The sequence below is a fragment of the Buchnera aphidicola (Cinara pseudotaxifoliae) genome, assembly GCF_900128595.1.
GTDB classification, from domain to species: domain Bacteria; phylum Pseudomonadota; class Gammaproteobacteria; order Enterobacterales; family Enterobacteriaceae; genus Buchnera_F; species Buchnera_F aphidicola_J.
In genome coordinates, this window is the sequence record NZ_LT635893.1 from 173,015 (window position 1) to 230,685 (window position 57,671).

General features: G+C 23.7%; 46 protein-coding genes, 3 tRNA genes and 1 rRNA gene (2 of these 50 running past the window's edge). 28 read left to right on the plus strand and 22 right to left on the minus strand.

The features are described from left to right. The 5 genes from rsmH to map form a co-directional block, all read right to left on the minus strand. Positions 1 to 594, minus strand: the 5' portion of a protein-coding gene (gene rsmH, locus BUCIPSTX3056_RS00720; RefSeq protein ID WP_231938287.1) for a 16S rRNA (cytosine(1402)-N(4))-methyltransferase RsmH. Its footprint begins 339 nt before the window's first position; 594 of the gene's 933 nt are visible here — the first part of the coding sequence; its start codon is at positions 592 to 594; the stop codon falls past the left edge of the window. Between the two features lie 145 nt (positions 595 to 739). After that, positions 740 to 1,219: an acetolactate synthase small subunit gene (gene ilvN / locus BUCIPSTX3056_RS00725; RefSeq protein WP_075474598.1), complete on the minus strand. Its 480-nt coding sequence runs from the start codon at positions 1,217 to 1,219 to the stop codon at positions 740 to 742. A gap of 14 nt (positions 1,220 to 1,233) precedes the next feature. After that, a complete protein-coding gene (ilvB, locus tag BUCIPSTX3056_RS00730) occupies positions 1,234 to 2,952 on the minus strand; it encodes a biosynthetic-type acetolactate synthase large subunit (protein WP_075474599.1) in 1,719 nt (572 codons plus the stop codon). Between the two features lie 183 nt (positions 2,953 to 3,135). Continuing rightward, entirely contained in the window at positions 3,136 to 3,966 is an 831-nt protein-coding gene (gene dapD, locus BUCIPSTX3056_RS00735; RefSeq protein ID WP_075474600.1) for a 2,3,4,5-tetrahydropyridine-2,6-dicarboxylate N-succinyltransferase, read from the minus strand. 142 nt (positions 3,967 to 4,108) lie between these two features. Further along, positions 4,109 to 4,900, minus strand: coding sequence for a type I methionyl aminopeptidase (gene map, locus BUCIPSTX3056_RS00740; protein WP_075474602.1), 792 nt, complete (start codon positions 4,898 to 4,900; stop codon positions 4,109 to 4,111). Between the two features lie 345 nt (positions 4,901 to 5,245). Here map and rpsB point away from each other — a divergent pair, with 345 nt between their 5' ends. The 8 genes from rpsB (at position 5,246) to dnaE (ending at position 15,297) form a co-directional block, all read left to right on the plus strand. Beyond that, positions 5,246 to 5,971 (plus strand): 30S ribosomal protein S2, encoded by a 726-nt coding sequence (rpsB, locus tag BUCIPSTX3056_RS00745; RefSeq protein ID WP_075474604.1) that lies wholly within the window; start codon positions 5,246 to 5,248, stop codon positions 5,969 to 5,971. 47 nt (positions 5,972 to 6,018) lie between these two features. Beyond that, positions 6,019 to 6,831 (plus strand): translation elongation factor Ts, encoded by an 813-nt coding sequence (tsf, locus tag BUCIPSTX3056_RS00750; RefSeq protein ID WP_075474605.1) that lies wholly within the window; start codon positions 6,019 to 6,021, stop codon positions 6,829 to 6,831. A 109-nt stretch (positions 6,832 to 6,940) separates the two neighbouring features. Continuing rightward, positions 6,941 to 7,663 (plus strand): UMP kinase, encoded by a 723-nt coding sequence (pyrH, locus tag BUCIPSTX3056_RS00755; RefSeq protein ID WP_075474606.1) that lies wholly within the window; start codon positions 6,941 to 6,943, stop codon positions 7,661 to 7,663. 38 nt (positions 7,664 to 7,701) lie between these two features. After that, positions 7,702 to 8,259, plus strand: coding sequence for a ribosome recycling factor (frr, locus tag BUCIPSTX3056_RS00760; RefSeq protein WP_075474607.1), 558 nt, complete (start codon positions 7,702 to 7,704; stop codon positions 8,257 to 8,259). Between the two features lie 295 nt (positions 8,260 to 8,554). Then, positions 8,555 to 10,951 carry an outer membrane protein assembly factor BamA gene (gene bamA, locus BUCIPSTX3056_RS00765; protein ID WP_172807209.1) on the plus strand — a complete coding sequence of 799 codons (2,397 nt, stop codon included), beginning with the start codon at positions 8,555 to 8,557 and terminating at the stop codon, positions 10,949 to 10,951. 75 nt (positions 10,952 to 11,026) lie between these two features. After that, the gene (locus tag BUCIPSTX3056_RS00770; protein WP_082253722.1) at positions 11,027 to 11,206 is read left to right on the plus strand and encodes a hypothetical protein; all 180 of its coding nucleotides are present in this window, start codon (positions 11,027 to 11,029) and stop codon (positions 11,204 to 11,206) included. Then, positions 11,175 to 11,486, plus strand: a complete 312-nt coding sequence (locus BUCIPSTX3056_RS00775; RefSeq protein ID WP_082253723.1) for a 3-hydroxyacyl-ACP dehydratase FabZ family protein — start codon at positions 11,175 to 11,177, stop codon at positions 11,484 to 11,486. Before BUCIPSTX3056_RS00770 ends, BUCIPSTX3056_RS00775 begins: the two co-directional genes overlap by 32 nt. A 289-nt stretch (positions 11,487 to 11,775) precedes the next feature. Next, positions 11,776 to 15,297 carry a DNA polymerase III subunit alpha gene (gene dnaE / locus BUCIPSTX3056_RS00780; protein WP_075474611.1) on the plus strand — a complete coding sequence of 1,174 codons (3,522 nt, stop codon included), beginning with the start codon at positions 11,776 to 11,778 and terminating at the stop codon, positions 15,295 to 15,297. A 113-nt stretch (positions 15,298 to 15,410) separates the two neighbouring features. On the opposite strand, the gene proS is transcribed toward dnaE, so the two are convergent. Then, entirely contained in the window at positions 15,411 to 17,021 is a 1,611-nt protein-coding gene (proS, locus tag BUCIPSTX3056_RS00785; RefSeq protein WP_075474613.1) for a proline--tRNA ligase, read from the minus strand. Between the two features lie 480 nt (positions 17,022 to 17,501). Here proS and BUCIPSTX3056_RS00790 point away from each other — a divergent pair, with 480 nt between their 5' ends. Both BUCIPSTX3056_RS00790 and BUCIPSTX3056_RS00795 read left to right on the plus strand, forming a co-directional pair. Continuing rightward, entirely contained in the window at positions 17,502 to 18,611 is a 1,110-nt protein-coding gene (locus BUCIPSTX3056_RS00790; protein ID WP_075474615.1) for an EscU/YscU/HrcU family type III secretion system export apparatus switch protein, read from the plus strand. Between the two features lie 39 nt (positions 18,612 to 18,650). Then, complete coding sequence (locus tag BUCIPSTX3056_RS00795; RefSeq protein WP_075475017.1) at positions 18,651 to 20,735, plus strand: flagellar biosynthesis protein FlhA; 2,085 nt, start codon at positions 18,651 to 18,653, stop codon at positions 20,733 to 20,735. 26 nt (positions 20,736 to 20,761) lie between these two features. Here BUCIPSTX3056_RS00795 and argS read toward each other — a convergent pair whose 3' ends face one another. After that, positions 20,762 to 22,477, minus strand: coding sequence for an arginine--tRNA ligase (gene argS / locus BUCIPSTX3056_RS00800; RefSeq protein ID WP_075474617.1), 1,716 nt, complete (start codon positions 22,475 to 22,477; stop codon positions 20,762 to 20,764). A 445-nt stretch (positions 22,478 to 22,922) separates the two neighbouring features. On the opposite strand from argS, the gene BUCIPSTX3056_RS00805 reads away from it, so the two are divergent. The 8 genes from BUCIPSTX3056_RS00805 to tadA all read left to right on the plus strand — a co-directional run bounded on the left by BUCIPSTX3056_RS00805 (position 22,923) and on the right by tadA (position 27,531). Next, positions 22,923 to 24,478: ribosomal RNA gene (locus BUCIPSTX3056_RS00805) — 16S ribosomal RNA — on the plus strand. A gap of 61 nt (positions 24,479 to 24,539) precedes the next feature. Continuing rightward, positions 24,540 to 24,616 (plus strand) — tRNA-Ile (locus tag BUCIPSTX3056_RS00810). A 12-nt stretch (positions 24,617 to 24,628) separates the two neighbouring features. Next, positions 24,629 to 24,701, plus strand: a tRNA-Ala gene (locus tag BUCIPSTX3056_RS00815). Between the two features lie 195 nt (positions 24,702 to 24,896). Continuing rightward, the gene (gene dnaQ, locus BUCIPSTX3056_RS00820) at positions 24,897 to 25,604 is read left to right on the plus strand and encodes a DNA polymerase III subunit epsilon (RefSeq protein WP_075474619.1); all 708 of its coding nucleotides are present in this window, start codon (positions 24,897 to 24,899) and stop codon (positions 25,602 to 25,604) included. A gap of 78 nt (positions 25,605 to 25,682) precedes the next feature. Next, positions 25,683 to 25,756: transfer RNA gene (locus BUCIPSTX3056_RS00825), tRNA-Asp, on the plus strand. A 150-nt stretch (positions 25,757 to 25,906) separates the two neighbouring features. After that, a complete protein-coding gene (locus tag BUCIPSTX3056_RS00830) occupies positions 25,907 to 26,461 on the plus strand; it encodes a nucleotide exchange factor GrpE (protein ID WP_075474621.1) in 555 nt (184 codons plus the stop codon). Positions 26,462 to 26,551: 90 nt separating this feature from the next. Then, a complete protein-coding gene (smpB, locus tag BUCIPSTX3056_RS00835; RefSeq protein ID WP_082253724.1) occupies positions 26,552 to 27,040 on the plus strand; it encodes an SsrA-binding protein SmpB in 489 nt (162 codons plus the stop codon). A 29-nt stretch (positions 27,041 to 27,069) separates the two neighbouring features. Continuing rightward, on the plus strand, positions 27,070 to 27,531 hold the full coding sequence (gene tadA / locus BUCIPSTX3056_RS00840) for a tRNA adenosine(34) deaminase TadA (protein ID WP_075474626.1): 462 nt from the start codon (positions 27,070 to 27,072) through the stop codon (positions 27,529 to 27,531). Between the two features lie 9 nt (positions 27,532 to 27,540). Here the strand turns inward: tadA and acpS are convergent, their stop codons facing one another. From acpS to lepA, 5 genes are all read right to left on the minus strand, one after another. Then, positions 27,541 to 27,921 carry a holo-ACP synthase gene (acpS, locus tag BUCIPSTX3056_RS00845; RefSeq protein WP_075474628.1) on the minus strand — a complete coding sequence of 127 codons (381 nt, stop codon included), beginning with the start codon at positions 27,919 to 27,921 and terminating at the stop codon, positions 27,541 to 27,543. Positions 27,922 to 27,957: 36 nt separating this feature from the next. Continuing rightward, the gene (gene era / locus BUCIPSTX3056_RS00850; protein WP_075474630.1) at positions 27,958 to 28,803 is read right to left on the minus strand and encodes a GTPase Era; all 846 of its coding nucleotides are present in this window, start codon (positions 28,801 to 28,803) and stop codon (positions 27,958 to 27,960) included. Positions 28,804 to 28,810: 7 nt separating this feature from the next. Then, positions 28,811 to 29,491 carry a ribonuclease III gene (gene rnc, locus BUCIPSTX3056_RS00855; protein ID WP_075474632.1) on the minus strand — a complete coding sequence of 227 codons (681 nt, stop codon included), beginning with the start codon at positions 29,489 to 29,491 and terminating at the stop codon, positions 28,811 to 28,813. Between the two features lie 78 nt (positions 29,492 to 29,569). After that, on the minus strand, positions 29,570 to 30,463 hold the full coding sequence (lepB, locus tag BUCIPSTX3056_RS00860) for a signal peptidase I (protein WP_075474634.1): 894 nt from the start codon (positions 30,461 to 30,463) through the stop codon (positions 29,570 to 29,572). 22 nt (positions 30,464 to 30,485) lie between these two features. After that, positions 30,486 to 32,276, minus strand: a complete 1,791-nt coding sequence (gene lepA, locus BUCIPSTX3056_RS00865) for a translation elongation factor 4 (RefSeq protein ID WP_075474636.1) — start codon at positions 32,274 to 32,276, stop codon at positions 30,486 to 30,488. A 316-nt stretch (positions 32,277 to 32,592) separates the two neighbouring features. Here lepA and mnmA point away from each other — a divergent pair, with 316 nt between their 5' ends. The 6 genes from mnmA (at position 32,593) to lipA (ending at position 39,343) form a co-directional block, all read left to right on the plus strand. Next, on the plus strand, positions 32,593 to 33,696 hold the full coding sequence (gene mnmA, locus BUCIPSTX3056_RS00870) for a tRNA 2-thiouridine(34) synthase MnmA (protein ID WP_075474638.1): 1,104 nt from the start codon (positions 32,593 to 32,595) through the stop codon (positions 33,694 to 33,696). A 282-nt stretch (positions 33,697 to 33,978) separates the two neighbouring features. Next, the gene (locus tag BUCIPSTX3056_RS00875; protein WP_075474640.1) at positions 33,979 to 34,743 is read left to right on the plus strand and encodes an enoyl-ACP reductase FabI; all 765 of its coding nucleotides are present in this window, start codon (positions 33,979 to 33,981) and stop codon (positions 34,741 to 34,743) included. Between the two features lie 113 nt (positions 34,744 to 34,856). Further along, complete coding sequence (locus BUCIPSTX3056_RS00880) at positions 34,857 to 36,809, plus strand: exoribonuclease II (RefSeq protein WP_075474642.1); 1,953 nt, start codon at positions 34,857 to 34,859, stop codon at positions 36,807 to 36,809. 150 nt (positions 36,810 to 36,959) lie between these two features. After that, positions 36,960 to 37,610 carry a MarC family protein gene (locus BUCIPSTX3056_RS00885; protein WP_075474644.1) on the plus strand — a complete coding sequence of 217 codons (651 nt, stop codon included), beginning with the start codon at positions 36,960 to 36,962 and terminating at the stop codon, positions 37,608 to 37,610. 78 nt (positions 37,611 to 37,688) lie between these two features. Then, the gene (gene lipB / locus BUCIPSTX3056_RS00890; RefSeq protein WP_075474646.1) at positions 37,689 to 38,312 is read left to right on the plus strand and encodes a lipoyl(octanoyl) transferase LipB; all 624 of its coding nucleotides are present in this window, start codon (positions 37,689 to 37,691) and stop codon (positions 38,310 to 38,312) included. Between the two features lie 89 nt (positions 38,313 to 38,401). Beyond that, complete coding sequence (lipA, locus tag BUCIPSTX3056_RS00895) at positions 38,402 to 39,343, plus strand: lipoyl synthase (protein ID WP_075474648.1); 942 nt, start codon at positions 38,402 to 38,404, stop codon at positions 39,341 to 39,343. Positions 39,344 to 39,537: 194 nt separating this feature from the next. Here the strand turns inward: lipA and sppA are convergent, their stop codons facing one another. The 7 genes from sppA to trpD form a co-directional block, all read right to left on the minus strand. Further along, a complete protein-coding gene (sppA, locus tag BUCIPSTX3056_RS00900) occupies positions 39,538 to 41,403 on the minus strand; it encodes a signal peptide peptidase SppA (protein ID WP_075474650.1) in 1,866 nt (621 codons plus the stop codon). A gap of 399 nt (positions 41,404 to 41,802) precedes the next feature. After that, on the minus strand, positions 41,803 to 42,219 hold the full coding sequence (gene yciA / locus BUCIPSTX3056_RS00905) for an acyl-CoA thioester hydrolase YciA (protein WP_075474652.1): 417 nt from the start codon (positions 42,217 to 42,219) through the stop codon (positions 41,803 to 41,805). A 237-nt stretch (positions 42,220 to 42,456) separates the two neighbouring features. After that, positions 42,457 to 43,194 carry a YciC family protein gene (locus BUCIPSTX3056_RS02125; RefSeq protein ID WP_075474654.1) on the minus strand — a complete coding sequence of 246 codons (738 nt, stop codon included), beginning with the start codon at positions 43,192 to 43,194 and terminating at the stop codon, positions 42,457 to 42,459. Between the two features lie 123 nt (positions 43,195 to 43,317). After that, positions 43,318 to 44,139 carry a tryptophan synthase subunit alpha gene (gene trpA, locus BUCIPSTX3056_RS00915; protein WP_075474656.1) on the minus strand — a complete coding sequence of 274 codons (822 nt, stop codon included), beginning with the start codon at positions 44,137 to 44,139 and terminating at the stop codon, positions 43,318 to 43,320. An 8-nt stretch (positions 44,140 to 44,147) separates the two neighbouring features. Next, positions 44,148 to 45,332 carry a tryptophan synthase subunit beta gene (gene trpB / locus BUCIPSTX3056_RS00920; RefSeq protein ID WP_075474658.1) on the minus strand — a complete coding sequence of 395 codons (1,185 nt, stop codon included), beginning with the start codon at positions 45,330 to 45,332 and terminating at the stop codon, positions 44,148 to 44,150. Between the two features lie 8 nt (positions 45,333 to 45,340). Continuing rightward, complete coding sequence (trpCF, locus tag BUCIPSTX3056_RS00925; protein WP_075474660.1) at positions 45,341 to 46,738, minus strand: bifunctional indole-3-glycerol-phosphate synthase TrpC/phosphoribosylanthranilate isomerase TrpF; 1,398 nt, start codon at positions 46,736 to 46,738, stop codon at positions 45,341 to 45,343. Between the two features lie 23 nt (positions 46,739 to 46,761). Next, entirely contained in the window at positions 46,762 to 47,757 is a 996-nt protein-coding gene (gene trpD, locus BUCIPSTX3056_RS00930) for an anthranilate phosphoribosyltransferase (protein WP_075474662.1), read from the minus strand. Positions 47,758 to 48,553: 796 nt separating this feature from the next. Here trpD and BUCIPSTX3056_RS00935 point away from each other — a divergent pair. Next, entirely contained in the window at positions 48,554 to 49,285 is a 732-nt protein-coding gene (locus tag BUCIPSTX3056_RS00935) for a pseudouridine synthase (protein WP_075474664.1), read from the plus strand. A gap of 191 nt (positions 49,286 to 49,476) precedes the next feature. Here BUCIPSTX3056_RS00935 and BUCIPSTX3056_RS00940 read toward each other — a convergent pair whose 3' ends face one another. Beyond that, on the minus strand, positions 49,477 to 50,277 hold the full coding sequence (locus BUCIPSTX3056_RS00940) for an inositol monophosphatase family protein (RefSeq protein WP_075474666.1): 801 nt from the start codon (positions 50,275 to 50,277) through the stop codon (positions 49,477 to 49,479). A 179-nt stretch (positions 50,278 to 50,456) separates the two neighbouring features. Between BUCIPSTX3056_RS00940 and rlmN the strand changes: the two genes are divergently transcribed. The 3 genes from rlmN (at position 50,457) to glyA (ending at position 54,318) form a co-directional block, all read left to right on the plus strand. Next, positions 50,457 to 51,539 (plus strand): 23S rRNA (adenine(2503)-C(2))-methyltransferase RlmN, encoded by a 1,083-nt coding sequence (gene rlmN / locus BUCIPSTX3056_RS00945; protein WP_075474669.1) that lies wholly within the window; start codon positions 50,457 to 50,459, stop codon positions 51,537 to 51,539. A gap of 135 nt (positions 51,540 to 51,674) precedes the next feature. After that, complete coding sequence (hisS, locus tag BUCIPSTX3056_RS00950) at positions 51,675 to 52,952, plus strand: histidine--tRNA ligase (protein ID WP_075474671.1); 1,278 nt, start codon at positions 51,675 to 51,677, stop codon at positions 52,950 to 52,952. 115 nt (positions 52,953 to 53,067) lie between these two features. Continuing rightward, a complete protein-coding gene (gene glyA / locus BUCIPSTX3056_RS00955) occupies positions 53,068 to 54,318 on the plus strand; it encodes a serine hydroxymethyltransferase (protein WP_075474673.1) in 1,251 nt (416 codons plus the stop codon). A gap of 304 nt (positions 54,319 to 54,622) precedes the next feature. Here the strand turns inward: glyA and BUCIPSTX3056_RS00960 are convergent, their stop codons facing one another. Further along, the gene (locus BUCIPSTX3056_RS00960) at positions 54,623 to 55,618 is read right to left on the minus strand and encodes a beta-propeller fold lactonase family protein (RefSeq protein WP_075474676.1); all 996 of its coding nucleotides are present in this window, start codon (positions 55,616 to 55,618) and stop codon (positions 54,623 to 54,625) included. A 285-nt stretch (positions 55,619 to 55,903) separates the two neighbouring features. After that, positions 55,904 to 57,671 carry the 3' portion of a transcription-repair coupling factor gene (gene mfd, locus BUCIPSTX3056_RS00965; RefSeq protein WP_075474678.1) on the minus strand. 344 nt of this gene lie beyond the right edge of the window, so 1,768 of the gene's 2,112 nt are visible here — the last part of the coding sequence; its start codon lies beyond the right edge, outside the window; the stop codon is at positions 55,904 to 55,906.

The following is a 57,671-nucleotide window of genomic DNA, read 5'->3' on the forward strand; positions in this document are numbered from 1 at the left end:
ATGTTTAAATTGATTTTTCTTGGGAATTACTTTTTTAATAATTTTTACTAAATCTAGTGTTTGTAAAATAGGTTTTTTTTTGTTTCTTTCAATAATATAATGAGAGATTTTTCTTGCATATCGTTCTTCTCCAAAATTTTTTAAAACTTTTTCTATTTTTTTTTGGTTGGTTTTTTGTAACCAGAGCCATGCAGGTATTCCGGTTGTATTATTCATACGCATGTCTAAAGGTCCGTTTTTCATAAATGAAAAACCTCTATTTGCTGTGTCTATTTGTGTTGATGAAACCCCTAAATCTAGTAATATTCCGTCAATTTTTATATTATCAATATAATGTAAATCTTTTATTATTTTAGAAAAATTTCCTTGTTTGAGAAAAAATCTATTATCATTTATTTTTTTTCCAAGACATATAGACTGGGGATCTTGATCTATTGCATACAGTTTTCCTTTTTTTCCTATATGTTTTAATATTTCTAACGAATGTCCACCTGAACCAAATGTTCCATCAATGTATGTTCCATTAGGTTTAATATTTAAAGCATTGATTGATTCTTTTAGTAATACTGATATATGTGACATGATTTTTATAATTAATGTAAAATTTATACATTCTCTAAACATGATTTTTTAAAAATAAAAAATTTTTAAAATGTTTAATAGAAAATGTATAAATGGTTAAAATGAATGATTTTAATTAAATAATGTAATTAATGTATTTTTTTTCAATTAAACATAGTTAATGACAGTTAATACTGATTACACCAGATCTAGATAATTCAATAATTTTAAAAGATTTTTGTATGATTTTTAAAAATGAATCAATAATATTGTTAGTACCTGATATTTGAATAATATATTTTTCTGAAGAACAATCAATTATTATTCCTTGATAAATTTCAAGTAATTGATTAACTTTGTGAAGTTTTTTAAATTCATGTATTTTGATTTTGATTAATAAAATTTCTCTTTCTACATAATTTTTATTAGTAATTTCTACGACTTTATGTACATCAATTAATTTTTGTAGTTGTTTTTCTATTTGTTCAATTGTTTTTTTATTACCAAAAGTTTGAATAGTTAATCGAGAAATTTTATTATTTTCTGTGGGAGCTACAGTCAGACTATCTATGTTATACCCGCGTTGTGAAAATAAACCAATTACTCGAGATAGTGCTCCTGACTCATTTTCTAGTAAAATTGATAAAATACGACGCATAATTTAAAATTATCCTATTTTTGTAATAACATATCATTCATCCCACCATTTTTAATTTGCATAGGGTAAATATGTTCATCTGGGTCTATATAGACATCTACAAATACTAATGATCCTAATTGAACTTTTTGTATAGCTATTTTTAATTTTTTAATGATTTCTTCGGGTTTTTTAATTTTTAATCCTATATGTCCGAATGATTTAGCTAATTTTATAAAATTTGGTAAAGATTGCATATATGAATGAGAATGTCTTCCTTCATAGATTATATCTTGCCACTGTTTTACCATTCCTAATGATTGATTATTTAAATTAATTATTAGTATAGCGAGACCATACTGTTTTGCAGTAGATAATTCTTGTATATTCATTTGTATACTGCCGTCCCCAGTAATACAAATAACAAGTTTTTTAGGAAATGCTGTTTTCACCCCTAAAGCTGCCGGTAGACCAAATCCCATTGTTCCTAATCCACCAGAGTTAATCCAGCGACGAGGTTTGTCAAATGTATAGTTTAATGCTGTAAACATTTGATGTTGTCCAACATCAGAGGTTACATACGCGTTTCCTTGTGTTAATTTATATAAAATTTTTATAAAATTTTGTGATTTTATTGTAGAAGTAAAATTTTTTTGATTTTTAATTTTTATTCTTTTCCATGATTTAATTTTTTTCCACCACGCATGTAAGTATGTTTTAGATCTACTGAATGAATTTTTTTTAAGGATATCTAGCATAGTTTGTAATATTTTTTTTGCATCTCCAATAATAGGGATATTTGCGGTAATAGTTTTTGAAATAGAAGTTGGATCAACATCAATATGTATTATTTTTGCATTAGGACAATATTTTTCTACGTTATTAGTTGTTCTATCGTCGAATCTGACTCCTATAGCTAATATTGTATTTGAATAATGCATTGCCATGTTAGCTTGATAAGTTCCGTGCATTCCTAACATAGATAAGCATTGAGGATGATTTCCAGGAAAAGCTCCTAAAGCCATAAGAGATAGTGTTACAGGAATATTTAAAAGAGTGGCTAATGAATATAATTCAGAATGACTATTGGAACTAATAATACCGCCTCCTGCATAAATAACAGGTTTTTTAGATATTAAAATTTTATTTAATGCTTTTTTTATATAGTTTTTATTATTGTTTTTATTGCAGTAATAAGATCTTATTTTTATATTTTGTGGCCAAATATAGTTTTTTTTTATTTTTTGGTCCAAAATGTTTTTAGGTAAATCAATTACTATTGGACCAGGTCTTCCTGTAGATGCCAGAAAATATGATTTTTTAAAAATTAACGGAATATCTTCAGATTTTTTTACTAAAAAACTATGTTTAACAATAGGTCTAGAAATACCAATCATATCACATTCTTGAAATGCATCAAATCCAATTAAATTAGAAGATACTTGTCCAGAAATAATAATTAAAGGGATAGAATCCATATATGCTGTTGCAATTCCTGTAATTGCGTTAGTTGCTCCGGGTCCGGATGTAACTAGAACTACTCCAATTTTTCCTGTACATCTAGCATATCCGTCAGCCATATGTACTGCTCCTTGCTCATGTCGTACCAATATATGTTGTATTTTTTTTTGACCTAATGTATATAATGCGTCGTATATATCTAATACTGCTCCTCCAGGATATCCAAATATTGTGTCTATTTTTAAATCTATTAATGATTGTATAACCATTTCAGCGCCTGATAACAGTATCATTGATTATAAGTCCTGTTTTAAAACTATTTTGATTATAAAAAAAGTATATAGTTGTATATATGATTATTTTTGTACAGTTTTTTGTTTGGTAATTTATTGTCTGTAACTACAATTGAAACAATATCCGCCTTGTTTTTTAGGCGGATATTCGTTAATAATGAAATATTATTTAATAATACTCAATTAATTTGCAATATTACGTAGTAAAGTGTTTAGTTCTGTTTTTTTTAAGGTGTTTTTATCAACTTTTTTAACTATTACTGCACAGTATAAATTTACATTATAGTGTTTTTTAGAAGGTAATGTACCTGGTACTACTACTGATCCAGAAGGAACTCTTCCGTAAAATATTTTTCCTGTTTCTCGTTCGTAAATTTTTGTACTTTGACCAATATATACTCCCATAGAAATTACTGAATTTTTTTCTACAATAACTCCTTCAACAATTTCAGATCGCGCCCCAATGAAACAATTATCTTCTATAATAGTAGGATTATTCTGTAAAGGTTCTAATACACCACCAATTCCTACTCCTCCTGATATATGTACATTATGACCAATTTGAGCACAGGAACCTATAGTAGACCAAGTATCAATCATAGTATTTTCACCAATATAAGCTCCAATATTAATAAAGCTAGGCATAAGTACTACATTTTTACTGATAAAAGAACCAAATCTTACTATTGAATTTGGGACTATTCGTATAGCATCTTGAATAAACTGTGATTCATTATAATCTTTATATTTTAATGGTATTTTATCATAAAAAACATTGTTTGATGTTTTTATAATTTTATTGTCTCTAGAATAGAGATATAGTAGTACACATTTTTTTATCCATTGATGTGTAATCCATTTTCCGTGAATTTTTTCTGCGATTCTAATTAGTCCAGAATTTAATTGGGATATTGTATAGGTAATATATTTTTTTTCATTTTTAGTAATTTTGTAGTTATGTTCTTGGTTTTTTTTTTGAAAAATTTCTTCAATATTCTGTTGTATTTTCGTCATCTGGATTATTGACCTGTTGGAATTACATGATTGTTTTGTACTATTTGTATAAAGTAAATTAACAATTTTATTAAAAATAATTTAATGATTTGATTTATTTAAAAATGAAAATATTATTTTTTAAGTGCTAAGCGTATATACACTATGTATTGAAAAGAATTTTTGGAATTTTTTCATTTTTTTGGTGTGTTATTATCTCACATCCATGTTTTGTTACTAAAATTGTATGTTCGTACTGTGCGGATAAACCACCATCCTTTGTTTTTACTGTCCAACCATCCTCCATACAATGTACAAACGGTGCTTTTTCGTTCACCATAGGTTCTATAGTAAATATCATTCCAGTTTGCATAATTATATAATCATTTTGGTTATAAAAATGTAAAATATGCGGAAATTCATGAAAATTTTTTCCTATTCCATGCCCACAATATTCTTTAACTACTGAAAAATTTTTTTTTTCTACGTATTGCTGGATAATCTTTCCAATGGTATTTATTTTTTTTTTGTTTTTTATGCATTTTAAAGATAAATAAAGACTTTTTTTAGCGATCTTACATAAAAGTTTATTTTTTTTACTTACGGATCCTACAAAAAACATTTTTGATGCGTCGGTATAGTAATTGTTTTTGATTACTGATACATCTATATTAACAATATCACCATTTTTTAATAATAATTTTTTGTTTGGAATTCCATGACAAACAACATCATTAATAGATATACATATAGACTTAGGAAAATTTTTGTATCCCAAACAAGCCGGTATAGCTTGCTTGACTTGTGTTATATAATAATAGCAAATTTTATCAATATCTTCTGTAGAGGCATTTGGCACTATATATGGCTCGATCATTTCTAATACGTTAGCTGTAATTTTTCCAGATATTCGCATTTGTTGAATATCGTATTCATTTTTTAAAATATTTTTCATTTCTATGGATTTATTTTTTGTTTTATTTATAAAATTTTTATATGAAAAAATGATGATTTATTTATATAAAAATATTATTTTAAATAAATATTATGTATTTTACTGGAAATACAAAAACGATATCAATAATTTTGTCATATTATGATATAATGTGTATATAAATATATCTTTATGTATTAAAGATTTTTCAGAATATTATTTTAAATATAATTTAAAACTTATTAAATTTATAATAATATATTATTTAAAATAAATATGAAATTTTTCTATAAAGATTATTTTATTTAATACTAATTTGTATATTAGCATATTTTTTTTTATTTTAAAAATTATGGGAGAATTGTTATGGATGTTCCTTTAATGAAGAATATGATTAAAGCAGGGGTTCATTTTGGACATCAAACACGATATTGGAATCCAAAAATGAAACCTTTTATTTTTGGTACTAAAAATAAAGTACATATTATTAATTTAGAAAAAACGTTACCTCTTTTGCAATCAGCTACTTTAGCACTTCAAAAAATTATTCAACGTAATGGTAAAATATTGTTTGTAGGAACAAAACGATCGGCTAGCGCGGCAATTAAATTAATTGCATTATCGTGCCGTCAATTTTATGTAAATCATCGCTGGCTAGGAGGTATGTTAACTAATTGGAAAACAGTTAGACAATCTATAAATAAGTTAAAAGATTTAGAAAAGCAATTAATTGATGGTACGTTTGATAAATTAACAAAAAAAGAAGTTTTACTACGAAAACGTTCTTTAGTGAAATTAGAAAAAAGTTTAGGCGGCATTAAAAATATGGGAGGTTTGCCAGATGCAATTTTTGTTATTGATACTATGCATGAGCATATAGCTATTCAAGAAGCTAATAATTTGGGAATACCAGTATTTGCTATAGTAGATACTAATTCTAGTCCGGAGGGTATTAATTATATTATACCTGGAAATGATGATGCAAGCAGAGCTATTAATTTATATTTAAGTATATTATCTAGTGCATTATCAAGATTCCATAAAAAGAAGCAAGAATCTTTTTTTTTAAAAAAGAGAGCGCAAGAATTATAAATTTAAAAATAGCATACAAATAATATCAATATTGGATAATTAATATTATGGATATTTCAATACTACAGATCAAACAGTTACGAGCACAAACCGGTTCTGGTTTTATGGAATGTAAAATTGCTTTGCAGAAATCTAATGGAAATATAGAGAATGCTGTTGATTATTTAAGAACTTTAGGAGCATGTATTGCAGATAGAAGTATTTCACACCATACTAACTGCGGTCGTATATTTTTGTATCAAGATGAAAATTTAGGTGTTTTATTAGAATTAAATTCAGAAACTGACTTTGTAGCAAATAATGATGAATTTAAAATGTTTGGACAAAAAGTAGTGGATTATGCTGGTACAAATAAATTATTTAATTTACAAGATATACGTGATTTTTTTAATTCACAACATATTACTTTAATTGCTAAAGTAAGAGAAAATATTGTTATTCGTAGAATTAAACATCTAACGGGTAAATTTTTGAACTCTTATCTTCATTTAGGAAAAATTGGAGTCTTAGTAAAAGGAAAAATTTTATTAGATGTAGATGATGATAAGCATCAATGTCTTAAACATATTGCCATGCATATTGCTTCTTCTCATCCATTATTTTTATTTGAACGAGATATTCCTCAAGATATTTTAAATCGAGAAACTCAAGTTCAACAAAATATTGCTAATAAAATTGGTAAAAATTCTTATGTAATAAAATCGATTGTCAAAGGACGTGTAAAAAAATTTATTAATAATATAACTTTGATTCATCAAAAGTTTATTATGAATCCTAAAATAACAGTTAATGATTTTTTAAAAAAAAATTCTGTTTCTATACAAGATTTCGTTTATTTTCAAGTAGGAGAAGTATTTTAGTTGTATATTAAATGTTAATACAACAACACTAAATTTTTTTTGGTGTAAATAAAAAATTATATTGATGAATTTTATAATAAATATATCAAATAGGTTTTGATCTGAAATTATGAAAAAAAAAAATAAGTATAATCGAATTTTATTAAAAATTAGTGGAGAATTTTTAAAGGGTAATTCTGGGTGTAATATAAATATTAATTTTATAAATAGTCTAGTAAAACAAGTACAGATATTAGTACAGTCAGGTGTTCAAGTTGGATTGGTTGTAGGTGGAGGAAATTTATTTAGAGGATCTGATTTAGAAAAGATAGGTATACGAAGAACTATATCAGACCAAATTGGCATGTTATCTACAGTTATGAATGGTTTGTTAATTTATGAATTTATTAAAAAAAGCAATATTAAAACAAGAATTTTTTCGTCTACAATTTTAGAAGGATTATGCGAGCGGTATAGATTAGATCAAGTGAATAATGCTCTTGAAAACGGAGAAGTTACGGTGCTTTGCTTCGGACTAGGTATACCCTTATTTACTACTGATTCAGCAGCATGTGTTTATGGAATTGAAATAAAAGCAGATATTTTACTAAAAGGAACCAAAGTTAATGGAATTTATTCGTCTGATCCACTAAAAAATTCAAAAGCAAAGTTATATAAAAAGTTAAAATATCAAGAAATTTTAAATAAACAACTAAAAGTTATGGATCATACATCATTAGTCTTAGCTTATGAACATAAATTACCTATTTTAGTTTTCAATATGTATAATCCAAAAATTTTACATGATATTTTTATAATTAAAAATCATATTGGAACTTTAATTTCTGAATAAATTATATTTTTTTTTATATGATTATTAAGAGAAAAATTATGTTAACTACATTAAAAGAACGTGTTTATATTCAAATGAATAAATGTTTTTTATTATTTCATAAAGATTTAAATAAAGTTCGTACCAATCGTGTATCCAGTACATTTTTAGATAATATTTACGTAGATTACTATGGTACATCTACAGCTTTGTCAAAATTATCTCATATAATTGTAGAAAATAATAATACTTTAAAAATTACTTTATTTGATGTTTCAATAAAGAATATTGTAGAAAAAGCTATCCTTAATTCTAATTTAGGATTAAATCCTATTTCTACTACTTCATGTATACGGGTTCCAATACCGAAATTAACAGAATCCAGAAGAAAAGAATTAATTAAAATTATCAAACATGATGCAGAAAATGCACGAATATCCATTCGGAATATTAGAAGAGAAGCGAATAGTCGAATAAAAATTTTATTGAAAAAAAAAGAAATTAATCAAGATGTAGAGCAAGATATTAGACAAAATATTCAAAAAAATACCGATTTATTTATAAAAAAAATAAATGATGTTACTGATTCTAAAGAAAAAGAATTATTATTGATTTGATTTTTTGAAATATTATTTAGATGAAATTAAACTATATAATAGTTTATATGTGTAGTATATTTAAAGAAAATTATTTTATTTTAAGTTTATTTATATTACATTTTTACAATACAATAAAGATATACAAAAATATGTTTATATATTAATAACTATATTTTTTTTAAAAGATGCCTAGTTATAAAAATTTTTTTATTAAAAATAATAAGTATCTAATTTTAAATTGTTGAACACAATAAAACTTATATAGGAATATGATACAAATATGTTATATAAAAAGTTTTTTTTTATGTGTTGTATGGTATTTTCTTTTTCTGTTTCTGCTACTAAAGTACAGCACATAAAACGTGTTTCTATACGCGGTATTCAAAATATATCAAAAAATAGTATATTACGAGTAATACAATCGAACGTTCTAAAAAACAGAAATTTAATGAATGTTTCTAATTTAATTGTATGTTTAAAAAATACTAATCGTTTCATAAAAATAAACACTGTTAAATGTAATGATACATTAATTTTGTCAATTCGGGAGTTTCCTAAAATTAATAGTATTAGTGTTATTGGTATTAATCATATTAAAGTTGAATACATTAATTTTATGCTGAAAAAATTTAGTTTTACAAAAAAAGGATTTTTTTGTATGGTTAATTGTAATGATTTTTTTTCTAATTTGAAAAAAAAATATGAACATCAGGGATATTTAAGTGTTAAATTCAAGTTAATGATAATTCGTAACATTAATAATACAGTAGAGTTAAAAGTTATAGTGGATGAAGGAATTCCATCAATTGTATCAAGAATTTATATTAATGATGAAAAAAATTTTTTAAAAAAAAAAATATTCGCGAATCTTTCTGTTTCTAAAAATAATCTTTTATGGAATTTTTTTTCTGTTCACCAATATAACAGTGTTCAGTTTAAAAATTTATTGCATAAATTGCATATTTTTTATGTACGTCAAGGATATTTAGATTTTAAAATAAAATCAGTACAGAAATATCTGTCTGTAGATAAAAAAAATATTATTATTAAACTTAATATTTATGAAGGATCACAATATTATATTAAACGTATTTTGATGCATGCATGTGATAAATTATACGACTATTCTTCTATTGATAAAGTTCAACAAAGTTTATTAAATTCTCTTTACTGTGAATCTACAATTAATCAGGCAAAAATAGACTTTGAAAATGTTTATTCACCCTTTGGTTTATCCAATGCTCGTGTTTTTTTTCATTCTGAAATTAATAAAAGAAATCATTCAGTATTTTTGTATGTTGGAACAGATGTTTTAGAACGATGTACTATTGAAAACGTTTTTTTTTCTAGACATTCTAAAATAGGTAATAAATTTTTAAATATATATGTACATCATGGTAAACATGATTTTTTTGATGAAAATTATGTTGTAAGATCTTGTAAAAATTTATTTAAAACAGGATTATTTGATGTAATTCAAGTACATGCTAAAAAATATTTAAATAATATTAATAAAATTGATATTTTTTATAATTTTCAAGTGTCTAAGGATACTAGAAAAATGAATGTATCGACTAATTATGATAAAAATAGAGGCTTATTATTAAAATTATTTTTATTAGATAAAAATTTATTTGAAACTGGAAGTGAATTTTATGTTAAAGTTTTAAAAAATTTTGCAGATACTGATGTTAAAATTCATTTATTAAAACCAGTAGGATCTTTAAAGAATTTTTTTTTTAGATCTGATTTTTTTTATAATTTTGTTCATAAACGTTATTTGTTTGCACATAAATACATTGATAGATTACTTGGTTTTAGTTCTTCATTATATACTTCAAGTGTTAAACATAAAAAATTTTCTGTATCATTTGGATATGAAAAAATAAAAGTTATATGTAAAACTCCATATATTACACTATATCAGTATTTTTCATCATTCTCAGACAAATCGCTTTCAACATCTAAAATAAGTAATTTTTTCGTTAATGATTTTTTCATTAAATATATTTTTGATTTTAATAATGTTAAAGAAAAAGATTTTTCAAAAAAAGGGTATCATGCAAAATTTGTAGGAAAATTTACGTTACCGATTTCTGATAATTTTTATCATAAATTATTTTTTAATTTTAATCAGTATGTTTCTTGGGAAAACATACATGATATGATATTGCATAATTTTTTAGAATTTGGAACTGGTTTTACATCTGGTAATCATGTTTTTCCTTTTTATGAAAATTATAAATTTTATAGTAAAAAAACAAAAAGTGGTTTTCAAGACAATTCAATTGGTCCGACTGCTGTATATTATAGGCATAAAAATAATTTGATTAGTAGTCAACAAAATAAAAATTCATCAAATTTATTTGCTTCTGCAAAATATATAGGTGGAAATGTATTGATTCATGCTAATACGGAATTATTGTTTCCGAATATTCAAACAGTAAAAAAAATATTTAATGTGCTTCAAATGGGTGTATTTTTAGATGCTGTTAATATCTGGAATGTATCTAAAAGTCTTTCTATTCCTTTGTATTTGATTAGTAGTTCGAAAAGTATCAGAGATCTTGATTCTACACATATATCTGTAGGTGCTTTTATGCGTTGGATGTCTTTTTTTGGTCCTGTTACATTTGATGTTTCCGCTCCTTTATATCCTTATGGAGTTACTAGTAATCGTTTAAATGAATACGGTATGAGTTTTTCGTAATTTTGTGTGTTATGTATATAAATATTTATTTGAAATGTAATAAACATTATTTATTACATTAATAAGAGATTTTTCATGAAAAAAATAAAAAGTATTAAGTACGTATTTGATTTAAACGATATTTTACAAATTTTACCTCATCGTTTTCCTTTTTTATTGATAGATCAAATATTAGATTTGAAAGAAAATTTATATATTCGTGCATTAAAAAATATTACTGCAAATGATTTTTTTTTTTTTTGGTCATTTTCCTAAAAAATATATTTTTCCAGGTGTGCTAATAGTAGAGTCAATTGCTCAATCCAGTGGATTTTTACTGATGTACTCTAAAAAAAATACTGCTTTTAGTAATAAAATATGTGGTTTAACTGGAATATATAAAACAAGTTTTATTAACCCAGTTTATCCTGGTGATCAAATGATAGTGGAATCTTACTTTAAAAAAGAATTAAGCGGTATTTATGTATTTAGCGGTATTGTTATGGTTAAAAAAAAAATTGTATGTAGATCTACTATATCGTTAGCATTGTTATGAATTAATATATATTACACTATGATGTATTAAGTTAAATTTTTACGTATATAGTTATTAGAAATATAAAAAATTATTTATTTATAAAAACATTGCTTATGGTTAGTAAGTATAGTATTAGGTTTACATAATATAATTATTTTTAATATTAGATATGTACTGTATAAATAGTTTTATGTGCAAAAAACATATTTTATACATATATTATATAATTGAAGTAATTATAGTAATATAGGATGCTTTTTATCATAGTATATTTTTAATTAATTGAGATAGTAATTGTAGGTTATGTATGTATGTAAAAAATTTTGTACACCTTCGAACACATAGTGATTATTCTATGATTGATGGTATAGTAAAACCAGAAAAGTTAGTACATAAAGCTAAATCAATGCATATGACATCTTTGGGTATTACCGATGTAAACAATTTACATGGTGTTATTAAATTTTATTTATCTGCACATCAAGCAGGTATTAAGCCAATTATCGGTATTGATATAATGGTTCAATCGAACATTATTAAACATACCGTATGTCGATTAACTTTATTGGCTGCTAATAATCACGGTTATAAAAATATAATTGAGTTATTATCTGAATCATATAAATTAGGATATAATGATAATTCTGGATTAGTAATTTGTATGGATCGTTTATTACAGTTTAAAAAAGGTATATTAATCTTATCTGGCGGTATGCAAGGAGATATTGCTAAATGCATATTTAAAAATGATATAAATTTGTTAAATCACTGTATTTTATTTTATAAAAAATATTTTCCAAATAAATATTATTTAGAAATTTCTAGAATTGGTGTACCGCGAGAAGAAGAGTATATTACATATATAAAATATATTTCCTGTACATATTCTTTACCAATAATTGCTACTAACGAAGTCTTGTTTTTAAAAAAAAACGATTTTTATGTTCATCAGATTAAAGTAGCAATTCATAACAAAACAACTATTGCTGATTTAAAAGTTGTATATAAATATACTAAGAATCAGTTTTTAAAAAGTCAATATGACATAATTGAAATTTTTCATGATATTCCAGAATCGATAGTTAATACGATTGAACTTGCAAAACGTTGTAATGTTATCATTCCTTCTGGTTCTTATTTTTTACCCATATTTCCTACCCAGTCTATGGATCTTTACCAATTTTTTGTGCAAAAATCAAGTATCGGTTTGGAATCACGTTTAATGAATATGTTTCCTGATATACACCAAAGAAACATAAAAAAAAAAATATATTTTTCTAGATTAACGCATGAATTGTTGATTATAAAAAAAATGGGTTTTGTTAGTTATTTTTTAATTGTTATGGAATTTATTCAGTGGGCAAAAAATCACAATATACCAGTAGGTCCGGGAAGAGGTTCCGGAGCAGGATCTTTAGTATCGTTTTCTCTTAATATTACAGAAATAGATCCATTACAATTTGATTTATTATTTGAACGATTTTTGAATCCTGATCGTGTTTCTTTGCCAGATTTTGATGTTGATTTTTGTATGGAAAAAAGAGATTTAGTAATTGATCATGTCATAAGAAAATATGGTCGTAATTTTGTTTCACAAATTATTACTTTTGGTACCATGGCTGCTAAAGCAGTTATTAGAGATGTCGGTAGAGTGCTCGGCTACCCTTACGGTCTAATAAACAAAATTTCTAAATTAGTGCCATTAGATCCTAAAATGACTTTAAAAAAAGCATTTTCTATGCAAAAAGAATTAGTAGACTTATATAATCATAATCATGATATTAAATTACTGATCGATATAGCTAAAAAATTAGAAGGAGTTATTCGTAATATCGGTAAACATGCAGGAGGCGTTGTTATTTCTCCAACTAAAATTTCTGATTTCGTACCTATATTATGCGATTCTCAAGGAGAGAATCAAGTAACACAATTTGATAAAAATGACATTGAATTTGTAGGGTTAGTGAAATTTGATTTTTTAGGTCTAAAGACTTTAACTATGATTGATATGATTGTTAATATGATTAATAAAAAATGTATACATCAAAAAAAAAAAAAATTTTTTATTAATAATATTAGCCTAAAAGATAAAAAAAGTTTTTTATTATTAAAAAAAGCTGATACTACTTCTGTTTTTCAATTAGAATCCTTAGGAATGAGAAATTTAATTAAACGTTTACAGCCGGATTCTTTTGAAGATATTATTGCTCTAGTAGCTCTGTACAGACCCGGACCTCTGCAATCAGGAATGGTAGATAATTTTATAAATCGTAAGCATGGTACGGAAAAAATCTCATATCCTGATCATAAATGGCAACACGAATGTTTAAAACCTATTTTAAAATCAACGTATGGGATTATTTTATATCAAGAACAAGTTATGAAAATTGCTCAAGTGTTATCCAATTTTACTCCAAGTGAAGCAGACATTTTGAGGCGAGCTATGGCAAAAAAAAATCCTAAAGAAATGATGCAACAAAGAAAATTATTTCAACTTGGTGCCTCGAAAAATTCTGTAAATTCACATTTGTCAACTAAAATTTTTGATTTATTAGAGAAATTTTCTGCGTATGGTTTTAACAAATCGCACTCCGCTACATATGCTTTATTGGCCTATCAAACATTATGGTTGAAAGCTAATTATTCTGCTGAGTTTATGGCTTCTTCTATGACTTTAGATATGATGAATACTAAAAAGATAGTTAATTTAATCTATGATGCACGTCGTATGAATTTAAAAATTATTTCTCCTAATATAAATTGTAGTGATTATTTTTTTTCTGTAAATCAATTTGGAGAAATATTGTATGGTTTAGGTGCAATCAAGGGATTAGGAAGGTCTTCTATTGATATAATTTTAAAAGAAAGAAATCAATCTGCTGGAATTTTTTCTGATTTTTTAGATTTGTGTGTTCGTTTGCTTTTAAAAAAAATTACTCGTCATATTTTTGAAATATTAGTAACATCTGGAGCGTGTGATTGTTTTAATACATGTCGTGTTCAATTATTTAATGATATTGGAAAAATGATACAAATTGCTAAAAAAAAAATTTTAGCAATGCAGACCAAACAAAATGATTTATTTCATTTTAAAGATTGTTTGTCAAATAAATTATTTATAAAAAATAAAAATAATCTATATACATTCCCAATGTATACTAATAAAATAATTTTAAAAATTTTAAAATGGGAATACGAAATACTAGGTTTATATCTTACAAGTCATCCAATTAAAAACTTTTTAAAAGAAATATATTATTATACTAATGGTATAACATTACATAATTGTTTATTACTAAACAATGCTAGTCACGTTGTTCTTTCAGGAATGATTTGGTCTATAAAAACAGCATTTACTAAAAAAAAAAATAGATTTTACATAATTACTTTAGATGACTCATATAGTCGTTTAGATATAATTTATTTTGATAATTTTAACAATTTTAAAAATCAATTTTTTTGCAAAAAAAACACTATCGTAGTAGTGAACGGAAAATTATCACATGATTCTTTTACTAATCGATCACGTGTTTTAATAAAAACAATTTTTGATATTGAAAGATATAGAGAAAAAAAATTGTATAATATTAAAATATATATTGATAATAATAATATTAAATATAAAGATATTCTAGATAATTTGTATGATTATTTATCAAATAATATTTTATCTGGACACGTGTCATTAACTTTTATTTTATCAGTGCGTTTATGTATACAACATAAATTATTTGATCATATTTATTATATATATCCCGATAACAATTTTTTAAATTATTTAAAATCATTTACAGACTACGTAACTATTAAATTGAATTTTTATAAATAAACATTTATTAAATAAAACTTATAATTAATTTTAATAATAAATATGATTTTGTATTTAGTTTAAACGAATTTAATATAATAATATTTATTTATGTTTTTTAAAATTATAAAGATTTATAAAAATTTTTGTATATAAGTAAATAGTTGATTAATAGGAATTCTTTTTTTTGTATTTGTTCTTCTAAAGTAAAATTCAATTTCTTTAAATTTTAATGTATTCATGCTAATAATTATTCCGTAAGGAATACCAATTAAATTCATATCAGCAAACATTTTTCCTAAACTTTCTTGTCTATTATCTAATAATACATCAATTTTTTTATGTATTAATTTTTTATAAATATATTCTGCAGTATCTTTAACGTTTTTATTTTTATGCATATTAATAGGAATAATGAATATTTGAAAAGGAGCAATGCAATTAGGCCAAATAATTCCATTTTCATCGTGATTTTGTTCTATAATAGCAGATATAATTCTATTAATTCCGATTCCATAGCAACCCATTTGTAATGTTTTTGTCTTTTGTTTTTGATTAAAAAGTGAAAAATTTATTTTTTTTGTGTATTTTTTTCCAAGTTGAAAGATATGACCAATTTCAATGCTATTTTTTGTATATAACTTTTCTGTTGGTGAAGGATAACAAAAAGTTTTATTAATATTAGTTATAGTAATAATTTTATTAAATATTATCTTTTTTTTCCATAAAATAGGAGTTATTTTTTTGTTAAACCAATCTTTTTTTAAAATAAAATAAGACATATTTTTTATTGATGAATCTGCTATTATAAATATTTTTTTATTTATATAAAATTTTTTATTATTAGTTAATTTATACGATAAAATCATTTTTTTAGCTTTAATTAATTTTATAGGATGTGCAAGAATTTTTATATTTTCTAGATTTTTTATGTTAATAGAATCACATTGACGCATTAATACAACAGCTATGGAGTAATTTGATTGAGTAGATTTTGTTGGTATGAAATACATTTTTATTTTATTAGGCGATGTATTGAACTGATTAGAATGTATTGCATAATTAGATTTTTTAGAAAAGATAATTTTATCTTCTCCAATATTGGCTATTGCATGAAATTCATGGGATATTGATCCACCCATTGTTTTTGAATGAGTTTTAACAATTTTAAAATTGAGTTTAAATGCAGTAAATATCGTTGTATAAACTTTTTTCATTTCTTTATATGTTTTTTTTAAAGATTTTTTATTAATATGAAAAGAATATGCATCTTTCATGAGAAATTCTATAGATCGAATAACTCCAAATCGAGGTCTAATTTCATCTCTAAATTTTCTCTGTATTTGATAAAATACCATTGGTAACTGTTTATGGGAATGGATTTCTTGATGAAAAATATGGCTAATAACTTCTTCATGTGTTGGACTTAGTATGTATTTCTTTTTTTTTCTATCTATCAAGTGTATCAATTCTTCTCCATATAATTTTGTTCGTCCACTTTGATCCCATAATTTTTTTGGTTGTATAATAGGTGCGCAAATTTCCATGTATCCGTATTTGTTCATAGAACAGGAAATTATATCTATAATTTTTTTCACTACTCTATACCCGGTAGGTAACCATGTATATATTCCTGACGATAACATTCTTATCATACCTGAGCGTAACATTAATCGGTGACTCACAGATTCTGTATGCGTAGGTGTTTCTTTTATAGTGGAAAGCAAATATTTAGTAGTATACATAACTAATGTCCTAAAGATAAATAAATAGTTGAATATGATATATAATCATATATATAAATTTTTTATAATGTATTATATACATAAAATAAATTTTTAGTAATTTTCAATAATTTTTAGAGTTTTATAATTAAAGTATGAGAATTATATTTTTATGTGCAAAATACTACAAATTTATAATTTATGTATATAAATTATTTTTAATATCAGTCATATACAGTGATTTTATAAACGTAAATATTTAAAAATAAATATATTTTTAAGCATAATGAATACTATATACAGATTTTTATTAATATTTAAATCTTATATATATAAGATTATATATAATAAATATATTTATTGTTTAAATAAAATATAAATAATGTAGTAAAAAAGATTTTAAAACAATATTTATAATAAATTTACTATAATAAATGATTTTTATTTAAAAATTAAACACATTTTAGTTAATGTTTATTAAATGTATATAAAGGTATATATATGAATTATGACTTAGATGAAGATAAAACTGAACCTGCTACTCCGCATAAAGTTAGACAATTTAAAAAACACGGAGAAACACCATATTTATTTGACCTAAATTCTTTTTTAATATTATCTTTTTTTTTTATATTTGTGTATATAAATAAAAAATTTATTTTTTTTTTTCTTTTGGAATTATTTATTACAAATTTAACTTTTGACAATAAAATTATAAATAACACTAAATTGTGTAACGTAATAATATTATCTAGGTTTAAAAATTTTATTTCTTTTTTTTTGATGTTATTTATAGGAATTTTGTGTATATCAATTTTTTCTCCTATTTTTATCAAAGGAGATATTATAAGAATAAAGTTCTTTAGGATTAAACTGGATTCCTTACATATTATCAATAATTTTAAAAAAAAATTTTTTTTAAATATAATTATTGATTTTTTTTGTAGTATGTTAAAGATAATAATTATTATTACATGTTCGATTGTTTTTATATGGAAAAATCAATTATTAATACATCAGTTTTATTTTAATTCATTATTAAATGATATTTTAATTAGTTTTAATTGGTTTAACAAATATATATTACTAATTATAATAATAATAGGTTTTATTGCAATTATAGATACAAGTATAAAATATATTCAGTATTTCTATAAACTTAAAATGAGTATTCAAGAAGTAAAAGATGAAAAAAAAGAATTAGAAGGAAACCCTTTAATTAAACAAAGGATTTATACATTAGCTCGGCGATCATCTAAAAAATCTTCTATATATTCTGTCATGCAATCTGATGTAATTATTTTTAATGCAAAAGATTGTGCAATAGCAATACATTATAATATGAAAACTATGTCTTCTCCTAAAGTTTTATTTAAAGGACTAAACAGTCTATCTATAAAAATAGTAAAAATAGCACGAAAAAATAATATTCCTGTATTTATTTCAGATTCTATAGCAAAATATTTATATTATCACTCTTCTGTTGGTTACGATATACCAATAATTTTGTATCCATCAATTGCAAAAATTTTAGCATGGATTCATCAGTTAAATCGTTGGAAAAAATACGGCGGTACGTACCCATCTGTTCCTATTATATTTTTTAATTAATAAAAAATTTTTGAGAGGAATACATCCTTGATAAGACAAATGTTTATTTTATTAAATTTTATTAAAAAAATTAATAATGGAGGATTACATTCTTTATCTGCTCCGATATTAATTTTAGTAACTTTATTTATGTTAATCTTGCCCCTACCATCTTTTTTTTTAGACTTGTTGTTTGCTTTTAATATTGTTATTTCAATTATTATTTTAATTGTAGCTATGTTTACTACCGAAATATTAGATTTTTCTTCTTTTCCTGTCGTTTTGTTATTTTCAACTTTATTACGATTATCATTAAATATTGCTTCTACACGTATAATCCTATTAAACGGGCATACTGGTTCATTTTCTGCGGGGCGTGTTATTGAATCATTTGGTTATTTTTTGATTGGTGGAAACTTTTTTATTGGTTTTGTTATTTTTACTATTTTAGTAACTATAAATTTTTTAGTTATTACTAAAGGTTCTGGAAGAATAGCAGAAGTAGGAGCTAGATTTATTTTAGACGCTATGCCAGGAAAACAAATGGCTATTGATGCTGATTTAAATGCTGGTTTTATTTCTACAAAAGAAGCAAAATTAAGGCGTATGAATGTTTATAAAGAAGCAGATTTTTATGGTTCAATGGACGGAGCTAGTAAATTTATTAGAGGAGATGCTATTGCTGGCATTATAATAATGCTTGTAAATATCGTAGGTGGTTTAATTATAGGAATTATTCAACATAATATGTTATTTTCACAAGCAGTAAAAATATATAGTGTTTTAACCATCGGAGATGGTCTAGTAGCTCAAATTCCTTCTTTAATTATATCAATAGCTTCAGGTGTAATTTTAACGCGTGTAGGTTCTGAAAAAACTAGTGTTAGTAAACAGATAATTAATCAAGTTTTTAATAATCCACAAGTTATATTTTTTAGTGGAGTTGTTTTTGGTATATTTGGCGTTATACCAGGAATGCCGAATTTTATTTTTTTGTTTTTTTCTATAAGTTTGTTTATTTTATCATGGCATCTATATAATCAAAAAAATATACGTCAAAATTCTTTTAAAAAATTAGTTTCACAAAAGAATCAAAAACTTCATTTATCATGGAATGATATTCAATTTGAACGTTTAATAGTTCTACAGCTAAATTCTCATTTTTTTAATTCTTTATATAAAGAAGTATATAATGATTTATTATGTAAATTACATATTTTAAGAAAAAACATAGCTAAAAATTTTGGATTTTTGATTCCCGAAATTGATTGTATTCATAATTCTAGATTAGAAAATGGACAATATAAAATTTTTGTAAAAGGAGTAGAAATTGAATCAGGGTTTATTTTTTTAGACAAAATATTAGCTGTAAATACTGGAAAGAACACAGTTACTATACCAGGAGGCATAAAAGTAAAAGAACCGGTTTTTGACTTACCTGCTTTTTGGATTGATATAGCTTCTAAAGATTTAGTTATAAAAAAAAAATTATTAGTTGTAGAACCTAATTCTGTAATTATCACACATCTTGATAAAATTATTAGATATAATTTACACGATTTTTTTGGTTTTCAGGAAACACAGCAATTTTTAGATCGTGTTTCGCAAAATTTTCCAAAATTAGTTAATCACGTAGTACCGAAGATAATTTCAATAACTGTTCTACAAAATATTTTACAGAATTTATTATATGATCGTATACCAATAACAGATATAAGAACAATTTTTGAAACATTACTAAAACATGGTGATGCTAGAAAAAATGATACAGATAATTTAACTAGCATTATTCGTATTGCTTTACGAAAATTTATTACACAAAAATTTTTTTCTAACTCTAAAAATATTTGTGTTGTTGGATTAAGCGCTAAAATAGAAAATATATTATTAAAAATTGTTGATAATAAAAAAAGTAAATTAGAACCCTTGTTTTCAGAAAAATTGATCAAAAAAACTAAATTATCACTTATTTTTCAAAAACAAAATACTTTACCGGCAGTATTATTAGTGCATCCAAAAATTCGTGTTTTATTAGCAAAATTATTTACAACAAGTATTCCTGAATTAACAGTTTTATCATTTTTAGAAATCTCTGAAGATCGAACCATAAAAATTGTTCATACAATTGATACAGATAGATTTTAATTGTATTTACTAAAATAACTATTTTTTTACATTTTTGATACAGTATTAATTCCTAATAAATATAAACCTTTTTTGATTATTCTAGCGGTTAATATAGATAACTTTATTCTACTGAATTTGATGTGTATTTCTTTTACGAACAAAATAGAACAATTTTCGTAAAATTTTGAAAATTTTCCAGAAAGATCGTATAAATAATTACACATCAGATGGGGTGTTCCGTGTTTTTCTAATTGAGATATAGTTTCTTCAAATTGTAATATTACTAATACTAGTTTTCGTTCATATGATGTAAAAATTTTGATAGGATATGAAGATATATTATCGTGTAGTTTGTTTTTTTTAATAACTGATTGAATTCGTGTATACGCATATTGTATATAAGGAGCTGTATTACCGTCTAAAGATAACATTTGATTCCAGTTAAAAATATAATCTGACATTCTATTTTTTGATAGATCAAAATATTTTATAGCTCCAATTCCAATATTATAGGCAATTAATTTTATTTCTTCATTATTCATTTTTGGGTTTTTGTGTTTTATTATTTTTTTTGCTCTGTAAATACTTTTGTTTAATAAATCTAGTAATCGAATTATTTTTCCATGACGTGTTTTAAAAGGTTTTTTATTTTTATATAAAATCATTCCAAAAGAATGATGTTCTAATATCGTGTCAACATTTACATATTTTGCTTTTCTAGCTATTTCCCATACTTGTAACAAATGTTGTGTTTGTCTTTTATCAACATAATAAATAATTCTATGTGCTTTTAAGGTATTGCATCTATACTTTAAGCAAGCAATATCTGTTGTAGTGTATAAAAATGCACCATTTGATTTTTGTACAATAACTCCCATATTTTGACCTATACGATTTTTAAATTTTTTCAGTGGAACAATAATAGATCCTTCACAATGAATGGCAATTTTTTTTTTCTTCAAGTCAGAAATTATACCAGGTAACATAAAATTATAAAAACTTTCTCCTCGAATATCATTATTGGTAAGAGAAACGTTTAATTTTTTATATACTTCGTTATTTTTTTTTATAGTTGATTTTACTAAAGTACTCCATATTTTTAAACAATTTTTATTTTTATTTTGTAACCTTACTACATTTTTTTTTGCTTTTTTTATAAAAATTGGATCAGTTTGATATTTTAAATATGCTGTTTGATAGATTGATTCAATATTGTGGCATGATGTATATGATTTTGATTGTAATTGTGTAATTAATATTCCAAATTGTGTGCCCCAATCGCCAATATGATTTTGTCTAATTACGTTATGTCCCAAAAATTCCATGACTCTAGCGGTTACATCACCTAAAATAGTTGATCGTAAATGCCCTACATGCATTTCTTTAGCAATATTGGGTGAAGAATAATCAATTACAATAGTTTTTGATTTTTTTTTTGAAATATTAAAATTTTTTGAACAATACATATTATTAATATGCTTGTTAAGCCATGTAGATTTTAAAGTAATATTAATAAATCCTGGCTGAAGAACAGAGATGTTTTTATGTATATTTAATTTTTTCATATGATTAGAAATATGAATTGCTAATTTATATGGAGAAAATAATGTTATTTTTTTAAATTTAATAATTCCATTGACTTGATAGTCAATTTCATTATTTTTTATATTTTTTCGAACAACAGGATCCAAATCATCTGAAATTCCGTATTTTTTATATATTTTTTTTATTTTTTTTTTTAAAAATTTTTGAATATTCATAAAATCACCTAAATAAGTTGTATTTATAATGTATAAGTAAAATATTTTTGATATTTTTAATATTATACATTATAATGATATTTAATTTTTATTTAATAAATACTAAAGATTGTAGGAAAGATTTTTTTTTTTTTTTGAAATCAATAAGTTAATCTTTATAAATAAGAGTTTTAAAAATTTACATTTGAAGATACATGTGCATTACATAATTTTATTTATACTTATACAAAATATAGATCATTAAAAATATTAAAATTTATATAAATTAAAAATATGTGTTGACTTTTTTAAAAAACAAGATAATATAGATCTTGTAAGAAAAAGCTCTTTAAAAAATATTTCAGAAAATTTGTGTGGGCACATGACAATTAAATGTTCAGATACAAATTATTCATTATTAATTTTAATGTAAAAAAAAATTAGTTTTGTAATAAAAAGTTACACGTAAATGAAGAGTTTGATCATGGCTCAGATTGAACGCTGGCGGCAAGCCTAACACATGCAAGTTGTGCGGCAACGGGAAAATATTTATATTTTTGCCGGCGAGCGGCGAACGGGTGAGTAAGATCTGGGGATCTACCTATATGAGGGGGATAACTATTGGAAACGATAGCTAATACCGCATAATGTTAAATAACCAAAGCAGGGGATTTCTGTAAGTCAAGAAACCTTGCACATATAGATGAACCCAGACGAGATTAGCTTGATGGTAAGGTAAAGGCTTACCATGGCAACGATCTCTAGCTGGTCTGAGAGGATGACCAGCCACACTGGAACTGAGACACGGTCCAGACTCCTACGGGAGGCAGCAGTGGGGAATATTGCACAATGGGCGAAAGCCTGATGCAGCTATGCCGCGTGTATGAAGAAGGCCTTCGGGTTGTAAAGTACTTTCGTCAGAGAAGAAAGTAGTAATGCTAATATCATTATTAATTGACGTTATCTGAAAAAGAAGCACCGGCTAACTCCGTGCCAGCAGCCGCGGTAATACGGAGGGTGCAAGCGTTAATCGGAATTACTGGGCGTAAAGAGCTCGTAGGTGGTTATTTAAGTCAGATGTGAAATCCCTGGGCTTAACCTAGGAACTGCATTTGAAACTGATTAACTAGAGTTTCGTAGAGGGAGGTAGAATTCTAGGTGTAGCGGTGAAATGCGTAGATATCTGGAGGAATACCTGTGGCGAAAGCGACCTCCTGGACGAAAACTGACACTGAGGTGCGAAAGCGTGGGGAGCAAACAGGATTAGATACCCTGGTAGTCCATGCTGTAAACGATGTCGACTTGGAGGCTGTTTCCATAGAGGAATGGCTTCTGAAGCTAACGCATTAAGTCGACCGCCTGGGGAGTACGGTCGCAAGGCTAAAACTCAAATGAATTGACGGGGGCCCGCACAAGCGGTGGAGCATGTGGTTTAATTCGATGCAACGCGAAAAACCTTACCTGGTCTTGACATCCATAGAATTCTGTAGAAATATAGAAGTGCCTTCGGGAACTATGAGACAGGTGCTGCATGGCTGTCGTCAGCTCGTGTTGTGAAATGTTGGGTTAAGTCCCGCAACGAGCGCAACCCTTATCTTTTGTTACCAGCGGTTAGGCCGGGGACTCAAGAGAGACTGCCGGTTATAAACCGGAGGAAGGTGGGGACGACGTCAAGTCATCATGGCCCTTACGACCAGGGCTACACACGTGCTACAATGGTACATACAAAGAGAAGCAACTCTGCAAAGATAAGCAAACCTCATAAAGTGTATCGTAGTCCGGACTGGAGTCTGCAACTCGACTCCACGAAGTCGGAATCGCTAGTAATCGTGTATCAGAATGTCACGGTGAATACGTTCCCGGGCCTTGTACACACCGCCCGTCACACCATGGAAGTGAGTTGCAAAAGAAGCAGGTATCCTAACCAAATTTTGGAGGGCGCCTACCACTTTGTGGTTCATAACTGGGGTGAAGTCGTAACAAGGTAACCGTAGGGGAACCTGCGGTTGGATCACCTCCTTAAAATATAAAACATTTAATTAGATTGTGCTCACACAAATTTTCTGATTTTTTTTAGCAAAACAGGCTTGTAGCTCAGCCGGTTAGAGCACACCCCTGATAAGGGTGAGGTCGGTGGTTCAAGTCCACTCAGGCCTACCATGACAACAGAAAGGGGCTATAGCTCAGCTGGGAGAGCGCCTGCCTTGCACGCAGGAGGTCAGCGGTTCAATCCCGCTTAGCTCCAGTATAAATATAATTTTTAATTATATTTTTATTATTTAATTGATACAATAAAAAATAAATTAAGATAAAATTTTTATATTTTGTTATTTTTAAGAATTAATTAATTATTTTTTATAATTAATAATTAATAATTTTTAATTATTGATAATCTAAAAAACATATTTTTTAAACTTATTATATTTTAAATAACTAAATAATGAATTCTTTATACAGTTCTAGACAAGTGGTTCTAGATATAGAGACCACCGGAATGAATAAAACTGGTTGTTTATATATTAATCATAAAATTATAGAAATTGGTATTTTAGAAATTGTTAATAGAAAATATACTGGTAAATATTTACATTATTATTTAAATCCTAAACGTAATATTGAAAAAGAAGCATATAAAATTCATGGTATTTCTGAAGATTTTTTATTAGATAAACCACTTTTTTCAGACATTTATTTAAAAATTATCAATTTTATAAAAAAATCAGAAATTATAGTACATAACTCTATTTTTGATATTAGTTTTTTAGATTATGAATTTAGTAAATTAAATCTTAATATTAATAAAATATGCAAATTTAGTACAATTACAGATACTTTATGTATTGCTAGAAAATTATTTCCTGGAAAAAAAAATAGTTTAGATGCTTTGTGTAACAGATATAATATTAAAAACTCTAAAAGAAATTTTCATGGAGCTTTGTTAGATTCTTGGATTCTTTTTAAGTTATATTTATATATGACAAGTAAACAACACGAAATAGTATTTCAAACTAGTAATATAAAAAAAGTAATTCCGTCTTTAAACAAAGAATTTAATAAAAATAAACCTTTGAAGATTTTATTTGCTTCGATTTCAGAAAATGAAAAACATAAAAAATATATAAATATGATTGATAAAAATAATATTTAAAAATATTTTTGCCTATTTATGTTGACTATTTTAAAAAATAAATATAAAATTTATATTTCTAATTTAGTATTTATTCCGGGTGCGGTAGTTCAGTTGGTTAGAATATCGGCCTGTCACGCCGGGGGTCGCGGGTTCGAATCCCGTCCGCACCGTAAAATATTGTTTTTAATTAAATTTATAATTAATTTTTATAATTATAATTTTTATAAAGTAATTATTATTAATAATAAAATGTATATATTTTTAAATTATTAGTAAGTAAAAAAAAGTATTTTATATTAAAATAATTAGGAAATATATTTATGAATAGTAATAATTTTTTAAAAAATAAATCTGAAAATAAAAAAGCTAATAGCACTAGTAGTGATTCTACTTTAGAATTATATAAAAAATTACTAAAAAAAAAAAAGTTAAAATTATCGATTTTAAAAAAAGATTTATTAGACAAATGTAATGATTATTCAGAAAAATTATTGCAACTTGAAAAAAGATTACAAAAAAAAGTTAATAATACTTACAATTTTTCTCTTGAAAAGAAGATTATGTCAATATTACCTGTTATTGACAGTATAGATTCAACAGAAAATGCATTAAATAATTGTAACAATGATATTTCAGATATTTGTACATGTTTAAAAAAAATACAAAAAAATTTTTCTTCCTTGTTTTTAAAATATAATATTTTAGTTATTAATTCCATTAATATACCCTTTGATCCTAATTTACATCAAGCTATATCTATTGATTTTTCTGAAAAATATAAAAATAATTATATTTCTAAAATTATTCAAAAAGGATATTTATTGCACAATAGATTGTTAAGACCAGCTTTAGTTTCGGTTTCTAAAAAAAGATAAAACAATATTTTTTTTTATATAATTGTTTTTTTTGATTTTTTTATTTTTTAAATAAAAAATTTTATTTTAATTAAAATAAAGGAATATATATTGAGTTTTACAAAAAAAAAAAATAAAAAAAAAGTTTTTATAAATAAAAAAGCCCAGTATAATTTTTTTATAAAAAAAACTATTATATCAGGTATTGTTTTACAGGGATGGGAAGTAAAATCTATTCGATTAGGTCATGTACAGCTTACATCTGGATATATAACTATTAATAATAATGAAATATATTTAATTGGAGTACACATTCAACCGCTAACTACTGTTGTGAATTCTTGTGTATGTCAATCAGATCGTACTAGAAAATTATTATTGCATAAAAAAGAAATAGGAGCGGTACTTAATTACATACAAAAAAAAGGTTATACAGTTGTTCCACTGAAATTATTTTGGCGTAAATCTTGGTGCAAAATTAAAATTGGAATAGCTAAAGGTAAATCAAAAAGAGATAAACGATTAGATGAAAAAAATAATTCTTGGAAAATAGATCAATCTACTATATTTAAAAGAATATCCTTAAACAAAAAAAGATGAGTAAAATACTTTCTTAAAAAAAAATTTTTATGAGCATAGTTAATATTGATAATTATTGGATGAAACAAGCATTAAAACAAGCGTATTGTGCTAAAAATAAAGGAGAAATACCTATCGGATCTGTTTTAGTAAAGGATAATGATCTTGTGAGTTCTTCACAAAATTCTTGTATTTCTCTTTTTGATGTAAGCGCCCATGCTGAGATTTTAGCAATACAAAGAGGAAGTAGTATATTAAAAAATTATAGACTATATAACACTTCTTTATATGTAACACATGAACCGTGTTTAATGTGTTCTTCTGCAATTATATCTGCTAGGATACGCAAAGTAGTTTATGGTTCTTATAGTTTTAAAAAATATAAATTTTCTTTTTTAATGAATTTATTGTATATACATAATGTAAAACATCATATAAAAGATATTAAATCTGGCATTCTATTAAATGAATGCTCAAATTTATTAAAAGATTTTTTTAAAAATAAAAGATAATTTTTTTTTCTAATTTTCTATTATCACAATAGATTGAGTATATTTAAACGAATCTGTAATACTTAAGAAAATATTTTTAACTTTTAATTTTTTTATTTTTTTTTTTAAAAATCCATACATGCGAACAACTAATTTACCATATGAATCATGCATAATTTCACAGTTTTTTAGAAACATATTTTTATAAATCCCTATTCCTAAAGCCTTAGCTATGGCTTCTTTTGCAGAAAACCTTATAGACAAAAACTTCTCTTTATTATTATATATTTTATATTCTATCAATTCTTTTTTCGACAAAATTTTATTAGGTATTAAAAATCCATAACAAATAATTAATCTTTTAAAACGTTTTACACTTACCATATCTATTCCAATACCAATAATTGCCATTATTTCCTCTAAATATCAATATATTACAAAAATAATTTATTTTATCTTTACTTGTATATTTAAAAAAACGTATTCTTTAAATAATTTTTCTAATTTATACCGTGATTTGCAACAACATTGCTTTATTTTTTTTCCTTTAGAACCAATAATTATTTTTTTGTGACGTAGATTATTAACAAAAATTATACTTTTAATAGTGTATCTTTTTTTTGTATCTTGATATAAAAAGGATATCGATACTGTAAAAGCATATACTAATTCCTTATTTAAAAGATTAATTAAAGTTTCTCTAATTACTTCTGCGATTAAAAATTTTTTAGTACAAGTTGTTTTTATGTGATCTAAATGTTTGTGATTTAATATTGGTAATTTTTTTTTAATACAAATTAATAACTGTTCTAGATACATTTTTTTTTTAGCTGAAATTAAAAAAATTTCATGATTTTTAATTAACTGGCTTATTTTAAAAATAAATGGTAATAATGATTTTTTATCTTTAATTTTATCAATTTTATTAATTACCATGATATATTCATTATTTTTTTTTTTAATATATTCTAATAAATTTTTTTCTTGTGGAGTCCATACAAAACTAGTAATTACAAAAATTACAATGTTTGTGTCTTTAATCAAATTATAAGTATCACGTAATTTTTTTTTATCTAAATAATTTTTATAACTAATTTGTATTCCCGGAGAATCAATTAATTCAAATTGAATTACTTTAGAAGTATAAATACCAGTTACGTGTGTTTGAGTCGTATTAGGTCTACGTGATGTAATAGAAATTTTAGATGTTATAAACTGATTTATTAAAGTAGACTTACCTACATTAGTTCGACCAACAACCAATACTTTGCCAAAAAAAGTATCTTCTTTCATAAATATTCTATTCTACCTCCAATCGAATTAATGCATTTTGAGCAGCATCTTGTTCAGCTTTTCTTCTGCTAGCTCCAATTCCAATTAATATCTCCGATAATCCGTTTATTTTACAGTAAATAGTAAAAATTTGATTGTGCGCCGCGCCACATATCTGTCCTATGTTATATACAGGTAAAGGAAGACGTTTAGATTGTAAAAATTCTTGTAATCGAGTTTTAGGATCTTTTTTTGTTCCTATAGGATTCATTTTCATAAAACGATTTTTATACCACTGTAATACTATTTTTTCTACAGTATAAATATTACTATCTAAAAATATACTAGCTATTACAGCTTCAATAGCGTTTGCTAATATAGATTCTCTTTTAAATCCTCCACTTTTTTTTTCTCCATGTCCTAATTTTAAATAATTTCCTAAAGAAAATTCAGATGCAATTTCTGCTAAAGTATTACCTCGTACTAAAGTTGCGCGCATTCGACTCATACCTCCTTCATTTACTTTGGGAAAATGATGATATAGAGCTTTTGCTATAACAAAACTTAAAATAGAATCTCCTAAAAATTCTAATCTTTCATTATGTTTCGTACTAGCGCTTCTGTGTGTTAAAGCATGTTTTAATAGAGATACATTAGTAAATGTATAACCAATAAACTGTTGTAATTTGTTCATTACTATTGCATTCATATGACACCGATTAAAATTGAAACAATTGATATATTTATAATAAAAATTATGTTATTAAATTTAATATTTATGATAATTTTATTGAATTTTTTTAAAAATTCTATTAAATAAAATTGTGTTCAGCCAATTTTTATTAGTGTAATTTACATTAAACCATATATATCTAGCTTTTCCTAAAATGTTTTTTTTTGAAACTAAACCCCAAAATCTACTATCTGAACTTTGATCTCTATTATCACCCATCACAAAATATTTGTTTTTAGGAATAACCCACATCCATTTTATTTTATTGTTATATTGTTTATATGGTTTATGTAAAAAATTTTTTATTCCATGTGTAACAATTATATTGTGTATATGATCACACAACTTTTCTCGATATAATTTTTTTTTCAAACACCTATATGTGCCTATATTCTTATCATTATATCTACAATAAATAGGATGTGTTTTTTTATTCATTTTGTTTTTTTGTTTTTCATAAAAAATGTTTGTATTTTTTATATTTTTATTTTTTACAATATATATTTTTTTTGTAAAAGGATGATAGATAATTGTATCTCCGGGAATACCTATAACACGTTTAATATAATTTTTTTTTGTGTAATGTGGATATTGAAATACGATAACATCGTTTCTAACGGGTTTATATTTTTTAAATTCAATTTTTTTATCATTAATATTATTTTTAATACAAGAAAATTTTTGTACTATTACATAATCACCTGCTAATAATGTTGGAAACATAGAATGTGAAGAAATAGTAAAAGGTTCGTAAAAAAACAATCTAAAAATAAAGATAAAAAAGATAAATGGAAAAATTTGAAGTAGTTGTTGTAATGATTTATTAAAATATATTGTTTTTTTTTTTTTTGAAAAAACATTATAAACAAAAGATATATAATATGATATCCATAAAATTCCTAATATTCCAGTCATAATAATAAATGTATATTTATTTAAAAGTTTCATATATTTTTATTCCGTGTTATCTTTAATCTAATTGTAGTATTGAAAAAAATATTTCATGAGGGATTTTAACATTTCCTATAATTTTCATTCTTTTTTTTCCTTTTTTTTGTTTCTGTAACAATTTTTTTTTTCTACTAATATCACCTCCATAACATTTAGATAATACATTTTTTCTAAGTTGAACGATGTTAGTTCGAGAAATGATGTTGTTATTAATGGAAGCTTGAATTGGTACATTAAATTGATGTCTCGGTATTATTTTTTTTATTTTTCCTATCATATTTTTTGCAAAATAAACAGAATTTTTTTTGTGACATATAGACGATAATGCATCGATTTTAATAGAATTAATCAAAATATCAATTTTAACCAAATCACTTTTTTTAAAACCAACAAAGCTGTATTCTAGCGAAGCATATCCACTGGATATAGATTTTAACTGATCAAAAAAATTCAAAATAACTTCAGATAATGGAATTTCATACTGAATTATAGTTTGAGTATTATGATATATTAAATTTTTTTGTATACCTCTTTTTTTAATACATAATTTAATAATTTCTCCTATATACTTAACAGGTGTTAAAATATTACACAATGCTATTGGTTCTCTAATTTCATAAATACAATTAAAATTAGGAAATTTTATAGGATTATCTAAATAAATTTTTTTTTTGTTTTTTAGAATAATTACTTCATATACCACTGTAGGTGCTGTTATGATTATTTTTATATTATATTCTCTTTCTAAACGAGATTGAATAATTTCCATGTGTAACATGCCTAAAAAACCACATCTAAAACCAAAACCTAATGCTTGTGAATTTTCAGATTCATAAAATAAAGAAGAATCATTTAACTGTAGTTTCTTTAAAGCATCTTTAAACTGATTATACTGATTATTTTGTATAGGAAACAAACCTGCATATATTTTAGGTTTGATTTTTTTAAAACCGGACAATAATGTATTAGAAGGATTTATTAATGATGTAATTGTTTCTCCAACTAATATAGATCGAATATTTTTAATACCGCAAATTATCCAGCCGACTTCTCCGCATGATAACATTGATTTTAAAATTCTTTTTGGTGTAAATATACCTAACTGATCTACTTGATAAACTTGCTTTGTTCTTAAAATAAGAATTTTATCTTTTATTTTTATATAACCGTTTTTTACACGTATCAATGATACTACTCCTAAATATTTATCAAACCAAGAATCAATTACTAACGCTTGTAAAGGATTATCGTTACTTCCTTTAGGAGAAGGAATGACAGTTATTATTTTTTCTAATAATTCTGGTATTCCCAGACCTGTTTTTGCAGAACATAAGACAATGTTTTCAGTAGAAATACCGATTATATCTTCTATATCTTGACGCACTTTTTGGGGATGAGAATTAGATAAATCAATTTTATTTAGAACAGGTAAAACAGATAACTTCATTTTTAAAGCATTAAAACAATTTGCAACAGTTTGTGCTTGAACACCTTGTGCAGAATCTACTAACAATAACGCTCCTTCACATGCAGATAAAGCTCTTGAGACTTCATATGCAAAATTTACATGTCCGGGTGTATCAATAAAATTTAAACAAAATTTTTTTCCCGATTTAGAAACATAATTGATTGTTACACTTTGTGCTTTAATTGTAATTCCTCGTTCTCGTTCTATATCCATGGTATCTAAAACTTGTTCAGACATTTCTCTTTTAGATAAACCACCACAAATTTGTATTAATCGATCAGATAAAGTAGATTTTCCATGATCTATGTGAGCAATAATAGAAAAATTTCTTATGTATTTCATAATATAATCAATGCGCCGTCTATTATAATGTTGATTTTATAAACTATGTATTTAAATTAAATATAATGATTTAGTAATAATTTTAATTAAATATTTTTAATAAATTTCTTATATATCATATATAATATAAAAACTATGTAAAATATGATATATATATTGTATATAATATATAAGAAATTTTTATTTAGTTACTAATTTTGTTTAAATAAATTAATTTAATAAATTTTAATACAATATTTTTTGTTCATAAAAATTTTGTCTGTATGTCAATGTATATATTTTATATATAAAACTAATATGGTGCTGTAATATCAACATGAAAAAAAAAAAAGTTATTTTAGCTATGTCAGGAGGAGTAGATTCTTCAGTTTCAGCATGGTTATTATTAAAAAAAGGATATAATGTAGAAGGTATATTTATGAAAAATTGGGAAGAAAATGATTCTAGTCATTACTGTTCTTCCAAAATTGATTTAAATGATGCCAAATCTGTATGTAAAAAATTAAATATCATATTGCATACTATTAATTTTTCTTTAGATTATTGGGAAAAAGTGTTCAGTAAATTCATTTTAGAATATAAAAGAGGTTATACTCCAAATCCTGATATATTATGTAATAAGATTATAAAATTTAATATTTGTTTGCGTTTTGCGTTAGAACAACTAAAAGCAGATTATTTTGCGACCGGTCATTATGCTGCAATTAAAAAAAAAAAAAATGAGTACTATTTGCATAGGGCTAAAGACTTAAATAAAGATCAAAGTTATTTTCTGTATACTCTACAATCAAATATTTTATCAAAAATTATTTTTCCTCTTGCAAATATAAAAAAATCAAAAACACGAAGATTGGCAAAAAAAATAAAATTATCTGTATATCAAAAAAAAGATTCTACCGGTATTTGTTTCGTTCAACCTAAAAAATTTAAATTATTCTTGAATCAATATATTCCTTATAAGACAGGAAAAATATTAACAATGTCTGGAGAATTTTTAGGATTACATGATGGTCATGAATATTATACTATTGGTCAAAGAAAAGGATTAAAAATTGGGGGACAAAAAAGTAAAAATACATATCCTTGGTATGTAGTTAAAAAAAATGTAAAATTAAATATTATTTTTGTTGTTCAAGGAGCAGGAAATCCTTATTTATTATCATGTGGATTTTTAACAAAGAAAATTTATTGGATTAATTATAAATTACATACATTTAAATTAAAATGTATGGTACAAATTAGATATCAAAGTTGTCCAATAGATTGCATTATTTATATAAATGATAAATGTAAAAATACATATATTATGTTTTCCAAACCAATCTCATGTGTTGCTCCCGGGCAATCAGCAGTATTTTATAAGCACGATCAATGTTTGGGTGGAGCTGTTATATATAAAAGTATGCAATACTTGCCGTAAGTACACAAATAAAATAATATAATTCAAAAATATCATTAAAAATTAATTATTTCGTAAAATTATTAAATTAATAATATTTATAACATTGATGTTTTATTTCATAAAAAAATAAGATATACGATATATATCGTAAATAATTTTTATTATTTTAAATATATAAAATTTCATTGTTAATAAAAACATTAATTATTATATAATATATAAAAATAAACATACAGTTTGTTGTTTTATTAATATAATGAATATTTCATCGTTAATAACATAATTGGTATATTTAAATATATGGCTTTTTTAAAAAATAAGAAAATTTTGATTTTTGGTATCAAAAATTATTTTTCTATTGCGTGGGGAATTGCTGTAGCAATGCACAAACAAAAAGCTAAACTAGCTTTTGCGTATCATGATGTAAGATCAAAAAAAAAGATCGAATATTTAGCTAAACAAGTTCGTTCCGAAATTATTTTAAAATGTGATTTAAACTCAGATAATTCAATAAAAAAATTATTTAAAAATTTACATAAAATATGGGGTAATTTTGATGGAATAGTTCATTCTATAGCATATGTTCCTCAAGTGCAGTTAAATAAAAATTATGTCAAGATAATTAATCGCAAAGATTTTCTAAATGCACATGAACTTAATTCTTTTAGCTTAGTAGCAATAGTTAAGGAAGCTGAAATTTTTCTTAATGATAAATCAGTTATTTTAACATTATCATATATTGGAGCTATTAAATATGTTCCGTATTATAATATAATGGGTATAGCGAAAGCTTCATTAGAAGCAAATGTTAGGTATCTATCAGTTTCTATGGGGAAAAAAAACATACGAGTAAATGCAATTTCATCAGGACCTGTAAAAACTGTTTCGGCCTATAGAATAAAAAATTTTCATAAAACTATAAAAAAAAATAAAAATAATTCTCCTTTACGAGCTAATGTAACTACACAAGAAATAGGAAATGTCGCAGCATTTTTATGCTCTGATTTATCCAGTGGAATCACCGGACAGATTATATATGTAGATAATGGAAATAATATTCTATAATATATTGTTATATCATACAAAATTTTTTTGATTATCAAATTAACGTAAATATATATTAGTGTTAATTTAATTTCATTTTAAAAATAGTAATAAAATTATTAGGTTATAATATTATGTTTCAAAATAATCCTATACTTATGCAATTAAAAAACCAATTACAAAAAAAAACACTTCAAGTAGAAGGAATTGTAAAAAGTACGTCTAAAGGTTTTGGTTTTTTAAAAGTAGATTCTCAAACAACATATTTTATTCCTCCTAAAAATATGAAAAAAGTTATTCATGGAGATAGGATAATAGGATCTGTTCAAAAAATAAATAACAAAGAAATTGTATTTCCTAAAAAATTAATAAAACCATTTTTAAAAAGATTTATAGGATCTGTGCATAAACATAATAATTCTATTTATATACAACCTAGATATCCATATATACGAGATATAACGTTTCATAAATATAAAACTACTATTAAAAGATCCTGGAAAAATGGTGATTGGGTTACTGCAGAATTATGTCAGCATATTCTGAATAATAACCATAACTGTTTTTGTATCAAAATATTAAAATTTATTTCTGAAAAAAAAAATCCATTATTACCTTGGCATGTTATTTTATCTAAATATAATTTAGAAAAAAAATCACCTAAAGTAGATTTTTTAAATTTTTTTCCACAGAATATTTCTAATAACGATCGTTTAGATTTAACAAATTTAGATTTTATTACTATTGATAATAACTATACAAAAGATATTGATGATGCTATTTATGTTGAAGAAACTAATACAAATCATTTAATTCTTACAGTAGCTATAGCTGATCCTACCGAATATATATTAGTAAATACAGAAATAGATAACATAGCAAAACAACGTGTTTTTACAAATTATTTACCTGGATTAAATATATCGATGTTACCAAAAAAATTTTCTGAAAATCTGTGTTCGCTACAACCTCACGTTAAAAGACCAGTGTTAGCATGTAAAATAGTAATTGATAGTAATGGTAAAATCGAAATGAAGCAAACGAATTTTTTTTTAGCCTGGATTAAATCTCAAAGTAAATTATCGTACGATGATGTATCTGATTGGTTAGAAAAATCAGGAAAATGGAAACCAAAAAATAAAAGAATTGAAAAACAAATACTTTTATTAAACAAAGTATATATTGTTAGAAATAGTTGGAGAAAAAAATATGCTTTGCTATTTAAAAACTATCCTGAATATACATTTCATTTATCTAAAAAATGGGAAATACTAGATATTTCTATAGATAGAAAAAGAATAGCTAACAAGATGATTGAAGAGTCTATGATTTCTGCAAATATTTGCGCTGCTGATTTTTTGGATAAAAAATTGGGTTTTGGTTTATATCATGCACATTCTGGATTTAATGACTTTAACATTAAAAATGTTGTTAAATTTTTAAAAACATATAATATACTATATACATCCGAAGAACTTATGACTATATCTGGTTTTTGTAAATTAAAAAGATCTTTGGATATATTGTCCGATGAATATGTAAATTATAGAATATATCGATTTCAATCTTTTGGAGAAATATGTACAGTTCCTAAACCTCATTTTTCTTTAGGACTATCTTCGTACGCTACTTGGACATCTCCGATAAGAAAATACAGTGACATGATAAATCATAGATTAATTAAATCAGTAATTAAAGGGTGCAAAAATATATCTCCTCCTGATAGCACATTAATATCACATATCGTTGAACGTAAAAGAAAAACACGTATGGCTGTTCGAAAAATAGAAGAATGGTTATACACAAATTTTTTTCATTCAATAAATTATAATAATCAAAATTATTATGCATATATTGTTGACATTTTTGGAAGTGGGATAAATGCTCGTTTACTAAAAAATGGAGCCTTTATATTTATTCCTTTAAAATATATTCATAATATTCGTAACGAAGTAATTTGTAAGCCAGAATATGGGGTTGTTTACATAAAAAATAAAATTCATTATAAAATATCAGATAATATTCTTGTACATTTATTATATATAAATAATATAACAAAAAAAATTATTGCAACTTTAGTAAAATAAAATGATATATGATATCATCATAATATTTTCAAAATAACAGAATAATATAAATTCTAATAAATAAATGACAGTATTATATGATTTACCGGATATTAATAAATACGTATTCATATCAAAAAATAACATTATAACTATACAGAGGATTTTTCTATGAACTTTTTAAGCGCTAATATGTATCTTTATTTAAATTTTTTTGTTACCTTGTTTATTTTAATAACTCCAATTAACATAATATTAATGTTTTTGTCTTCTTTTTATTTAAAAAATACCGAACAAACAAATCAAGTAAACATATTAATGCATCTTAGTTTATCTATAATTTTATGTATTACTTTGTTTTTAGGTTCTATAGCTTTAAATTTTTTTAATACACCACTAGCTTTTGTAAGTATTACTGAAGGTATAATGATGTTGTTTACTGCTTGGGCGTTCCTTAAAATTACTATTAGCAATTTTTTTAGTAAACATTCCAAACATAATAATTTTATGGACACAAACATGCAATCACCGTATCTTGCTTTAATTACACCTTTTCTTTTAGGAATAGGATCCATTAAAATGGTTATTGCATGGAGCATACATAATAATAGTATTTATAATTTATTAGGCGGAGCTACTGTTATAATTTTGTTTTCTATAATATGTTGTTGTATATGTAAAATTAGTTTATATTTTTCTAAATTTATAAATTATTCCATTATTTTAACAATGATACGTATTTTTGGTTTTTTGTTACTAACTGTTAGTATAAAATCTATTATCTATGGAATTCATAACATTTTTTGTACACCTGCAGTATAACAATTATTAAGACATTCCTTTTGATACAGCTATTGTATTAACTAATTTTTAATTAATTAATGTATATAAAACTAAAAAATGAAAATCATTATACGACATTTAGGTTTATGTAATTGGTTAAATATAGAAAAAAATATGTATGTATTTACAAAAAATAGAGATAAAAACACTATTGATGAATTGTGGTTAGTTGAACATAATCCTGTCTTTACATATGGTATTTCAGAAAAAAAATATAATATTTCTCATATTCATGGAATACCAGTTTTTAATTCAATTAGAGGTGGAAAAATTACATATCATGGACCCGGTCAATTAACAGTTTATTTATTAATTAATTTACAAAGAAAAAAAATCAAATTTTATAAATTAGTACAAAAAATTGAAGTTGTAATAGTGAAAGTGCTACAAGATTTAAAAATATCATCATATACAGATAAAAAATGGCCGGGAGTATATGTAAAAAAAAAAAAAATTTGTTCTTTAGGCTTTAGAATTATAAAAGGTTGTTCCTTACATGGTTTATCTTTAAATGTAAATATGAATTTAACTCCATTTAAATATATTGATCCTTGTGGTAATAAAAATATATCAATGACACAAATAAAAAAATTTAATAAAAATATTTCTATGAAAATTATAAAAGATTTATTTATAAAAAATTTTTGTATTTTTTTTGATTATTTTATAATTAATAATTGATTATTTGATTATATATTTAGCAAAAATTAATATATACATGATTTTACTTGCTGATTTTTTTTAAAAAACAAAATCGTAGAAGAATAAATATGTTTCAAAAAAAAAAAATTAATGTACATAAAAAAAAAGAAAATAATACATATATTATATCTAATATATTACCTAATCATTCAAATTCTATGGTTTTAAAAAAACCAAAATGGTTAAAAATTAGATTACCATCTAACTTAAAAAAAATTGATAAAATTAAAAATATTTTAAAACAAAATAATTTACATTCTGTGTGTGAAGAAGCTAACTGTCCTAATTTATCTGAATGTTTTAACCAAGGAACTGCTACATTTATGATTTTAGGTTCTATATGTACACGAAAATGTCCTTTTTGTGCAGTAAAAAAGGGAAGACCGTTAGAAGTAGATTCTGAAGAGCCTAAAAAAATATTCCAAGTTACTAATAAATTAAATTTAAAATATGTAGTGCTGACAGCAGTATCTAGGGACGACTTAAAAGACGGTGGAGCTAATCATTTTGCTAAATGTATTTATGAACTGAGAAAAAAAAAAAATATAAAAATAGAAATTTTAGTACCTGATTTTCGTAGAAAAGAAAAAACAGCATTAAATATATTTACTCAATATCCTCCAGATGTATTTAATCACAATATAGAAAATGTTCCAAGATTATATACGGAAGTTCGTCCTGGAGCTAGTTATATTAATTCTTTAAATTTGTTACATCAATTTAAAAAAATGTGTCCAGATGTACCTACAAAATCAGGAATTATGTTGGGCTTGGGGGAGAAAAAAAAAGAGATAATATCCGTACTGAAAGATTTAAAATCTGTAGGAGTATCTATAATTACAATTGGTCAATATATGCAACCTAGTAAATATCATTTATCTGTAAAAAAATATATTACACCAAGTGAATTTAATGAATTTAAAAAAATTGCTTCATCTTTAGGTTTTGTTAAAGTTTTTTGTGGTCCTTTAGTGAGATCTTCTTACCATGCTGAACAGCAATATATTTAAATATATAAATAACTTTTATATTCAATAATAATTTTAAAAACATAATATATCAATTTTATTAATTTTATCAAAATAAATTAAATATTTATATTGTTTAAAAATATTAAATAATTAATTAATGTATTAAATTATATTAAAACACCAAAAAAAATTAATTTATTTTTATTGGTGTTTTATTAATTTAAATAATTATTTTATATAATATATTTATCAAAACAAATAGCATTCAATTTACTAAATGATATATTTTTATATATATAATAAATTTTTTTATAAATAGAAGAAATAGTATTTATAGATTTTTTAGGTAAAAATGTTTGTAAAACGTTATAAGATTGCTTTTTAAGCAATTTTTTAATTTTATTTTTAGCTATTTCAGAGATAGTATAATTTCTAGTTGTCCATATAACATCAAAACTATTTAATTTTGCTAGTTTAGCTGCTTTACTAATAGCAACATCTAAATCACCTATTTCATCTACTAAACCTATTTTCTTAGCGTGTTCTCCTAGCCATACTCTACCATTTGCAATTTTTTGTATATACTGTTCAGTTTGATTACGTGAATGTGCTACGATATTAATGAATTTTTTATATCCATAAGAAATATCCATTAACATTCTTTTTTTCTCCTGTATCGACATATCAGTAAACGAATCAAATGAATCATAATAGTCAGTATGTACCCCGCTAGAATGTATACCTATTAATGACAATGTTTTTTCTAGAGTTGGTATGACAGAAAAAATACCTATAGATCCAGTAAGTGTAGTAGGGTGAGCTATAATATAGTCACCAGCAGTAGAAATCCAATAACCTCCAGATGCAGCCATATCTCCCATAGAAATCACTATTGGTTTTTTACATTGTTTTAATTCAAGTAATTTTTGTCTTATACGTTCTGAATCTTCTGTATTACCACCTGGACTGTTTATTCTTAAAACTATAGCTTTTATCTTGTTATTATATTGAGCGTGATTAATTTCGCTTAAAACATATGGAATATCCATAGCATCTGGTTCATCGGAACTATCTCCAATTGTACCATTTGCTATAATTACTGAAATTTTATTTGAATCTGAAGAGATTTTTTGTCCGTGTAAAGGATAATTATCAATGTTGACAACAGGATAGTCAACCTCGTTTGTATTTCTATAAAATTTTTTAATTAAATACTCCGTGCAGCTACTTCTTTTAGCAATGTAGTCTATTAAATGATTGTGTAAAGCATACTGTGCAAAATTATTATCATGTTTTTTTAACTTTTCAATAAATTCTTTGGAATTAGGACAAATTTCTTGTATAGGTATTTTTCTATTACGTGCTATTACACTTAAGAAATGTTTCCATTTAAACTGTACAATATTTTTATCTATTTTTTTATTTGCTCTGGATGAACTATTTCTTAAAAAAGGTTCTACAGCTGATTTGTATTTTCCTATTTTAAAAACATGTATGTGTATTCTAAATTTTTTTAAGAAATTTTTTAGAAACATCTTTGTGTTAGAAATACCGTTAAAATAAATAGATCCACTAGGTAATAAAAATATCCTATCAGCAAAGCTTGCTAAATAATATTCACTTTGTGAATAATTGCTTCCCATTGCAATAATTGGTTTCTTAGATTTTTTAAATTCGTGTAATTTTTTTCCAAAATATTCTAAAACTACTTGATCACTAGAAAAATTATTTTCTGCTTTTAACACAATACCTAGTATCATAGGATCTTTTTCTGCTTGTTTAATTTTTTTAGTAATTTCAAAAATAGAATTATCTGGATTATCTGAGTCACTATTATCTGAAAAATAATGAAACAGTCCATGTTTAAATATACTCTGTAGAGGTGTTTCTTCAAAAGAATCATATAAGCGTATTACTAATACTTTAGGTGTTTCTTTTACAACATCAGTCTTTGGTTTTTCTTTAACATCTTGAAGTGACCAAATAAATATAAAAATTATTATCAATAAAATTAAGTTTAGTAATACTTCTCTTATTATATTTAATAATTTATATATACATTTAAATATTTTGATTATGAAATTAAATAACATGAACATACAAATAACGATCCTCTTACAATAAGATAATTTTTAAAAAAAAATGATATATAAACTTTAAACAACTAAAAGATTATATATACATCATAATTATTAACTATTTTAATATAAAATATGTATATATGTTATACATATTAAATACAAAATAATGTATATTTAAAAATATTTAAATAAATTTATTAATACAATTTTATACATAAAATAAATATTTTTAATAAATGTTATTATGTTCGTGAAAACTTATCTTTATTATTTAAATTTTTTTAATTTTAAATATAATTATTTTAAAAATAATTATATTTGCATCTATAAATAACTAGATATTACTGTTTTTTTTACAAAATTTTATTTATTTAATTTTAATTAATAGAAAAATTCTATTTTATATAATATATATTTTTATATAGAATTAATTGTAGACAATAATTTTGGATGACCTTTTTTATCTATAGCGACATAAACAAATGTAGCTGTGGTTGTGCAGTATGATAATCCGCAAGAACGAGAATTCATTTTTTTAATCCATACTTCAATTTGAATAGTGATAGAAGTATTTCCTATTTTAATGCATTGAGCATAACAAGTTACCACATCTCCTACCGATATTGGTTTTAAAAAATTTATATCTTTAACGTGCACAGTATACACTAGTCCTTTTGAAATTTCTTTTGCTAAAATTCCACCACCAAGATCCATTTGAGCCATAATCCAACCTCCAAAAATCTTTCCGTTTACATTTCTACTAGATGGCATAGCGAGTGTTTTTAACATTATATTGTCAGCTTTAGCAATACTGTTATTTTTATAGTTTGACATTTGATTCACTAATTAAATTATAAATTTTTTTAAATTTTTATAAAAATTGTCTTTGATCATTATATTAATTTTTAAATGTAAAAATTTTTATAGATAATTAACTTTTTTATATTATTAATATCAACATACTTAATTCATTTATAAGATTTATTAATTAAATAATTATAATATATTTATTGAACATTTTTTTAAAAATAACTTAAAAAAATTTTATATGTATAAAAATACATATACAATCTAAGAAAAAACTTTTCTATTTCTAGAAAAATAATAAAATCTAAATAAGTATATAATTATATAAGAAAAATATATATTTATTAATATATTTAATAAAAAAATATTTATATATATCGGAAATGTATATGATAATTTTAATAATATTGAAAATAACCATCTAAATATCAACCAAACTAAAATTTTTGGGATTACAAGATTAACATTAACAAATATTATTTCTATACCACTACATAATGCACTAACTATATTCTTTTTTTCAGCTATATAATAAATAACAGACATAAAAAACATACTATGTAATAATATTTTCAAAATTGTAAAAAAACTAAAGGTTACTTCTATTAATGAATATTGTAAACAAAGAATCAAGGAAAACAAAAAAAAAGATTTAAATATATGTGATATTATATAATAAAATTTTTTTATTAAAAATGACGAAATAAATGGTATTAAACCAAATACTAATGTTAACAAAAAAAAATTACTAATAACAGAACTAATAATTTTCGTACGCATTATATAAAAAATTATTTTTTTTTGATTTACATCCATATCATGTATTACTTTAAATAAAGATGTTTTTTTTAAGAAATCTATACGATATAAACAGGATACTTCATTTACAGTAACATTAAAAATATAGTGTATCAATAATTTTATAAGTGAAGTTATAGTAGAAAATATTAATATTTTTGTTATATTTTTATAAAAAAAATAATGTACATCTATTATTATCATATATATACTAAACAAGATATATCCTCCTTATATTAAATAAATAATATATGTTGATATTATAAATGATATGATTATAAAATATATTTCATTAAAAATATTTTTTTATATAAAAATATTTACTTTTTAAGTAAAAATATTTTTTGTTTTAGATTTGAATCTAATTACTTGTTTTTTCATTTTTATTAACATTTTTTCAACATTCAAAATGTTTTCTTCTATAATTTTTACTATACATGAACCACAGACAATACCTTGTACGCCATTTTTTAAAATATCTTTAATTTGAGAGGTTTTATTAATTCCGAATCCTTGTATAATCGGAGAAGATTGATATTTTTTTAATTTTTTAATAGTTTTTAATAATAACTGCTTAGAATATATTTTTTGAATACCTGTAACACCGGGTCTGGATACGAGATAGGTGTATCCCTGGCTGCTGTTAGAAATTTTTTTAATTAAAGTAGTATTAGCATCGGGAGGACAAATAAAAACTGATTGTATATTATACATATTTGCTGTTTTTTTAAATACATAAGATTCTTCTATTGGTACATCTGCAATTAAAACAGAGTCAATTCCACTGGATTTACAGTATGAATAAAAATGCGTTAACTTATTATATAAAACAAGATTAGCGTATGTCAGTATTCCAATTGGGATTGTAGAATATTTAGATCGTATACGCTTAACCGCATTAAAAAACTGCTTAATAGTGACATTATTTTTTAATGCTCTATCATGTGCTTTTTGTATAGTAATTCCATCTGATATAGGGTCAGAAAATGGTATTCCTAATTCTAACGCATCAGCACCATGTTTAATTAATACATTAACAAGCTCTAGAGAAACATCTATAGATGGATCTCCTAAAACTATAAAAGGAATAAAACAATATTCTTTTTTAAAATATAATTTTTTAAATAATAGTTTGTATCGTGAGTTCATGTGTACGCTTATGTTGATTTATTAATAATATTATCAATAGTTGTAAGATCTTTGTCTCCTCGACCAGACAAGTTTACAATTATTGTTTGTTTTTTGGTAGGATTCATACGCATTAATTTTAACGCATATGCAATAGCATGAGATGATTCTAAAGCAGGAATTATACCTTCTAATTTAGATAATTGTAAAAATGCATCAACTGCTTCTTCATCAGTAATAGACACATATTTAACTCTTTGTATATATTTTAACCATGCATGTTCTGGTCCTATTGAAGGAAAATCTAAACCAGCTGAAATTGACCATGATTTTTTAATTTGTCCGTTATTATTTTGCATAAGATACGATTTCATACCAAAATAGATTCCTTTTTTACCTAAACTTAAAGCAGCTCCGTGCTGATCGGTATGTAGTCCTAGTCCTGCAGGTTCAACACCAATTAATTTAACTGATGTATTTTCTAAAAAAGATGAAAATATTCCAATAGCGTTAGATCCTCCACCTACACAAGCAATAATGAAATTAGGAAGAATATTGTTTCTTGATAAAATTTGCTTTTTAGTTTCTTGTCCGATTATTTTTTGGTATTCCCGCACAATAGTAGGATAGGGATGGGGGCCTGCTGCTGTTCCTATCATATAATGAGTATCTGAATAACTATTAGACCAGTCTCTTAGAGCTGCGTTACAGGCGTCTTTGAGTGTTCCTGATCCAGATGATACAGGAATTACTTCTGCTCCTAATAATCTCATTTTAAGGACATTTTGTGATTGTCTCAACATGTCCTTGGTTCCCATATATATCCGACATTTTAATTGCAATAAAGAACACGCTATAGCAGAAGCTACTCCGTGTTGTCCAGCTCCTGTTTCTGCAATAACACAATTTTTTTTCATTTTTTTTGCTAATAAAGCTTGTCCTAGGACCTGGTTGGTTTTATGTGCTCCTCCATGTAATAAATCTTCTCTTTTTAAATAAATTTTAGTTTTTGTGTTATTGCTGATATTTTTACATAATGTTAAAGGAGTGGGTCTACCTGCATAAGAACATAGCAAATTATGTAACTTGTTATTAAATTGTTTATCATTTTGTGTGTGAACAAAAACTTTTTCTAATTCATATAATGCTGGCATTAAAATTTGTGGAACAAACATTCCACCGAATTTTCCAAAATAAGGGTTAAGTATGGTCATAATATTAACTATTGATTTTTTTTTGTAAGTAATTTCTTATTTTTTGAATATAATCGTAATATTGTAAATGCTAATTTAATCTTTTTAGGATCTTTAATTCCCGGACATATTTCTAAACCTGAGTTTAAATCTAATCCAATAAAACCTAATGTAGATGCTAAAAAAATATTTTTTAAATTTAAACCTCCAGCTAACATCATATTAGATATATTAAATTTTTTTATTAATTTCCAATTAAAATTTTTTCCTGTACCTCCTGTTTTATGATCTAGAATATAACGATTAATATTTTTATTTGTATATATAATAGTATTTTTTTTTACGGGTACTGCTTTCCAAATACGTACATTACTGGGTAATAATTTCTTTAGAGTTATAATAAAATCTTTACTTTCCGTTCCGTGTAGTTGTACTGCATATAAATTTAATTCACACACTTTTTTCAAAATATCTTGATGTGTTTGATTACAAAAAACACCAACATATTTCAATAAATTATTTTTTATAATTTTCATTCCTTTTTGTATAGTAATACATCTCTTTGATGAGGGGGTAAAAATTAAACCTCCATACACACAACCGACTTTTTCAGCTAACCAAGCGTTTTCATGAATTGTTAAACCGCAAATTTTGTTATTACCATATATTAATTTACGTACAGAAAATTCCAAATTTTTTGAACGCATTAAATGTGTTCCAATCAAAAAACCATCAACTAATTTACTAAATGAACGAATCTCTTGATATTTCTTAATACCAGATTCACAAATAATAATTTTATTATGAGGAATTAATGATGAAAGTTTTTTAGTAGTATCTAAGTTTACAGATAAGTCATTTAAATTTCTATTGTTAATTCCAATTATTTTTGCCTTTAAAAATAAAGCACGTTTTAATTCTTCTAAAGTATGTATTTCAGTTAACACCCCTAAATTCATACTGATTGCAATTTTAGACAATTTTATATATGTTTCATTATCAAGAATAGATAGCATTAATAATATTGCATCTGCTTGATGATAACGAGCATAATATATCTGATAAGGATCAATAAAAAAATCTTTACATAACAATGGTTTATCAGTTTGTTCACGTGCTTGTAATAAATATCGAAAACTACCATTAAAAAATTTTTTTTCTGTAATTACAGAAATAACATCAGCATATTTATGATACGTCGATATTATTTCTGAAATATCAAATTTTTTTCTAATAACACCATTTAAAGGAGAAGATTTTTTACATTCCAATATAAATGATGGACGATTTTTTTTTAATTTTTTTTCAAAAAAACAATTTGTTTTTTTTATTTTTCCATAAAAAGAATTTAAAGGGGTACTTTTTTTTTTATGATACACCCATTCTTGTGTACATTGTAATATTTTAGAAATTATATTATTTTTCATAATTTTTCTTGAATAAATGATTTTTATGGTTTAGATAGTCTAATAACAAAATCATAAACTTGACCAGTATTAATAAAATTTAATATTTTTAATGTATTTTGTGAAATATCATCATTTCCTAAAACTTTCATTAATAATGCTATATTAATTGCAATTGTTTGTGCATACACCGGTTCTCCTTTTCCTTTTAATAATTTTATAGTTTCTATATAATTTTCTTGTTCAGTTTTATTAATGAGATATTTTTTATCACATTTTTTTAAACCAAAATCTTCTGGATAAACCTTATATTTGATGATTTTTTTATTATTTAATTCAACTATGTGCGTTTCGGAATAAAGTGTAGCTTCATCTATTCCTCCGCTATGTACAATAATAGCTCGTTGATACTGTAACTTGGATAATATTTTTGCGTATAATAACATTAATTCTACTTTATATACACCAATTAATGCATGTTTAGGTTGAGCGGGGTTTAGTAATGGACCCAGTATATTAAAAATAGTTCTTGTATGTAATGATTTGCGAACATGTGAAATTTTTTCAAAATCGCTAAAATAAGAATTAGCTAATAAAAAACAAATATTTTTATTATCTAAATATTTTTTAGACTGTTGAGGCGATAATGCAACATTTATTTTTAATTTTTGCAATAAATTTGCAGAACCTAAATTTCCAGAAGAATTTATATTACACATTTTTGCTATTTTAATACCATAACATGCTGCAACAAGAGCACTAACGGTAGATATATTAAAACTATTTTTTTGATCACCTCCTGTACCTACAATATCAGATATAATATAATTAGGTTTAGGAAATAATTTCATTGATTGCATTAAAAATTTTCTAGCTCCAATAATTTCTTCGTATGTTTCTGTTCGATATGATAATATCGATAATATTGCAGATATTTGTATGTCATTAAGATTTTTATGAAAAATATTATGAAATAAAGTATAGCTTTCTAATTTATTCAAACACTCTCCATTATATATTTTTTTTAAAATTTTTTTCATTTTTATATACAACCATAAATCATATTAAATTAACAATATTAAAATATATTAATATATGATTATTACTCTATTTTAAAAATTGTTACATATCTATATTATAACACTATCTATTAGCTATTTTACGAACAAACATAAATTTTTTGGTTAATTAATTATATTTATTAAAAATTGTTATAAGTTATTAATAAATTAAAATTAATAAAATTAATTTTAAACATAAAAATTATATATGATATTTATATTTTTACAGATAAATAATATTATTTAGATATATTAGAACATTAAAATCAATTATAAATTACAATAAAATAATTAAATATGGTTATATTTTAAATATAAAAATAAATACATGTAAAATATTACAAATAAAATTTATAAATATTTTAAATTAAAAATTATTTTATTAAATTATTAATGTAATTATGTAAATAAAAAAATATAGTTTATATAAATTAAACATATAAATTTATTATAATACAAAAATAATTTGTATTGTAATCATACATTTTATATTTATATATTTTATATAAAATTTACTATTTATTATAAACAATAATAAATGTTATTATCTAGTTTGATAATAGCACTCTTTTTTTATAAAAACAAAACATTTATATTATTCAAAAATTTCAATAAATAAATATTTTATATGTATATATATACACAAATAATTTTTATATTTAAATAAAAAATATATAATTATATTTATAATAATACATGTTATTAAATACAAAAAATATTGCATATAAAACCAATAATAAAATTTATTACAATTTATATAAACAGGATCTTTATTATGAAAGAAAGAATTCAAAAAATATTGTCTAACTATGGTCTCGGATCACGTCGAACTATTGAAAAAAAAATTTTTCAGAAATTAATTAAAATAAACGGGCAAACGATTTCTTTAGGGCAACGTTTTTTAAAAAATGAAATTCAATATGTATTATTTAATAATAAAAAATTCTTTTTAAAAAAAGATATCACTAGAGTTATTGTTTACAACAAACCTATTGGTGAAATTTGTACCAAAAAGGATGAAAAAAAAAGAAACACGGTTTTTGATAAATTACCTAAATTATTTCATTCTAAATGGATTAATGTAGGAAGATTAGACATTAATACATCAGGTTTACTATTGTTTACTAATTATGGAGAATTAGCGCATAGACTCATGCATCCACGTTACATGATCAAACGAGAATATTTAGTTAAAGTTTTCGGAAAAATATCAAAAAATAAAATTTTAACTTTAAAAAACGGAATTAAAATTGGTTCTTCAGTTTCAAAGTTTTATGAAATTTTTAGTATAAATAATCAAAAAAAAAATCAATGGTTCAAAGTATCTTTACTGCAAGGAAAAAATCGAGAAGTACGGTTACTATGGAAATCAGTTGATATACAAGTTAATAAATTAATTCGAATTAGTTATGGTTCTACAGTATTACCAAGAAATTTATCAAAAGGAAAATTTATAGAATTAAATTCTATTGATATAAAAAATATTTTTAATTCAGTAAATTTATAAATTTTTTTAGTTAACAAAAAAAAATAATTTTTAAAAATATTTTATTATATTTTTAATAAATAAAAAATAAAACTATATTAGTAAATATTTATCCTTAATGCATATATAAGAATATACTTTATACTAGATTTTTTAAAATAAATGTATATTGTAAACATACAATTTTATTTTTACTTATTATTTATAATTCTTTAAAAATTAAATTTTTTATATAACTTACGTGTTTTTTTTAAAAAAAATCTCAAAATATTAGCTTGTCCTATTAATACAACTTTATTTTTAATATAATTATGTCCTCCAACAAAATCAGTCATCAATGCTCCTGATTCTCTAATCTGCAATTCCCCAAAGTTTATATTTAACGGTTTCTCATTAAATCCAACATAAATATTAATTTTTCCTGAAGATAAATATGCTAAATCTAAAATCGAGCAGCCGGTGTGTCGAAAAGAAATTGTTTCTTGGATAAGTTGTTGGATTAAAGAAATATATAAATCAGCATTTTTTTGGCTGTCTTCTCTGAAATAAAAAGCTATAATTTTATTAGAAGTATTCTTATATGTACAACATCTAGCACGAAAACCATTTAACTGAGCACCTTGACCTTTAATAGCTGTAAATAAATCATTTTTAATAGGATCATATATTACTGATATATACGTTTGATTTTTTTCTTTTATTAATATTGACAGACAAAAATGTGGAATTTTTTTAATAAAATTCATGGTTCCGTTTAAAGGATTAATAAACCACTGATTATTTTTCTTTAAAGATTTTTTTCTAGAATATACATTATGTATAGAATGTTGAGGGTATGATTGATGTATAATAGAATAAATAGAAGAAAAAGTTTTTTTTCGTATTTTACGTAAATAATCAATTGTATTTAGTGAATCTAATTGATTCCTAATATCTTTAGAATCATAATTTTGAGTAATAATTTTTCCACCTATTCGAATAGCCCGTATAGCAATATTTAACATAGGATTCATGTAATAATCTCTCATATATAATGTTTTTTATAAAATTGTTATGAATAAATATTTTTAATATTAAAATTCAATATCTTTATCTAACTAGATGTTTATTATATACTTGTTTCAATACATTTTAAAAATTTATTTTTATTTTTAGAGGTAAATAATATTAACTAATATATTTTGGAAAAATAATGCTTAATAAACAATTTTTAGAAATTAAATCAAAAAAAAAAATCAATTTATTAAATTTTAATTTACAAAAAATGATTAATTTCGTATTACAATTAGGAGAAAAAAAATTTCGAGCTATACAAATAATGGAGTGGATTTATAAAAAAAATTGTATTAATTTTAAAAATATGAATAATTTAAATAGTTCTTTACAAGAAAAATTAAAAAAAACATCTATTATTCAATTACCTCAATGTATAAATGAACTAAAATCAATTGATGGTACAATAAAATGGAATTTTTTGTTTAATACTGAATTTATTGAAACAATATATATTCCAGAAAAAAAACGTGCTACTCTGTGTATCTCATCTCAAGCAGGGTGTGTTTTAGGTTGTAAATTTTGCGCAACAGGTAAATTAGGATACACTCGTAATTTATTAGTTTCAGAAATTATTGGTCAAATATGGTACGCTATAGATAAAATAAATCAGTATAGAAACAGAAATCATATTTTATCTCCAATTAAAAATATTGTTATGATGGGTATGGGAGAACCTTTATTAAATTTAAAAAACATTATTATTGCAATTGATATTATGTTACATAAATATGGTTTTAATTTTTCTAAAAATAAAGTGACTCTATCAACAGCTGGTCTTGTTCCAGCTATAAATAAAATAGCCGGAAAAATAGATATTTCATTAGCAATCTCCTTACATGCATCTAATGATTATATTCGTAACATGATTATGCCTATAAATAAACGTTATAATATTAAGATGTTATTGTCATCTGTTAGAAATTATTTAAAAAAATCAACAGCAAATCGAGGTGTAGTAACAATTGAATATGTTATGTTATTATATGTTAACGATTATAAACATCACGCAAAAGAATTAGCGTGTTTGTTAAAAAATATACCTTGTAAAATTAATTTAATTCCTTGGAATACCATAAAAAATTCTTCTTATAAATGTAGTAATTACAACAGAATTACTACATTTTGTGAATATTTAAAAAGCAAAGGTTTTGTTATCATGATTAGAAAAAACAGAGGTTCTGATATTCAGGCTGCATGCGGACAATTAACAGGCATATAAAATTATTTTTGTTAATCAGTCAATACCTTTAATTTATAAATTATATGTGTTTTATATAAAAGAAAAATTTCTTATACACTAAAGTTTTAAAAAATTAATTAAATCAACAATTTTAATATAGGATTCTTATTTTATATGAGTAAAACGTATCAATCAGTTAGAGGTATGCACGACATTCTTCCTTTAGAAATTAATTCTGTGCAAACCGTTGAAGAAACAATAAAAAAAATCCTGCATAATCATTCATATTTTGAGATTCGTAGCCCAATAATTGAACACACTGAATTATTTAAAAAATCAATTGGTAATAATACTGACATTATTCATAAGGAAATGTATAATTTTAGAGATAAAAAAAAAAAAAAAATTTCACTGAGACCAGAAGGTACTGTTGGTTGTATTCGAGCTTGCATACAAAATAATATGTTTTACAATTCTAAAATTCAAAAATTATGGTATTACGGTCCTATGTTTCGTTATGAAAGACCACAAAAAGGGCGATTTAGACAATTCCAACAATTTGGAGTTGAATATTTTGGTATAAATAGTTATTTTGCTGATTACGATATGATCATGTTAACCGTAAGTATTTGGAAAAAATTAAATCTATTAGAATATTTAATATTAGAAATAAATTCTCTTGGAACTATAAAAGATAGGGAAGATTTTTCTTTGGATTTAAAAAGATTTTTTCAAAAACATACATCAGGACTGACTACATACGAAAAAAAATTATTGTCTACCAATCCAATTCGTATTTTAGATAGCAAAAGCACCCATATAATAAAATTATTAAAATCTGCGCCTATTTTAAATCAATATATAAATTCACATTCACATAAACGTTTTAAGAAACTATGTACTTTATTAACTCAATCAAAAGTTAATTATATTGTAAATAATCAATTAGTTAGAGGATTAGATTACTACAATGATACTGTATTTGAATGGACATCAAAAAAATTAGGTTCACAACATACTGTTTGTGCAGGTGGTCGTTATGATAATTTAGTAGAATATTTAGGTGGAAAAAAAAATCCAGCTATCGGATTTGCTATTGGTATAGATAGGATAATTATTTTAAAAAAATCTATTAATCCAGAGTCTTGTGAAAATTTTTTTGTTGATATAAATATCATTTTTTTAGAATCCATGTATTCAGTATTATCAATATATATTGCTAATCAATTACGTTATATGTGGCCAAAATTAAGAATTAATACTTCTTTAAAAAAATTCAAAAAGAATAATTATTTAAAAAAATCAAATAAAATAAAATCAAAATTTTTATTAGTTTTGCAATCTAGTTTATTGAATGTAAATAAAATTTTAGTTAAAAATATATACAAAAAAAAAAATCAAATAATTTTAATAAATAGAGTTTTCCAAAATCCATGTATTTTTATTAATTAATATAATTTTATTATTACATAATATTTAATATCAAATTATTTGATTAATAAAAAATTTTTAAATATTGTTAATTATTACAAATAATTGACATTTTATAGTAAGTCATTACAAATATATGATGAATAAAACACTAAAAAAAGCAGATAAAGAAGTTTGGAATTTAATTCAAAAAGAAAAAACAAGACAAGAATCATGTATTAATTTAATTGCATCAGAAAATTATGCAAGTCGTTCTATATTAGAAGCTCAAGGTTCCTGTTTAACAAATAAATATGCAGAAGGATATATTGGAAATCGTTTTTATAACGGATGTAATGTGATTGATGAAATTGAAAATATTGCTATTAATAGAGCTAAAAAATTATTTAATGTTGAGTATGTTAATGTACAACCCCATTCTGGTTCACAAGCTAATTTTGCAATTTTTCAAGCATTACTAAAACCAAAAGATATTATTTTAGGTATGAATTTAAATCACGGAGGACACTTAACACATGGATCTACTGTAAATTTTTCAGGAAAACTATACAAATCTTATACTTATGGTATCAAAAAAAACGGTGAAATAGATTATAAAAATTTTCAATATTTATCAATGTTATATCGACCTAAAATGATTATTGGTGGATTTTCTGCATATTCAGGAATCTGTGATTGGAAATATATGCGTAAAATTGCTGATAAAATAAATGCTTACTTTGTCGTAGATATTTCGCATATTGTTGGTTTAATTATAGCCGGTCTATATCCTAATCCCATTAAATATGCTCATGTTGTTAGTACTACTACACATAAAATTTTAGGAGGACCGAGAGGAGGATTAATACTTTCAAATAACGGAAATAAAAAATTATATTCTAAATTAAATTCATCTGTGTTTCCAGGTAGTCAAGGAGGACCTTTAATGCATGTTATTGCAGCTAAAGCAAGTTCTTTTAAAGAAGCCTTAAGTTCAGATTTTTTATTATTACAAAAAAACACAATAATATTTGCAAAAAAAATGGTTGAAATATTTTTAGAAAAAAAATTTAGAATTGTTTCCGGAAAAACAGAAAATCATTTGTTTTTAGTAGATTTATCTACTAAAGGAATAACTGGAAAAGAAGCTAGCGATTTATTAGCTACTGCTAGAATTATTGTAAATAAAAATACTATTCCTAACGATTCTAAAACACCTTTCATTACATCTGGAATTCGTATCGGTACTCCAGCGCTTGCTAAGCGTAAATTTAATATTAATAATGTTAGTCAAATTACTTATTGGATATGTGATATTTTAAATAATCCAAATAATTTATCTCAGATTAAAAATATAAAAAGAAAAATAAAAAAACTCTGTAAAAAATATCCTATATATAGTACATAAAAATTATTTATAATAAATTATTTATATAAGAAGCATAAATATCATTTACTTTTATACATTTATATAAAATTTTAATGAAAAACATTGTATATGCTATTTTTTTAACAATTAATAAAACATTTTATGTTACATGTATTATGTGTAACATAATTCTTATTAAATAATCATTTAACATAAAATTTTTTAAAATAAATTGTTCTTTATATATAAAATTTATTTAATATCAATAAATTATATTACAATTTTATTTATTAAATAAATCTTTTATGTTTAAAAACAACAAAATACTAAAATAGCAATTTTATTACTCAACTAAAACCCACAAAGGATTTATTCCGGTAGATTGTGTAGTTATTTCAGATAGAAAACCGTTATTATGATTAATATTGTAAATTTTTATAGAATTAGATAACTCTCCAGTAATTACTAATATATTCCCATCACTGCTAATATTAAATGATCGAGGTTGTAATAAGGTTTGATAAGTACACGTCTTTAATAAAGTACCTTGACTATTACTAATAGAAAATAGAGAAATGATGCTATTAGCTCTATCACAAGCATATAAATAGTTTCCCTTAGGGTGAACATGGATATCTGCAGACCAAGAAGGAAGTGTAGATGATTTCGGGATCAATGAAATTGATTGTATAAATTGTAATGAAATTGATTTATCATTAATAAACCATACATCAATTGTTCCATTAAATTCGTTTATTGAATATAAATAAGGTCGTAATGGATGAAAAGTAATATGTCGAGGACCGCTATTATCAGCGGTATTGATGACATTTTTTAAAATTACAGTAATCTTTTTATTTTTATGATTTTTTAAATTATAAATATAAATTTTATCTTCTTTAAGAGCGGATGCAAATAGTAAGCTACTAGCATAGTGCATTCTTATAGAATGACATCCTTTTAGATTTTCTATTACAGAAGCAGTGTTATAGATTAATCCAGATGCATTTAAAATACAGACACTAAATCCATTTCCGTGATACGAAGCACAAAATAATATTGTTTTATTTTTATTTAATGAAATATAATTAGGTGTATTAAATACTTTAATTTCATGTATTTTTTTAAATTGATTATTTAATTTTTTTTTATAGGTAACAATTTTATTATTTCCTGTTTCTCCAGTATATAGTAATCGATGTTTTTTGTTATATTTTAATGGTTGAGGTTTACCAGAAGTGGTGATAGTGTTTACTCTTAATAAGATCAAATTATTTTTTAAAATCCAATGTTCAATGTGGTGATTGACTGAACAAGAAACAAAGATATTTTTTTTCATATTTATTCTCATTGAAATGTATTTTTAATTTAATGATTAATTTTATTATAGTACATATTTCATTTTAAATAAAAAAAATAACTTTTTATCTTTTATAAAATATTTTATATTTAACAATATTAAAGTTTTTAAATATTTATTTAATGTGATTTTTATACAAAATTAAAAAAAATAAATATATATATATTTTTATATAAAAAATAAATTTTTATCAAAATATTAAAAATTTTTGTTTATATATAAGTATTTATTTTTAATATATCAATAATTAGAGTATACATACAATTACTCTATTGTAATCATGTTAATTAATCGATTTTTTATGATGTTTTTTAAAAATTTTTTAATCCAAAATAAAATATCTATACTGTTATTAAATGACTGATAGTAATATAACTTATCAGCATTTAATTTCCAATTATTTGGATTTTTAATGATTTTTTTACATATCCAATTAGTATTTAAAATATTTTGTTTATTAAAAGCAAGACACACTCTTTTTTTAGAACATTGAATTTTTTTTATTCCTATTTTACTAGAAAGAATTTTTACTTGTTTTAATAAAAACAAATTTTTTACACATATCGGTAAAGCTCCAAACAACAAGTGTAGTTTTTTTTTGAGATGTTTTAATTTTTTATTATTATTAATACGTGAAACTTGTTTATAAAAAAACAATCTAAGATTCACATCACTTATGTAATCTTCAGGAAAAATAGCTGATATATGCAATTGAATATCTACATATTTATTATTAGAATTTAATTCATGAAGAGTATTTTTATTTTTACTTTTTGTAATTTCATCAATAGCATTGCTTAAAAATTTTTTATACAATTTTATTCCAATAGTTTTAATATGTCCACTTTGATTTTTTCCTAATAATTCACCTACTCCTCTAATTTCTGAATCATGTATAGATAAAGTAAATCCAGAACCTAAATTTGTCAAAGATTGTATAAGATTTAATCTTTCTTGTGCTTTTTTACTGGTCTTCATGGTCTTTGACATAAAAAAAAATGCATATGCTTGTATTTCAGATCTACCAATGCGACCCCTTAATTGATGTAATTGTGATAATCCAAATTTATCAGCATGCTCTATAATTATAGTATTTACATTACTAATGTGAATTCCAGTATCTATTATTGTGGTACATATAAGGATATCAAAATCTTTATTTAAGAATTTACACATAATTTTATGTAAATCTTTACGAGGAATTTTTCCGTGACTTATTTGAATACGCGCTTCTGGAATTAATCTAGATAAATATTTTTTTTTTTCTTCTATGTTTTTGATAATATTATATATGTAATATATTTGACCACCTCTTTTTAATTCTTTAATTATAGCCTTTCGTATAGTCTGATCATTAAAATATTGAACAATTGTTTTTATAGCTAATCTTTTTTTTGGAGGTGTTGATATAATTGATAAATCTCGTATACCTAATGAAGACATATGTAAAGTTCTGGGAATTGGAGTAGCGGTTAATGTCAAAACATCTATATTTATATATAATCCTTTTATTTTTTCTTTATGATACACTCCAAAACGATGTTCCTCGTCAATAATCAATAATCCTAAATTTTTCCATATTAAAGATTTTGATAAAATTTTATGAGTGCCTATAAGTATATGAATATTACCTCGTTTTATTTTTTTTTGAATGTTTCTTTCTTCTGATAACGAAGTAAAACGAGAATATGTATCGATATTATATGTATATTCAGAAAATCTGTTTTTAAAAGTATGGTAATGTTGTTGCGCTAGTAATGTAGTAGGTACTAATAAAGCTACTTGTTTTTTATTATCAAGAGCTATAAAAGCAGCTCGCATCGCTATTTCTGTTTTTCCAAAACCTACATCTCCGCATAATAACCGATCCATCGGAATAGGTTTTTTCATATCATTTATAATTTCTTTAATGGATTTTTGTTGATCTTTTGTTATAAAATATGGACATTTATTACAAAAATTGTAATATTCTTGAATATTTTTCTTAAAAGAAAACCCTTTTCGTAATAATCGATGAGATTCGTTATCAATT

Excerpts from the sequence above, each read along its gene's own strand:
- ilvN (WP_075474598.1), bottom strand. The coding sequence starts at position 1,219 with ATGCGTCGTATTTTATCAATTTTACTAGAAAATGAGTCAGGAGCACTA.
- ilvB (WP_075474599.1), bottom strand. The coding sequence starts at position 2,952 with ATGATACTGTTATCAGGCGCTGAAATGGTTATACAATCATTAATAGAT.
- dapD (WP_075474600.1), bottom strand. The coding sequence starts at position 3,966 with ATGACGAAAATACAACAGAATATTGAAGAAATTTTTCAAAAAAAAAAC.
- map (WP_075474602.1), bottom strand. The coding sequence starts at position 4,900 with ATGAAAAATATTTTAAAAAATGAATACGATATTCAACAAATGCGAATA.
- rpsB (WP_075474604.1), top strand. The coding sequence starts at position 5,246 with ATGGATGTTCCTTTAATGAAGAATATGATTAAAGCAGGGGTTCATTTT.
- tsf (WP_075474605.1), top strand. The coding sequence starts at position 6,019 with ATGGATATTTCAATACTACAGATCAAACAGTTACGAGCACAAACCGGT.
- pyrH (WP_075474606.1), top strand. The coding sequence starts at position 6,941 with ATGAAAAAAAAAAATAAGTATAATCGAATTTTATTAAAAATTAGTGGA.
- frr (WP_075474607.1), top strand. The coding sequence starts at position 7,702 with ATGTTAACTACATTAAAAGAACGTGTTTATATTCAAATGAATAAATGT.
- bamA (WP_172807209.1), top strand. The coding sequence starts at position 8,555 with ATGGTATTTTCTTTTTCTGTTTCTGCTACTAAAGTACAGCACATAAAA.
- BUCIPSTX3056_RS00770 (WP_082253722.1), top strand. The coding sequence starts at position 11,027 with ATGAAAAAAATAAAAAGTATTAAGTACGTATTTGATTTAAACGATATT.
- BUCIPSTX3056_RS00775 (WP_082253723.1), top strand. The coding sequence starts at position 11,175 with ATGATTTTTTTTTTTTTTGGTCATTTTCCTAAAAAATATATTTTTCCA.
- dnaE (WP_075474611.1), top strand. The coding sequence starts at position 11,776 with ATGTATGTAAAAAATTTTGTACACCTTCGAACACATAGTGATTATTCT.
- proS (WP_075474613.1), bottom strand. The coding sequence starts at position 17,021 with ATGTATACTACTAAATATTTGCTTTCCACTATAAAAGAAACACCTACG.
- BUCIPSTX3056_RS00790 (WP_075474615.1), top strand. The coding sequence starts at position 17,502 with ATGAATTATGACTTAGATGAAGATAAAACTGAACCTGCTACTCCGCAT.
- BUCIPSTX3056_RS00795 (WP_075475017.1), top strand. The coding sequence starts at position 18,651 with ATGTTTATTTTATTAAATTTTATTAAAAAAATTAATAATGGAGGATTA.
- argS (WP_075474617.1), bottom strand. The coding sequence starts at position 22,477 with ATGAATATTCAAAAATTTTTAAAAAAAAAAATAAAAAAAATATATAAA.
- dnaQ (WP_075474619.1), top strand. The coding sequence starts at position 24,897 with ATGAATTCTTTATACAGTTCTAGACAAGTGGTTCTAGATATAGAGACC.
- BUCIPSTX3056_RS00830 (WP_075474621.1), top strand. The coding sequence starts at position 25,907 with ATGAATAGTAATAATTTTTTAAAAAATAAATCTGAAAATAAAAAAGCT.
- tadA (WP_075474626.1), top strand. The coding sequence starts at position 27,070 with ATGAGCATAGTTAATATTGATAATTATTGGATGAAACAAGCATTAAAA.
- acpS (WP_075474628.1), bottom strand. The coding sequence starts at position 27,921 with ATGGCAATTATTGGTATTGGAATAGATATGGTAAGTGTAAAACGTTTT.
- era (WP_075474630.1), bottom strand. The coding sequence starts at position 28,803 with ATGAAAGAAGATACTTTTTTTGGCAAAGTATTGGTTGTTGGTCGAACT.
- rnc (WP_075474632.1), bottom strand. The coding sequence starts at position 29,491 with ATGAATGCAATAGTAATGAACAAATTACAACAGTTTATTGGTTATACA.
- lepB (WP_075474634.1), bottom strand. The coding sequence starts at position 30,463 with ATGAAACTTTTAAATAAATATACATTTATTATTATGACTGGAATATTA.
- lepA (WP_075474636.1), bottom strand. The coding sequence starts at position 32,276 with ATGAAATACATAAGAAATTTTTCTATTATTGCTCACATAGATCATGGA.
- mnmA (WP_075474638.1), top strand. The coding sequence starts at position 32,593 with ATGAAAAAAAAAAAAGTTATTTTAGCTATGTCAGGAGGAGTAGATTCT.
- BUCIPSTX3056_RS00875 (WP_075474640.1), top strand. The coding sequence starts at position 33,979 with ATGGCTTTTTTAAAAAATAAGAAAATTTTGATTTTTGGTATCAAAAAT.
- BUCIPSTX3056_RS00880 (WP_075474642.1), top strand. The coding sequence starts at position 34,857 with ATGTTTCAAAATAATCCTATACTTATGCAATTAAAAAACCAATTACAA.
- BUCIPSTX3056_RS00885 (WP_075474644.1), top strand. The coding sequence starts at position 36,960 with ATGAACTTTTTAAGCGCTAATATGTATCTTTATTTAAATTTTTTTGTT.
- lipB (WP_075474646.1), top strand. The coding sequence starts at position 37,689 with ATGAAAATCATTATACGACATTTAGGTTTATGTAATTGGTTAAATATA.
- lipA (WP_075474648.1), top strand. The coding sequence starts at position 38,402 with ATGTTTCAAAAAAAAAAAATTAATGTACATAAAAAAAAAGAAAATAAT.
- sppA (WP_075474650.1), bottom strand. The coding sequence starts at position 41,403 with ATGTTCATGTTATTTAATTTCATAATCAAAATATTTAAATGTATATAT.
- yciA (WP_075474652.1), bottom strand. The coding sequence starts at position 42,219 with ATGTCAAACTATAAAAATAACAGTATTGCTAAAGCTGACAATATAATG.
- BUCIPSTX3056_RS02125 (WP_075474654.1), bottom strand. The coding sequence starts at position 43,194 with ATGATAATAATAGATGTACATTATTTTTTTTATAAAAATATAACAAAA.
- trpA (WP_075474656.1), bottom strand. The coding sequence starts at position 44,139 with ATGAACTCACGATACAAACTATTATTTAAAAAATTATATTTTAAAAAA.
- trpB (WP_075474658.1), bottom strand. The coding sequence starts at position 45,332 with ATGACCATACTTAACCCTTATTTTGGAAAATTCGGTGGAATGTTTGTT.
- trpCF (WP_075474660.1), bottom strand. The coding sequence starts at position 46,738 with ATGAAAAATAATATAATTTCTAAAATATTACAATGTACACAAGAATGG.
- trpD (WP_075474662.1), bottom strand. The coding sequence starts at position 47,757 with ATGAAAAAAATTTTAAAAAAAATATATAATGGAGAGTGTTTGAATAAA.
- BUCIPSTX3056_RS00935 (WP_075474664.1), top strand. The coding sequence starts at position 48,554 with ATGAAAGAAAGAATTCAAAAAATATTGTCTAACTATGGTCTCGGATCA.
- BUCIPSTX3056_RS00940 (WP_075474666.1), bottom strand. The coding sequence starts at position 50,277 with ATGAATCCTATGTTAAATATTGCTATACGGGCTATTCGAATAGGTGGA.
- rlmN (WP_075474669.1), top strand. The coding sequence starts at position 50,457 with ATGCTTAATAAACAATTTTTAGAAATTAAATCAAAAAAAAAAATCAAT.
- hisS (WP_075474671.1), top strand. The coding sequence starts at position 51,675 with ATGAGTAAAACGTATCAATCAGTTAGAGGTATGCACGACATTCTTCCT.
- glyA (WP_075474673.1), top strand. The coding sequence starts at position 53,068 with ATGATGAATAAAACACTAAAAAAAGCAGATAAAGAAGTTTGGAATTTA.
- BUCIPSTX3056_RS00960 (WP_075474676.1), bottom strand. The coding sequence starts at position 55,618 with ATGAAAAAAAATATCTTTGTTTCTTGTTCAGTCAATCACCACATTGAA.